We start from the raw sequence: 57,671 nt of genomic DNA, 5'->3' as shown, positions 1-57,671 counted from the left end.
CGAGCACCGGAAGGTATTCCTGACGATGACTACGCAGTACTGTGAGATGATCCGGATGAAAGCATTTCGCGCCGTTTGCGGAATAACGATCTGTGTTTCTGTGCTGTTGCCTTGCTCTGCGGAAGAGACGCAGCACAAACACAATCCGGCGGTCACCAGACTTTTGGGCAAATTCTGTCTTCAATGTCATGACCGCGCAACTGCTGATGGCGAGCGCGAGTTTGAATCGTTCTCACTACCGATCAAATCTGAACAGCAACTGATCACCGCCGATGGAATTATCGATCAGGTCACTCTGCGGAAGATGCCACCAGAAGACGCGGACCAGCCGACCGATGAAGAGCGTCTCATTTTAATCGGTGCTTTGCGAGATAGCATCCAGGAAGCTCGAAGCCAATTTGAGAGCACTGGGGGGCGCACCATCATGCGTCGACTTTCCAATCGCGAATATGAAAACACCCTGGCTACTCTGTTTGGCCGGCGTGTCGACACGCTGGGATTAACTGCGGACTTCCCGAAGGAAGTGACCAGTCAGCACATGGACAATATCGGTGAGTCGCTGGTGACTTCCGGGTTCCTGTTGGATCAGTATTTTCAGGCAGCCTCCCGACTGGTCGAGGCGCGTCTTGGCAAACCTGCGATGAAACCCAAATCGTGGCACTTCACTGATAATTTTAAGCAGTATGAAGAACTGTCGGGGCCTCATCGAAGTGTCTTCAAATATCGATATCTATGTCTCTACGAACAACCCAATACAGATACGCGTCAAGGTGGCTATGGACACATCGAAGATTTCCTGGCAGGTGTTCCGGTCTCAGGACTTTATGATATTAAAGTACATGCGCAAGCCATGCACCGTGATACTCACTACGATCCCAAAATATTCCGCATCGACTTTTCAGAACCATTTCAATTGGCCGTTGTTCCCGGTGATGTGACGAAAGGACATATTCATTATCCCCAGGCGATCGAACCGATCCTGGCAAGCAATGTTGTTCCGGATGATAAACCAGAGTGGTTGAACTTTCGCGTCTGGCTTGAAGTGGGACAGACACCTCGGTTCATTTTTCCAAACGGACCTTATGAGTCGCGGGCCTCGGTCATCTCACTCAACAAACGCTATAAAGATGAATTTAAAAATCCGACTGCAGGCGTCAGCCGTACTTCTCTCCTTCGCGAGGGGGCACTGCCACATATCAAGATCGGCGAAATTAAAATCCATGGTCCGATTACAGAACCTGTCGGCAGCAAAGAAGAAGTCGCGGTGTTCGGGAAAGATGGGTTTCAGGAAGATCATGCTCTGGAACAACTCTTTGTCTTTGCGAAAAAAGCCTATCGGCGTCCGTTGCATGAAACCGATCAACGGCGGATCAAAGCCCTTTACGAGCAGCGATTGTCCGAGCAGGCTACGCCACGGCAAGCGGCTCTCGATACATTGAAGATGATACTTTGCTCTCCCTCGTTTTTGTACCTCAGCGAGATCACTCCAGAGGATGAACGCGAGTTGCACCCGTATGATCTTGCCTCCCGCCTTTCCTATGCTCTATGGGCCGCACCGCCTGATAAAGAATTGTTTGCCGCGGCCGCTTCTGGTCGCTTGAAGGAAAAGGATGAATTAAATAAGCAGGTTCGACGCCTGCTTAAAGATCCACGTTCTAATGAATTCGTCAATGGCTTTCTTGACAGCTGGCTCAATCTTCGAACAATCGGTGATCTGCCTCCACCACGTAAAGCTGCGTGGGAATACTACGCTCAGAACTTGCCTGAATCGATGAAACAGGAGGCACGATTATTTTTCCGCTCCCTGCTTGACGAGAACGGATCTGTGGCGAAGTTTCTGGACGCTGACTACACTTTTATAGACAAGAAACTGGCTGATCTTTATCGGTTACCAGAGAAAGACACGCTACGATTGGATGATGGGTTTCAGCGGGTCAAGCTCACAAAGACCAAACAGCGAGGAGGTTTGTTAGGCATGGCTGGCGTGCTGACGGTCAGCGCTAATGGCGTTGATACTTCTCCGGTAACGCGTGGTGTCTGGGTTCTCGAAAATCTGCTGGGAACTCCACCACCGCCTCCGCCTGACGAAGTGCCTGCTATTGAGGCTGATGTCAGTGGAGCTAAGACAATTCGTGAGAGACTGGCAAAACACAGCACGGACCAAACGTGTTACGTCTGTCATCGAAACATCGATCCACACGGTCACGCACTTGAATCATTTGACCCCATCGGTCGATGGCGAGACAAGTACCCCAAACTTAAAGGAAAAGGAGTCGGTCCCAACATCGATCCGACAGGCAAACTTCCTTCTGGAGAATCATTCACTGATTTTGCCAGCTTTAAGCATGTGCTGCTTGAAAACCGACTTGATCAGTTCACCCTCTGTCTGATCGAAAAACTGCTCACCTACTCAACCGGACGACAGATGGAACGGTCCGACCAGTTCGAAATCGAAGACATACTCGAACGTGTGAAAGCCAAACAGTACGGACTGCAAACAATCGTGCTCGAAGTCATGACTTCCCAGATCTTACGATCGCGATGAAACTCAGAGCAAAGTTGCATCGGGTACTATTAGACTGTCGCCAGCCAAGACGCATAGCCAGTCGGACATTTGCGTGACGTGCAAATCACTCTTCCAACACTTCGCGTGGGACCAGATTCATGAAGCGATGAATGCGGAAAGAGGGGATTCTCTGACCGCTGATGAATCACAGGGTTTCCCGTTGGTACGTCGCTATAAAAATCGTTTATTCGACCATTTGCCATAAACGATTATCCGGTATTAATTCAATTCAGAAAAAGATGAATACCATAAAACTGATACCTGGAGATTGCGGTGTGGGTGACGATCTGGATCGCAGGTTCATGATCAGCGAGTAATTCTCTGATGACGCAACGATCGAACTGCCTCAGGGAATCAGGAGACCCGAAACACATCTTCCTGGATCCTGGTGATAAAAGTGTTTCTCTTGATCACGTCGGCCAGGCGCGTGGCTTTCAATTTCTTGATTTCATTCGTTGTGAAGCCGCTGACTTTCTGGTTCTCATACCAGAATCGATCCCCATTTCGAAGCCGCAGAAACTGCTCCTTGATGATTTCTGAAAACAATGGCCCCACAATGGAACCTTTTACAGGAGACTCACAAAGCCCGCCGATCCACAGATCGATGTCGTTGATATTAGTGCCATATGCCTGTTTGAGACGATTGAATCGACTTTCGTCTTTGACAATATTAGCCAGTTCTTTCATGTTTCGAATTTTCTTCAGCCCGTAGTCTACTCGGCACTGGTTATAAGTGGGCAACCCATGATCGCGTCCACGTTGAATATTGATTGCAGCCAGATCCATCAGCATGCCGGAGTGATCAGGATCATTCAGTACGCGGAACAGATTGGAACGGACATCTTCAATCGTCTGTGCGTTAATTTGTTCCATTCTGGTTTGGGCCAGACCTGCCAGAAAGCCATCTATTCCCCGCTTTACGATTTGTTCCGGTTTCCAGAAAACCTGGTCCAGGCGAATAGTCTGCTCATTTCCTCCGCACGGGCAGGCAATCAAGAGTTTCGAGTGCAGCATATCATGACCGAGCCGATAGGCGGCTGTCGAAAATTCATTTGCAATCGAAGCGTCAAGCGTATCGTCATAGCCCCGATATGCAGGAATCGCCTTTGGGCCAAGAACTGCGGGGAGAAACTCTTCAAATGTAATCACTTGTTCCAGCGCGGTGACATAGCGACGAGCACGCTGGTAAATCGCTTCGTCCCGGCCAAGAACCATGATTTCATGTGCAAGCTGAGCACTACGATCACGGGCGAGTTCATCACAAATCCGATTATGTTCACGGAGAAAAAGCGTATGTAGACAAGTTAAAATATTATGTTCATTCGCGCGAACATCGCCTGCCATGAAGAATTTATCAGGCGATTCCTTGATGCGCAGGGGACCCCTGGCGTTTACGATGTGCGGAGTATTAAACGGCAGTAGATCTCCGAATTTCCCTTTCGTCATTTTGAGCCGACCGGTCCCGTCGAGAGCACGCAGGGCGATCGCACGTTCCAGACTTGATCCAAAAACATTACTGGCATCAATATAAGCAGACAAAACATTGACCTGCTGACGTGGCATCCCTTTCACTCCGGTTCCCTCGGCGATACGAGAGCGACGAAAGGGAATCATTGAATTAGGTAGCACGGAATCATCGGCAGGGACTTTGATATTTGCTTCTTCCGGATCGTTATTCCTGCTGCCGGTTTCTGGCCTCTCAGACTCAAGTGACAGATCAATTTCGTGATCCAGAAATTGTCCCCAGGCCCACATAAAGCTTGATAAGACAGGATGCGGTTCCGGGAGAGGAAACTGTGGCGTACAAACCGCATTGCTGATTTTACGAGGATTAGGGGCGTCGCGTAGTTGTCCAATCCCATCTTTGTAATTCGGTTTCGTTCGATTGCGCCTCAACGGCTCACCGGACATGCCCCAGTTCGGGTTCGTCTCATTATTGTTCGATCCATCAAATGATCGGATCTCGATCATTCGGGGAGAGGCTTCTTTGTTAATACCGTAAATTATGTGTCTGGGTTCAATCGTAGCCATCAAAATTACTTTCTATTTAGTGATTATGAAATAGAAAATCATAGTTTGAAGAAAAAAATGTTAAGCGACAGCTTTCCCCTGTTTCACGTGTATCAAACCTGCGGGAATCCCTGAAGACTGGCAACATCGAATTTCGCTTGAGTAAAGCCATCCCCCCCTTAATGGTGCTGATGACTGCAGCTGTACTCAATTATGAAATCAGCTCCCTTATTCAACAGTTAGATTTTCTGGGTCTCGTAGCACACCACCAGCAGAATGCTGATGTGATAAAGCAGTCTCGTACTGCAGGACATGAAAGGCACAAACAGGATTTACCTAAACAGTTAATCTACCTGGGATAACGGCTTTATTTTGAGAAATAATTTAGTGACAGATTTGAAGATAGGCTTCTAAGAACAGAACCGTCATGCGGACCAATTACATGTCATAAAAAAAGGTCTGAAAGAAAAATAGATAATAATCGCTCTGAGTTGATCTGAAATCGATTTATTTTGCGGTATTCAATTGGTGGAAGTATCGTTCCCGAGTCGAGATTGGATTTTCAGAATTAAACCTGCTGTAACCAAGAATCAGAGGTAGTGCTCTCACAGTTAAATCTTCAGGGAAGTCCTTGTTATTCGAATCTAAACACCACATAATATTCCTGGAGTGGATAAGCGTACAACTATAAGGGCACTGGTTATGATAAGCACACCTGATCAAAGACGTGGATTTTCACTAATCGAACTGCTTGTAGCAATCTTTATAATCGCAATATTAATTGCCTTGCTAATTCCGGCGATTCAGCAGGCACGCGAGGCAGCCAGGCGTGCCCAATGCAAAAATAATCTCAGACAAGTTGGTCTGGCACTTCAGAACTATCATAGCGCCTTTCAGAATTTTCCACTGGGCGTCAGAAATCAGAATTTGGGATTCGGTTCCAGCTGGTGGGTTGGCTTGCTCCCTTATCTGGAATATGGAGCACTTTATAATCTGTACAACCATGATATCGCCAGCTGTGGATTCAACCCCCTGAATCCGGCTCTCACAGCGGATGTCAATATGACGGTCATGCTGTGCCCGTCCAGCCCACTGGATGAGAGGGTCAACGGTGTTCTATTGCCGAGTATCAATATGACGATGCCGCATTATGCCGGCATCTCTGGCGCGACAAATACCGGCACTGTTTCAGGGAGTAAGATTTCATTTTCAGACGATCTCTTTCCCGCTTCATCAAATTCCATGTGTTGCTTGCCTTACCTGGATGGCAGAGTTTCAGCCACAGGCGTGCTCGTTCCGAATCGAACTGTCGCGATTCGAGATATCACAGATGGTACATCTAATTCAATTGTGGTGGGGGAAATTTCCAGTACTGTTTTAAAATCTGGAGTGCATATCCGCGTGGATGCGGGTAATCCCAGTGGCTGGGCCGCTGGGACTGTGAATGTCGGGACGCCTCCGCTGTTGCTGGGGCCCGGTGGTTTCACGCCAGCCTTCCCTGTATTTAATCTGACAACAGTTCGCTACCCCATCGGCACGAAGGATGGGGGATTGCCAGGGATTCATACTGACGGGGGGCCTAACAACCCCTTGATTTCTGCTCACGGTGGAGGGACGCAATGTCTGCTCACTGACGGCTCAGTACGTTTTCTGAGCGAAAATATGAATCTGGAGACTTTAAAGCTTCTATGTACCCGTAACGACGGGAAAGTGCTCGGAGAATTTTAACCAGTTAAGGAGTGAATCAGAAATCAAAAACTGAAACCGGAATTGTCTTTGAAGAGTACTCATTTATCCGAACAAAGAATCCTGTGTTTCGCATGATTCAAAACGAAAAGGGCCAACTATGATGAACCGTTTTAAACTCACTATTTTTATGGGAACCTGTCTGTTGTTCTTTTGCCTGGCAGGTAATGCTAAGATGAGCATTGCCCAGGAGAAGAATAGTATTGCCCAGGAGAAGGAGAAGGAGCCAAAGCTGACCACCTGTGTCTGTAATCAGGTTCGCCTCGCGCCCATTGGTGGAGATCTCTGGATGTGGATGGCCTATAAGTATGAGTATGATTCAGACTGTAATACTGCTACTGCTGTCTCAGTAATTGAGTATGATGATTACAACGAAACTGAAACCTATCCACAAGAATTATGTGATGGATCAGGTGGTTGTGGCTCATGCGCGACAGCATTAGTACTAAATAAGAAAGTCCAGAAAAATAGCTCTACGGAACCCCCCATCGCTCACTATATGCATTCTTTGCCAGCTAGTCCGACAGCAAGGTTTGATCTTTATCCCCCTGAAACTAAGCTACATTACGATATTATAGAAACACGTATTTTGCAGTTTGGAAAACCTATGACGGGTGTAAAGTATGCAAAGGTATTTTTCGTATGTGCCTCGAAATTTGAAAATCCAACCGAACAATCTGATGCGTACTATTTCTGGTATGGATTTGAAGTGTATGAAAAATCGGACAAGATTCCAGTAATGCTTCCCTATTCTTATACCAAGAAAAGAGCTGACTATTACTTGGCTGATGGTACTGAAGGTAAATGCCGTGAATACGCTTTTATCAATTATGCTGGTTCCCAATTCCTGATCCGATTTAAAGATTAAGGCAAGCCTGAAGATAGAAATTCAGACTTCCAGAATCAGATAAAATCTAAATAGTGACTTGAGATAATATCTTATTATAAACAGCCCCCAAGGTATGGTTCCTGAGCGATCTTATTTCGGGGGTTGTTTTTTGGAAGGGATAGAGATAGCCAGACGGACAAGGCGAAAACCAATCTCAGAACTTCGACCATAGCGAACTGCTGCTTTAACTGAAAATGAAGCGGTTGGCTTCGCATTTAAGTTGCTGCCAACCTGGTGAGAAATATCTCCTCGGAAGACAGTAAGACCGATAAAATTGGAAGTACGAAATTCTGGATTCAACTCTAGTGCCACATCGGATGATTTAATCTGTTCCGGCGTCGCCCGTGAAGCGGTCCATTCAGCTCCCTTCTGAAGAAAATTCTGCAGGTCAGGATACGCGGGGCGAGATTGAACAATATGTTCGAACTCCTTGTCGGTCATCAATCGACCACCTGCTTCTTCAGCAAAATGAATGGCTAAATCCTGTCCCTTGGGGTAATAAGGCTGGTCCAGAGGTGATTGCCTGGCTGGCTTCGAAGAGGATGTATTCGGGCGAATTATTAAGTAGTCCCGATTTGTGAATTCTCTCGTTGAGACATACAGATCTGGAACGCCATTCTCGGTTCCTTTAATCAATACCATCTCATCCAGCACGGATTGTGTTGGAATAATAATTTCAGGCCAATCGATCGTATTAGGGTCTGACTTTTGCCAGAACCGGTTTTTGGTACTCCCGATGGGGGTTTCGGCCCCGCGGGGAGGGACCTTGCGAAACACGTGGTGAAACCGCGGCGTCCCTTCCAGGATCGCTACCACATAGTATTCTCCAGGAGCCAGACGCAGAGTATTCGGGGTGGTACCATCTGCTTCATACTTGATGCTTGTATCAGGTTCCCCGCTGATCGGATCGCGAGGGTAGACCAGGATACGTGCATCCGGAGGATCAGTTTGGACATTCACCTGCCATTTCCCGTCATCATGCATCACCATCATGGCAGTCATGCCACTCATGAGGAGCAGGCCGATCGTAGTACAGGCGGCGCTTAATAATCGATTCCGTTTAACCCAGCGCCATAATTTTTCCTGCGGTGAAAGTCGGCGTGCCGTGATCGGTTTGCCTTCAATGAATCGCTGCAGATCCGCTGCGAGTTCACCTGCTGTAGAGTAACGATCACTGACGACTTTACTCATTGCTTTCAGGCAAATGGTCTCCAGGTCCCGTGGGACGCTTGCATTCCATTTACGGGGGGGGACCGGTTCGGTATGCAGAATCTGGGATATCATCTCCTGGCTCGAGCTTCCCTTAAAGGGAACCCGATTTGCCAGGAATTCATATAGAATGACACCGAGTGCATAAATATCGCACCGACCATCGGCCGAGGATGCTTTGCCATCAGCCTGCTCCGGGCTCATATAAGAGAAGGTACCCATGATGGCACCAGGGACCGCGATGGTCGACTCCACATCGGTGCGTTTGGCGAGCCCAAAATCAGTGATTCGAATTTGCCCGTCATCAGCTACTAGCACATTATTCGGTTTTAGATCTCGATGAACCACTGCTTCCTGATGAGCCGCGTGTAGTGCTCTGGCAATATCACGACAGATGGTGGTTGCTTTGATAAAATCGACTTCATGGTGACGAGTCCAGTCGCGTAAGGTCGATCCCTGTATAAATTCAGTGACCAGGATGGGAGCCCCGTCGATCTCTTCAAAGTCATATATAGAAACGATTCCCGGATGAGAAAGTCGGGCCGCAGAGCGGGCTTCCCGGAAAAATCGGTTTCTTTCAACTTCTGAGAGTGAAAGGTTTCGCGGAATTTTGACAGCTACGATTCGCTGTAGCTCTTCATCCCAGGCCTTCCAGACCACGCCAAAGGCACCTCTGCCAACTATTTTCTCCAGACGATACCTGCCGATTCTGCGTATCTGCTGATGTGAGTCGGCCAACTGCGAGGAAAAATCCTGCAGGATCTCACTGTACTGGGGAAACCGAGACTGGTATTCATCCAGAGAGATCAGGTTACCGTTTAGACTTCGATAATGAATGTCTAACCTGATTAATTCGGCAAAGATGATCGACTGAGTTTTCCCGGCGGTTTCGTTGAGGTAGCTCTCAATCTCGGGGGGGCGGCCCTGTTTCCAGGATGACTCAAAACTGTCACAGATACGGTCTATAGTAATGGCGACTGCTATAAGATCATCATCTGATGGATCATATGGGAAATTATTCATGACTCCATACTTTTCTTATCAGTCGTACTTTTCGAGTAACTGTTGCAGGGGAAATATCCAATAATTCACAGATTTCTTCATGAGTGTAACCCTGTATCTTATAAACCGCAATTTTTTTCAAATTATCATCAGAAAGTTTTTTTAATGCACGCTGATATTCTTCCTCCATGATCACGAAGTATTCCGGAGAACGGTCTGTTGACACAAACGCTTGAAAATTTTCGATTGAATTCATCGAAACTGGCAACTTACCGTGTAGAGAGGTTCGTTTCTGGGCCGTTTCTCGACGGATATGAGTCACCGCCTTTCTGTGGGTCATGGCAATTAATAACCACCATAATTCGTCTCGATTCTGTACTGAGTCGAAACGCCCCTGTTGTGAAGCAGCCCATACACTTTCGAAAACAGAAAGCACGATATCTTCGGCATCTAGCGTGGAGGTCGGAAAAGTTTTGACACGTGTCTCCGCATAGCGAATCAATTTTTCATAGAACTCATCCCAGATTCTCTGGACAACATCTTTCTGATCTTTACCCAGGGTAGCCAGCCAGTTTGAAACCGGAGTCTCTTCGTTTTTATCCATGTTTGATTTCTGATTTGAAATTGGAATAGAAAAAATGGCCCCTTCAGTATTTGGCATACACAATTCCACCAGTATACCGTTTCGTTAGAGAGTAATCTGCCTTGTTCTATGAGAATTTAAGCCGATTATCCCCAAGTGTTTATCCTCTTCTTTACATGGAGTTTCTACCATCCAGGTTCCCGCGGCGGAGGTATGAGTGACTTTCTAAGGGGAAGAGAAGAAATTGTTGAATCATGAAATGATTCGCACTGAAGCAAGCTGCATCCCTGATGAACTCATTCTTATCAGCAGGAAATTTCAAATTAAATGATCTGCCGTAGAAATGTATTGCGGTTTAATACAAGAGAGATCATCTGCTTGCTGTTCGCCATGTGGGACTCTTCAAGCTCAGATGAATCACGCTACAGGATTAATATATAAATATCTGTTGGGCAGGCGAAAGCAGGAGTCGTTGCTCAATGGATTGCTGTACGTCAGAAGTGGTCAGCGAGATCAGATAAAATCGGAGATGAACGGAGTCAGTGATAATGGTCAGCGTACTGGGGCCGAGTCTGCTCAATTATCACATTCAAGGCAAGGAAGCCATTTCAGCGGTAATATGACTCGCTCACTTAACAAAGCCTGGTATGAATTATTTTCTGCAGTTGATTCGAAAAGAGAACCTGCTCAGGCTCTGACAGACGAGCAGGCTTCTCAACATATTCGACAAAAAAATCTGAATTCCCAGACGGCGTTTCAGAATCCTCCGGAACTCAGTCCCACGACAGATCGAATTCACTAACGAAGAGGTCACGGGAAACGGAACTCCTGGTTCAATATGGTGACCTTCCCCGCCTTACCCGGAACCAGAACTTGGTATATAAACCAGGATTCCGGACCAATTGAGGAGGAGGTAAACATGCCTACCAAGCGTCTTTCTTCCGCACAGATCATTTCAATATTCAGGAAAGCTGATGTCCATCTTGTCCAGGGGATGAGGTTTCCCCGATGTCTAAAAAGCTTGGAATCCACCACGAACGTACTACAAGTGGCGTCGACAATCTGGTGGTTTGCATATGGATCAGTTGAAATGCCTGAAAGAACTGGAGAAGGAAAATTCCCCGCTCGAAAAGCTGCTGGCAGAGTCGGTACTGGATAAAGCTCTTTTACGGGAGGCGGCCTCGGGAAAATACTGAGCCCGTCGAAACGGAGTAAGGCGGTGAATTTCGTAAGCGATTCCCTGGTACATGATCAGATTTCGGAAATTCGAGTCTGTCGTAGTTCTGAAAAACTGACAGACGTGAAGGAAAACAGAGTAGGGCTGGACGAAGCTAATAGCGTGTTGACTTGCGCCGCAATCTGTTCGGCTTCCTCGTCTGAGTCAGCGACTTGCAACCGGTTTGGTAGGTCTCCATCAAGGTAGTAAAGAACCCAGGCACCGTGATGAAGATAGTACGAAACGCGGCCAACGCGCTTTCACTGTGAGGACTTCTTGCGTCGTCTCATCAAAACCTCCTGTGCACAATGTGTGCACCAGGAGGTTTATTAAGTCGCGCAAAAAACAACGCCAAGTCATTGAAATCAACAACTTAGCGCGTTTGGTCAGTTTGATAAGCGGAGAGAGGGGGACTCTCCGCTTTGGTGGTTTCAAAGCTGATTTCAACGCGACAAAAATAAACCCAATGGTGCGTAACTCATTGAAAATAAAACAGTTGCTTACTTCGATGTTTTATCGGTTCTGCAACCACACACTTCATTCAGCTGTTTGGTGTTTGCACCAATTGTGCACCAGCGGTGCACCAACCGAATTTAAACATCCTGACCACCTTCAGGTAATGTATCTTGTACTGCATTAAAACAACTCTGACAAGTACTTATTTCAGATAAATGAAGTTGTTCCGTGCGTGCCTTAATCGCTTCCAGGAGGGGACTGATCTTGTTGTAATACTTCACTATCTCCTGCTCAGGATTCAGTCCAGTATAGTCATTCAAAATATCTTTCACAGTATGCTCCGTCAGGTACCGTAAATCTAAAAATGACACCCCTGCCTCTTTCATCTCCTGTGTAATCGAACCGCGGAGGTCATAAGGTCTACTTGACTCATCTTTTCCTATCACCTGACGCAGTTGTTTTCCAATATAGGCACTGGAGATACCGCCTAATTCTTTAAGAAGGTCGCGAAACGTCTGTTTTTGATCCTGTTCATTTTGAACTGTTCCCTTAGGAGCTTTCAACAATTTTTCCTGGAATCGTCGTTTCAACTCAGAGGCTGTATTAAACAAGTGCTTGTTTGAAAGTTTTCTTTTGCCATATTTCCGGTTCAGAAAAAATGGTCCTTCACTCCGCCCACATTGAGACATTCGTAATAGAGGCATGAGTTCTTTCGGTAAAGGAATCTCAACAGTGACTTTTCCTTTGTTAAAATCAGAACCACTAAATCGGCTGCCAAACCGAATCTGCTGTTTTTCGAAGTCCACATCGCTGATGATTAGACCAGAGACGTCTTCAAAACGGATCGGTAAAACTAAAAGTATGCATAGTGACATGAATTGCCAGTCATCCATAGCATTTAAAAGTTCAATCCTACGATTAAGGGGAATTTTACTCTTTCGAAGAGGGTCTTTTGGGGGCGTACTTCCGATAATGTCCGGGGAGATCGGATTGACAAATTCTGGTGGAAGATTGCGTACATCAGCTCTACATGCCCATTTGAGAGCCATTCTTAGTGTCTCCAGGCAATTTTGAATTTGCCGTAAGGACATCGGTTTTGTGGAAGCATTTGCACTACCATTTCTTGTTACCTGACGGTTTATCAGAAATTCGCGTAACTCAATAGCAAAATCCCTATCGAGAGATTGCGCTGTGGGCCACTTTTTACGGGATCGAATTAATTCTACAAAATCCAGTACGGGGGTAAGTCGATTCAGATAGGTGTTAGCAGTTGTTTTTCCACGGAGTTTCCGTTTTTCGGACAAAAATCGATTCATTAGCTCGCGTAGGATCAGATTGGGGATTTTTTTTGTTTTTAATATCTGCTTTCGCGCTTCACTAGGATGCACAAACGATCCTGATTCAAGCTTATGCAACAGTTGTATCAGCTTTGATTTGGCTTCCTGTGGATCTGCTCCGAGCGTTTCTCCAAATGCCCTTTTTTCATAGCGGCCGCGCGCTATTTTTTTGCCATTTCGTTCCCATATATGGACGTTGACTCCGACACCGGTTTCATGCGTGTGGCCTCCCATGAGTGCCGATCTGACCATTGATCGACCATTTGACTGAGACTTTTGAATGGTCGCTTCCTGGGTGTCAGGGGAATCTATTATCTGACTTTCGTCAGTTTCGTGCGTCTTGTCGCGATCGCTGTGTTTATCAGTATGCATCAAACTTACCAGATAATTAAAAAGGAATTATTTGATCTGGTAAAACTATCGCAAGCACATGGAATATAATCGAGGGAAACGTTTTGGAATTCGTTTCCCTCATTTTGATGTAAATAGGGTTCTGTGATTATGAATACTGATTAAACTATTAGATTCCGTTCTTTTTCCTTTATACTTTAGCAGTTTAGTCAAAGGAGATATTACGTGGCTCAAAAATCTGTTAACACAGTAGAAAATATTATAGCATGGGAAGAGTTAAAAAATCGCTATCCTAAACAGCTTTGCTTAGATGATGATACCGTTTACTCTTTACCAACTGGCCTTATCAAAGCTATCAAAAAACATCTTCCTGGTCTCTGGTCTAAAGAAGATCTCAAGTTTGAGTATGATTTGAATGAGATTGCTGGTATGGGGCTCTATTTAAAACAGCCTTTCCATTATCCCCTACTCCAAGAGTATTTTCCTCCATTGAGTGAGGCTGCAATTAAATTCCAAGAGGAACAGGAACGAGTCAATCAGAAAATACAAGAAGCAACTATTGAGGATATGAAAAGCTATGGCTGCTCTGATCTAATGATCGAAAGGTATTTCAAAGAACAGGAAAGGTATAAGCTACAAGCTCTGGAGCGGCAAAGAGGCTATGCAGGCTGGCTAGTAACGAGTCCAGAATTCCAGCTTCGAAAGTCGGAGTTTATTTGTGAGTGGCGGGATCAGATTGAATTGCGAGGCAACTTTCCAGATATTCCAACTATGGACATGATAAATGACTCGACTCCCGTCCCAACAAATCAAAGACCGTTTTATGCAGAATACACACGGTTTTATTACGATTGGAGCCTGGAGACATTAACTACCCCTTATCTACCATTGCCAATGCATTCAAATCCAGTTGGATATTCTCAGTATAGACAGGATGTTTTTGCTGGATCGGGAGTCACTCTTTTCGTTCCCTGGTATCTTCTCGCAGATCAAGATCTGAAGCTATATGATATTGCAAAACATCATCTGTTGTATGGTCATAAAAAACATCTTAACGGTTGGTTGGACAAAAACAGCAAGGAAAGAAAGAAATGGGGGTACGAAAGATTTGCGACAATGTTGAAGATGTTTACTTTCCTAGAATGTGGTTTGAAAGCCAGATACAAAGGACGCCTCAATCAGAAGGTAAAAAAAATTGACGAAGCGTTTACAGAATTTTTGGAAGGGAAAGCGCTCGATAGTACTGTGTTGGATCGAAAATTAGAAAGTACCAAAAAAATCAGACTAGAACTTAAACGCCGATTGAATCGCTGTACTAAGGCCGTCGATATCGATAGCCCACTTCCAGAAACGGAGTGATTGTTTTTGAGAATAACCAGCTGGTAAACCCGATGATAACGAGCATTCAGCCGGGGACTATTAGCTTTCATTTTCTCAACAATAGCTAACACTCCCTATCCTTAGTATTGAACTAAACCGCTTCGCGGTAGGCTTGGGACCGGCAGCCGTGATTGATCGCTCCGCTGAGGGCTCGTACCCCCGGACTGCAAAGTACAGGTAGGCACCCCGGTCCGTCTGTACGGCCTGTTCCGAATATTCCGATTTGCGCTTCCGCCTTTTGTGAGGCATAGTTTCAGTACCTTCCCGGTCTCTGAAATCTCTGTTTCACGAAAGGTCCAGTGATGACTCCACTCCGGCAGCGCATGATCGAGGATATGGAACTACGGAACCTGTCCCCGAAAACGATCATTCTTTATGTCGACAACGTGTCCCGTTTTGCCCGGCACTTCGGTAAAAGCCCGGAAGCCCTGGGACCGGAGGCCATCCGAACTTACCTGCTGTACCTGGTCCAGGACCGGCAAGTCGCCTGGGGAACCTACAAGCAGGTGCTGGCCTCGCTGCGGTTCCTGTATCGGAACACGCTCCATCGCGGAGAGATCGTGCACGACATTCGCTGCCCCCGGCCCGAGCGGCATTTACCGGAGGTGCTGAGTTTTGACGAGGTGCGCCGTTTCTTTCAGGCGGTGCACTCCTTCAAGCACCGCACCATCCTGATGACGGCCTATGCGTCAGGATTGCGGATTTCCGAGGCAGTGCGTTTACGGATCTGTGACATCGACAGCCAGCGGATGGTGATCCGCATCGTGCAGGGGAAGGGAAAAAAAGATCGTTATACGCTGCTCTCACCTCTGTTACTGCAAATGCTGCGGTACTACTGGTGGGCCGCCCGTCCGGTCGACTGGCTGTTTCTCGGTCCTTCACGGATCAAACCAATCACTGTGGGAACGGTACAACGGGTCTGCCGGGACGCACGCAGTGAAGCCGGCCTGGACAAAGCCGTCACGCCACACATACTCCGCCATAGTTTCGCCACGCATCTGCTGGAAGCCGGCACGGAACTGCGGGTCATCCAGGAACTTCTGGGCCATGCCAGCCTGCGGACCACCGCGATCTACACGCACGTTTCCACGCACCTGATCGGCCGCACCCGCAGTCCACTGGAACTGCTCCACGAGCAGGACCAGACAGACACGCTACAGGAGGACTCATGACGCGTCCCCGGTGGGAACTCGCTGACGTCGTGCGGCAGTACGGAATGGAGTATCTGAAGCGATACACCACGTCCGTCGCCCAGCGCCGCGTCATGCGGGCGCTGCAGAACTGCCGGACTGCGGTTCTGGGCGGGCATGTGGAAACGTGCCGCTCCTGCGACCATCGACAGATCAGTTACAATTCCTGCCGGAATCGCCACTGCCCCAAGTGCCAGGGTTCTGCCTGTGCACAGTGGATGCAGCGGAGGGCAACCGAACTACTGCCCGTGCCCTACTTCCACGTGGTGTTCACGCTGCCGAACCTGCTGGTGGACCTGACGCTTGCCAACCCGCGGCTGATGTACGGGATGCTGTTCCGCGCGGCCAGCCAGACGTTACTGGAAGTCGCCGCCGATCCCAGGCACCTGGGGGCGGAGATCGGGTTCCTGGCCGTGTTGCATACCTGGGGACAAACCCTGATGCCGCATCCCCATCTGCATTGCGTGGTCCCTTCCGGCGGACTGGCGCCCGACCGCACACGCTGGGTCGCGGGACGGGCCGATTTCTTCCTGCCCGTGCGCGTACTCAGTCGGCTGTTTCGCGGCAAGTTTCTGGATCTGCTCAAGCAGGCATTTGCTGCGGGGAAACTGGAATTCCCCGGGCGGCTGGCTTCCGCCGCCGATTCTGCGGACTTCAAGCGTCTTCTCAACCGGTCCGTGCAGACCGAATGGGTCGTGTATGCCCGGCCGCCGTTCGGCGGCCCCGAGTCGGTACTCAAATACCTGGCACGTTACACGCACCGCGTGGCGATCTCGAACAGCCGGCTGTTGAACGTCGCAGACGGCCAGGTCACGTTTCGCTATAAAGACTATGCCCAAGGCAGTCGGAAGCGGACCATGACGCTCGCCGCCACAGAGTTTCTCCGCCGGTTCCTGCAGCACGTGCTTCCGGACGGACTGATGCGGATTCGGCATTACGGTTTTCTGGCCAACCGCTTCCGGACAGAAAAGACCGCGCTGTGCCGCGAACTGCTGGAAGGAGCGGCGTCTCCGACCGAAAAACATTCCCTTGAAGATTCCCCGGTGGCGGGGGAGTTGCCTGCAATCTGTCCATCCTGTGGCCAGGCCGCGCTCCACAGGTCGCAGGAACTGCCCTCCCGCTGGGAGCGACTTCCTGCTCCCATTGCGGTACGTGCCTCGCTGCCGGCTTCCGAACTCTGGGAGGTCTGTGACACATCATGAACTCTCAGGAAGAGAATCTGTTCGTTGTTTCGATCTCTTTTCGCGGAGTGTTTCGGTCGAGGTCTGCGCCGGTAGCGGGCACCGCCTCCGGGAGTCCCCGCACAACCGTCCTCGCAACTACAACCTGTCCTGGCTACTTGTCACGAAACACGAGCGAACGAGTTCGTCGGGAAAAAACGTCCGCAATCACAGAAAAAACAGAACGCTGTTTTCACCCTGCGGTCATTCAATCCCCATAGTCGAAAACGCCCCTGCGGTTCAGTCCAATAGATCATATGCCGCGTGTTGAGTACCCCGAAAAACCGCTCCACCTGAATGCTAACACGCGGCATATAATCCTATTTATTATAACACGTTTTTGCCCAAAATTTAGGTAATTCTTTGTGCCAATATTGATTCACATACAGTTACAAGCGAAGCAGCAGCAAATACTACCGCAAATACAACCAGAAATTGCTTTACCACATTCATCACCATCAACAATGATTGCACCATCACCACATGGAATACAACAACTGGAATAGAGTGTGATACTCTTCTGGTCATTGATACCAGCGGCTGCCAAGAGTGAAAGCTCGACAGCATGCCAAGATCGCTTCAGCTCTTCACCAGTCTGAGTTACGAAGTTACCAGCTTCGCTCAAGTGCGAAGCGACATAAGTCAACACGCTGTCTTTCAAATCTACTGGTAGTGTCTGGTTCTGCGAACCTGCCTCAATACAAAGAGGATTAAATGACGTTCCTCGATCTTGTGTGAAATCTCGAATCGCATCCGTTAGGTAACCGTTAAAAGAATGGAGAGTCTGAATTGAAACTGTTCCCTGGCCCGCGTTTCAATCTACAACTGAAAATAGTATTGCAACTGGTTTATATCGTTATGTTTAGGTGAGGTAATTAGTAAAGAGCAATTCGAGTTTAGACCTACATACCATTATGTTTTGAAATTCCAGATTGAAAACTGGCATCGACTTACGATGCAACAGTCTAAACCATTACTACCCTTAGCTCTTATCCATTTTATGGAATCCATCGAAATACTCGTCTCGTTGACGTTTTTTGAAACTCTCTTGTGCCATTTCGTCTTAGCAAAGTGTACATTAAGGTAGATATATAAAATGAAGGTTTAAGCAGCTAGGAACAGCAGTAATGGATCTGGACCATTTGATCACATTTTTTTCAACCAACCCTTCTGCGAAGTTGCTACGCGCAACTCACGCCGCTTATGTCATTTATTTTCTGAATCAGCACTTTAAGGTGGAAAGTAATCTGGCAACTCCACATTCCATGCTTGTGCAAAGTTTGAAGAGTTATCTGGAACAGATTCACGAAACAGAACCCGAGCTCATGCGTGATCAGGCTGACGTCTATCTCGCTCAATGGTCTACCGGAGAGACGCGTTGGTTGAGACGCTATTTTGACTCACAACATGCGGAATCCGTATTTCAACTGACACCGCATTCTGAAGACGTCCTGAAGTTTCTTACCGATGTCATGGATCATTCACTGGGTTTTATTGGCACAGAATCCCGCCTGACCCGCATCATTGAAACTTTATCTGACATTGTGATTCGAGGTTCTGCTGACCGGGAACGGCGACTTGATCACTTGCGATCAGAACGAGATCGCATTGATGAAGAAATTCTGTCCATCGAGGCGGGCGATATCGTCTCAACTCATAGTTCGACCGCCATTCGCGAACGTTTTTCGGATGTGATCGCCGATTTGATTTCCTTGCAGGGCGATTTTCGAGCCGTCGAAGAATCTTTCAAATCCATCACTCGAAATGTTCAGAAACAGCAATCGGAGGCAGTTGACTCTCGTGGGCAGATATTAGGGTCTGCGCTGGCAGCCGAGGATCGACTTAAGGAAGAAGATCAGGGCGCCAGTTTCCAGGCATTTTTTAAAATGCTGCTATCACAGTCTCAGCAAGATGAACTAGAAAAGATCATCCGACAGTTAGACGAATTGGATGAGCTTGCCTCTCAAACTGAGGGAAAATCTCGTGTCAAAGGTATGATTGGCAACCTCTCAAAAGAAGCTTCGAGGGTTCAGCAAACGACGCGACGCCTGAATTCCACCCTCCGACGTCTGTTGGATTCACGCATCAGCACAACACGCCTGCGTCTGGCAACTGTTCTAAGGGAAATCCATGCGTCAGCAGTGCGTCAGTCGGAATCTCCCTCTGAATTATCCATGAATGTCTTTACGGAACTGGATCTGTATAACGGAATGGAGCGTCCTTTCTGGCAGACGCCAGTCGAGTTTGAGGCGATAGAAATCAAACAGGAAGAACCTGATGACGTTGAACGACTAAATGTTTTTCAAAGACTCGCCGAACTGCAGCGGCTTGACTGGGACGACATGCGAGCCAATATTAACAGTCAAATCGAGTTTAAAGATCGTGTACCACTGCCTGATTTACTGAATGCTTTTCCTCCTGAAAACGGCCCGCTTGAAATACTCGGATATATTCAACTTGCCTATGACGGCGGGCATGAGGTCCATGAAAACGACTTCGATCTGGTCAGAATCACATCAGAGTCTGGGACCCAGGACTATGAGATTCCGCAAGTTGTTTTTCTTTCTGAGATAGAGAAAATAGGGCGTCTCTCGGGGAGTGCCGTCGATGAATGAATTACCGGAATTCCGCGAACGGGGAATAGTAGCAGTGCAGCTACTGCAGGGCGTAATCTATGAGGAACAAGAGGAACACTGGTCGCTTTTATTGAGTCATGAATCAGACTTAACGGATTATTTCTGTGAGATCGGCTTGTCGTTAGTGATTGACCGAACAGAAGGTATCGCCTACCTCCGTCAGTTTAGTGACGATGAACGCACCGGAGGTTATGATCGACTACCGCGTTTATTCAGAAAAACGCCCCTGACATATAATATGACCTTGCTATGTGTTCTCTTACGTGAGGAATACCGGAAATTTGAAGAGGAAGATCTCGACAACGAACGCTGTGTTGTCGAGGTAGACTCTCTCTTCGAATTATGGAAACCCTGTTTTCCATCTGCATCGGATGAAGTCACATTACGCAAGCAGTTACTTGCCGCCATGAAACAACTTGCAAATATCAAATTTGTAGGCAGTATTAAGGATGAACCAGATTCATGGGAAGTCCGTAAGTTATTGAAAGCGCGGATTCCCATCGAAGAACTGGAACGTCTGCGGGATCAACTCACTGCGACCGAAAGCAAAGAGGACTAGACTTCTATGCAGCACTTATTCGACATGCGTCCTGATCGTCCTGGTTATCGGCTGCAAAAGTTGGAGGTCTTCAACTGGGGAACCTTTGACAGTTCAGATGGAAATGTATTCTGCTTTGAGCCACAGGGGCGGACTGCGCTGCTGGTCGGGCACAACGGATCGGGAAAATCAACACTCGTGGATGCCATCCTCACATTATTGGTGGATGGGAAAACCCGGAATTACAATGTGGCAGCCGGTGCCAGGAAAACGGAACGTACTGCCAAAAGCTATATCAAAGGGGCCTACGACCGTACGACTGATGATTTACAGGGAAATTTAACTCGTTATCTCCGGCCAAAGGGAAATATGCTGACGGCGATCTCAGCTGTCTTTAAGGACGAGCAACTGGATCGTTCCTTCACTTTAACTCAAATCCTGTATTTGAAATCAGACGGCTCTGATGACCGCGTATTTGCTTTCTCCACCGCGGTACATGAATTGAAGGCCGATCTACAAGGACTTCAGAAGTCGGACGAAGTTCGCGAACATCTTAAACAGTGTGGTTACCAGACAACGCGTTCTTATGGCGAATACCAACGATGGCTCATTAAGCAGACGGGGATGAGAAGCAAAGCTATCAACATGTTCAACCAGACAGTCGCAGTGAAAGATATTCAAAGTCTGAATACATTTATCAGATCCCACATGCTGGAAGCAGCCAACTGGCAGGACAAAATCCAGGGGCTCCTGAAGCATTTTGATGACTTGAGTAATGCACATCATGAACTGATTCGTGCGCAAAGAGCCCAGGAACTTCTGGTTCCGGTTGCATCTATTGGAAAAAAGTACCGTTTTAAAGCAGAGAAACTCGAGCAGCTTCAACTTCTGTATGCAGCCTCTCAATCCTGTTTTCCTGTATTAAAACTTCAAGTGATTGAACCGGAGTTGGAATTGCTTGAGAAAAAGGAAGTTACTCAGAAAACCATTCTAGAACGACTCACTCTGGAACTGGAGCAGACCAGAGAAACGGTGCGGAATTTAAAAAACGACATTGATCAGGCTGGAGGCGAACGGTTACGAAGAATTCCTGAACTGATCGATAATGAAAGGGTGTTTCTGAAGACGAAAACGCCTCATTTTCATCAGTATCACAATTCTCTCAAACAGTGTGGGGTGCTTGAAGAAGTCTGGGATCGAGAGCAGTTTCAACAGGCTGAAGTCAAATTGCGGGTGCTGCTGTCAACAAATCTTCCCAAGTTAGGTGCGCTGAAAGAACAACGCGAAACTGCCATTGGGGAAAAATCAGCCGTTGAAAAGCAGCTAAATGAAGAACGCGCCGAACTGGAGGCATTACAACAGCAGCGCAGTAATTTACCACCTCGGTTTACCACAATTCGCAGCCGGCTCTGTACAGATCTGAACTTGAACGAGAGTGAATTGCCTTATGCAGCCGAGTTAATCGCCGTCGATCCCGATCAGCGTTCTTGGACAGCAGCCATTGAAATGGTACTGCGCCCGTTTGCTCTCAGCTTGTTGGTACCAGAGCGTTATTACACTCGCGTGAGGGCTTACATTGAAAAGCAGAAACTGACTGACGCTAAAGGCGCAGGATTGCGTCTGGACTATCTCTGTGTCGGTAATGTGGCTGAAGGCAGTGGGGATCGAATTCCTGCCAGTTCGCTTTACCACAAATTACAATTAAAACCAAAACACCCTCTCACCCCCTGGGTGAAAGAAGAAGTTCAGCAGCGTTACAATTTTCAGTGCTGTGACAGCGTTGACGAATTTGATCAGGTTTCACGAAACGCTCTGACGGCCAACTGCCATGTGAAATTCAATCGGAAGCGACACCAGAAAGATGACCGAGACCGGACCACCGATCCCCGCTTTTTTGTATTGGGCTGGAATAACGCTGAAAAGAAAAAGTATGTCTTGCGGCACATTCAGGAACTGAATGCGGAATACGAAGCTTTACAGAATCAGATGAATTCGCTGGAAGATCAGCTTGAGGAGTTACAATCGATCAGCCAGGCTGCAGAGTTTGTATTGAAAATTACGGATTTCGACCAGATCGACATTGCACGTCACCAGACAGCGATTGACACTCTGAAAGCAGAAAAGAAGAAACTGGAAACATCAAACAATACAGTACAGGTTCTCAAGTATCAATTAGAGCAGGCGAAGGAACAGGAACATTCTCTCAGTGCAGAGCGGGATGAAAAATTAGGTCAGCATGCCAAGCTAGAGGATAGTATTACACGTGTTAGGACACTGCTGGAAAATACGAATGCTGACATCAAGAAACAGCATGAGAATGGAAATTACCAGCTACATGAGAAATATTTTCCGGAGATTGCTGACTCGCTCAAGGCGGATACCCTGGCAATCGACAATCTGGAAAGCCGTATGCTGGACTGGAAAGAGAAAACTCAGAAAACAATTGACAAGCTGAGAGAGCCCCTTGATCGAATCAAAGAAAAACTGATTGAGGTAATGTCGAAATACTTGCGAGAATTTAAGGAAGAGGCAGACGATCTCGATGCCAGGATTGAATCGTTAGAGAGTTTCCTGGGATTGCTGGAGCAGGTGCATGAGGAAGATTTACCTCGATACGAGAGGCAGTTTAAAGACAAGTTAAATGATCAGGTCAGCCAGGAAATTGCATTATTCAACACAGAACTGCGGACTGAGCAAAAGCAGATTGAAGAGAAAATCCATCAGCTGAACAGTGCACTGAAGAAAGTGAATTACTCTCCGGCAACATATATGCGATTAAAACCGTCGCACGTCAATGATCGCGAGATCGAGGATTTTAAGCGTTCATTGCGAGAATGCCTCGACGAATCACTGGAACAGACTCCCGAAGCTAATGAAGCCCGGTTTCTACGTATTCAATCCCTGGTTCAGCGACTGTCTGACAAAGAAATGTTGAGCTGGAGAAAAAAAGTAATCGATGTCCGAAACTGGTATAATTTTGTTGCAGAAGAAATTGTCATTGAAACAGGAGAAACCCGTAGCAGCTATGATGGCAGTTCTGGTCAGTCTGGTGGGGAAAAGGCCAAACTCGCCTTCACGATCCTGGTTGCCGCATTAGCCTACCAGCTTGATATAGATCCCGACGGAAATACTCCCGGTCGGTTTCAGTTCGTGGTTGTGGATGAAATGTTTTCCAAAGTTGATGATCAGAATGCAGAATATGCCCTTAAACTCTTCGACCAGTTCGGACTACAGCTTCTGATCGTAGCCCCGCTGGATGCCAAAGCCCGCGTGACCGAACCATTTGTGGATCGCTATTTATCTGTAGTCAAGGATGCGGTCACCAGCCGCTCAAAATTGCTCAGTATGACAGCACAAGAATATCAAAATGAGGTCCAAAAAGACTCCCCTAAGAGCCGTTCCCGAAATTCTCCGAGTCCAAAGTAGAAGAGGGAGGGAATTAATGCCATTAGTTTCGCCTGATCAGATTGCAGATAAAGTCATCAAGGCTTATCCTCGTTTTTTAAAGAGTTGGGTATGTGGGGAAACTGAAAACTTTTTCCCCTATCGGGTGAGAGTCCGACTTAAGCTGGACCCACAAAAAACTAAAGAGACGTTTGCTGCCCATGAGTTATTGCTCTCGCATTCAAAAAACCAGCGTGGTTGGGGTTATACCGTGCATCGAGAGAAGATACGGAAACGTGATCTCGGTACAAATCTAGTTCCCACTGCGATTACTGTCGATACGCTCGATGATTTTCTTCGTCTGGCAAAAAAACGAGCAGATTTTAACAATACGCAAACAGTTGCCGAAAAGGTGCGTCTCGCCTTTCCTCAGTTAGAGGACTGGCTTCTCTCTGAAGTGTCGAAATTGGCGAAGCTGGCAGACTCAGTTGACGGATTGATTCAAGTTTCTCAGTATCTCATCACACATCCCATGCCGGATTGTTATATTCGACAATTGCCGGTTCCCATAGACACCAAATTTGTGGAACGGCATGAATCAATTTTAAAGCAATGGCTGGATAAACTTCTACCAGCGTCCGCGATCAATGTGAATGAGACAAGATTGATACGTCGATTTGGCTTTCGAGATGGTCAGACACACCACTCCCTGCGGTTACTTGATGCCGGGTTATCTGAAGAATTGAATCTGCCATTTGATGAGTTCTCGCTACCGTTGCGCTATCTGGCGGCCTTGGATGCTAGAAACACCTGCGTATTTATCGTTGAAAATAACTTGAATCTGCTGACACTACCTTCGTTTCCACGTGGGTTGGCCATTCGAGGTGAAGGAAACGCGGTCACGCGACTGGAAGAGTTGAGTTGGCTGAATCAGAATCAGTTACTTTATTGGGGAGATATCGATGTGGAGGGCTTTCTAATTTTATCATGTTTACGAAATATCTTCCCGCATGTGCGAAGTATCATGATGGATCTGGAGACACTCCACAGGAATAAAGCCGCTGTTGTCAATGGAAACCCGACCAAGCCAGACTTACCCGTCAATTTGACCGAGCAGGAAGCGGAAGCATTTGAGTATTGCCTGAAAAATCAACGTCGGTTGGAACAGGAACGGATACTTCAAGATTTTGTTGAAGCAACAATTGGGACGATCGCGTCAGGAGCAACTGCCTGGTCTTAAATCCCATGATAATTTTTTGATTTATAAGGTAATTTCTAAGGCAATCATTGCATTCTTGTGAGATGCCAGAAATTGCCCAATCAACTTGAAGGGTAAATAGCTTCACATTTTTGAATCAATCGTCCAATTCCTATAGTAAAATCTGTTTATCACCTCTTTCAATTTTCAGCTATTTAGAATTACGCTATGAAGATTGACCAATGCTCACGAACAGAGAGAAACAACTACTCCAGGAATCATTAAGATCTATGACAGCCTCACATGCAGCTCTCGTTGCTCAGATGGAAGAAGATATTTCCATCTTGATAAGTAACTTGGAGTTTGATGGAGATGCCAAATCAGATTCAAGTACACAGCCCGTTGTAGATGAAGCGACGTTCTGTATTATTTGGAAGGATCATACTTGCTATCTTGGTAACACGTTACTTTTCTGGTTATTTCATCGCCTCGCTCAATCTTCTATTCAATACATCGCACACGTTGATTTGCTGGAAGATGTTTGGCATTGAGAGCGGCAATCTTCATCAATTCGTGGAGTTGCCAAAGGCAATGTCAGGTGCTGGGACTTTGGGAGTAACTAGACCGCATCCAATATTCCTCTGAAGTGGTTGCTTCAATGCTAGTTCTTGTTAAAAAGCACCTCCTAACTTTCCCCAGTTCTTTTCGAAGTAAGTTTCAATACCATTCCCCGGCCTATAGATAGGGTAGATTGCCTCAAACTCAACCCGAGCCGTATGATAAGAGTCATTGTTGATTACGCATAAGCATTTAGCGAGAAACAATAATGCAAGAGATGGTGCTCTGGACTGTCCCTGATTACAGTGAATAATAATTGTTCTCTGTTCAGTCCAATGCTTATTTGCAAATGTCATAAAGCTGCTAAACAAGTCAGGCTTAAACAGTGGCACAGGAGGGTCAATAATATTTAGGTATAAATCATATTCCCGTTCCAAAACCAAATAGTTCGGATGAGTATTTGGCAAACTTCCCTTATACCCGACTGCGAGTTGATGACATGGGGTCTTGCATGCATGTATCACTGCAAATTCAGCCGAGCCAGATTGGCATGATTCTTCATTTGTTACAAAAACACGTTCATGAACTTCTTGCATTTGATCTCCTTGCAGATTTAAACGACCATCTCTAACGGTCTATCATTTTGAATTTATCGATTGTGTATTACGAATTCTACAAGGTCATGCTATAAGTCAATCATCAATCGCGTTTAATCTTGGTGGATGATCACGCCAAACCTCTGGGGCACGATATGAGAATAAAGTTCTAGTGATATAATCTTGGGAGCTTTTGTAACCCGGATGATTGGCTTGTTTTCGACGAAACATGTCTTCAAATGAACTGCAGATACCAGACTGTTTTTCTTTGTACCACCCTCCCATATGACCAACTTCAGCAGAAGCTAATGATTCTCCAATAAAATCAAGAAGTGAGTATACTTCGGACTTATGGTGCTTAAGTCCGGCAGGAGAAAGATCGGCTAGAGAACGAAGCTCTTTAACAGCATGATTAAACGACTCGCGAGCTGTGGAATATTCGATATACTGACTGCTTAAAAAGTTGAATACTTCTGTAGTAATAGTGCAGCGAAATGGAGCAAGAAATTCAGATGGATTTCTTGGCGTTTGGGGAAGTCGATTCCCAAGATAATCCATGAGTGAGATTCTATGAATCTGAAACAGCTCAATGCTGCAGCAATCTGATAAATAATTGGAAATAGCTTTTCTGGTAAGAAACCCAATCCTATCGCCAATGTGTTTTTCGTCAGGCATTCTTAGTTTTTGCTTATGTAATGAAGCGACGATGCTAAATGCAACTCGACGCTCACTATCAATGTCCATAGTGGAATTTAACTGGGCAAGAACTTCCTCAGAATCTTTAATTATTTCACCGTTCCAATTGGTGTCATAAACTTGGCTTGCAAGACCAAGAGTAACTTTTACGGAACTATCCAGCTTCGACAAAAAACACCTCCAATCATATCAAGTAGTGCTTAGTGCTCTTGTGAAATACGCTTTACCATCAAAATAGTCAGATTCTGGACTATCTTTAATGGAGTGGTTCAGAAATTTCCTTTTGTCGTTATTCGACTTTCGTTGTTAACCTTGTAGGGGTGATATCAAAACTGTCCAAAGAATCTCTGCAGCACCTTGTTGCGTAAGTTGATCCTTACTTTGGTCACCAAATCCATGATTCGTGGACGCGGACAAGCCAAGCGACATGCCATCGTCGACGATAGTTAGCATATTATTGAAGGAGTTTCCTCGACTAGACTTGTCAGAACTGTAAACGATATTATTACCACCGAAGCTACCAGAAAGACTAATGGAACATTCGGATTTACTTCCGCCATCTTCGTAAATCGTTGCAGTAAATGTATTCCCATCAATACGTTTGAAATTTGTCTCAATTGAATCATTTCTCAACTCCAATTCACTGAGTGATTCTTCAAAAAAACGTGCAATATACAGGAATGTTTCCTCACGGAATTTGTCTTTGTCACGTTCCGAAAACTGCTTTTTTATCCTAAGGTTACTTGACCGTGGTTTTTCCGAGATGAGATGGGCAATTCCAGTTGGCATCTTTTGCATAGTACCGCTTTTTGTATTGGATTGAACTGCATGGCGAATGGCAGTTGTTACTTGCAAAAATGCATCGTGCACATTTGGAAATTTAGAAATCGGTCTACCGTCTTTAGGCGTTGCTAGCAACTTTCCGAACGGTGTCGAATGCCAATCGCAAGGATCGACGATCACGGGGATTACACGTGATAATCCTTGTTCATGCCTTTCCATCGCACGCGTCATTTCAACGTCATAGCAATAATTCGAGGCAAGAAAGTAAGGGCTGACTAAAAGGAGGATCATATCGGCTGACTCTAATTGTTCACTAATTTGTCCGTCGAATTCGTCACCCGCGACAATTCGACGATCATGCCAAGTTTCGATTACAGCTTGACGTTTTAGCATAACCAAGTGAGTCTCCAATTCATCTCGGATGACCTCGTCTCGATGCGAATAGGAAAAAAATAACTCAGTCATTTACAACATCCTGTGAAAGAGAGAGTCAAAAATGTGCGATTTGTCACACACAAGAGAGACAATAGGAACTATCTTAAAAATATCGTCGACAGTTTTGGTGACTCGGTGTATTGGATATGAAGCCAAAAGACCCAGATAATTAAGGTTAATTTTTGCGGCAGATCGGTCCTCAACCGGCCCGTCGAATAATTCGGATCGGTTCCACCCGTGAACTACTACACTTATCGCAGCAGATCGGATAGCCGGGAACATCCCTTTCGTCAGGGTCTTGTCGGTCAAGAACCTTGACCTCAAATCGGTAGCCGCACATTTGACATATAAATAATTTAATCAACACCTTTTCAACTCCTTTTAGTATGAAAGTTCTTAACGAAGACCACATTTCTACTTCGATGTGATTACTGGAAATACGTAGTTAGGAACTCGTCGTCAACAAGTGTCATTTGAAAATTCTTTTCAAATCACGCTCAAATTTTTCAAGTGACCGCTGAGCACTTGGACCACCGTTTCCTTCAAAAACAATTTCACATCCGCAAGTGCAACGTTTTGATCTTCCATTCTTCATTTGATCAAGACGTTGCTTTAGTACACGGCTGCAGTTTGGACATTTAATCTCGATTTCAAGTTTTTTCATATCTACTCCTTTTTGAATGCACTTCAATACTTGTGTTCTCACAACCAGATTATCGACCGAAGTCGATAACAACGTGCCAGTTGCCAAAATAAGGATACTTTTTTAAGATTTTTTAAAAATGGGGACCATCCTCGTGGTATAAGAAAAAAAGTACCTCCCTACTAGTAGTGCGAAATGGCGTTACAGGAATCTTGAAATTCGAGCGGATTTTTCTTGCTGTAACGCAAATTCGCTTATATAAGAAGAGGATTCATGGCTATCAAACGAGATGACTTCAATGGATAAAGCATCCCAACCAACTAATTTGAACGAAGATATCATCCTTCGGGCTTGGGATGATGATGAATCTGTTCTCGGCCAACTCGTTTTGGATGATGCAGGGACTTTGGAACGCGCTATCGCAAACGAATTTCGGCGTCTCTCAGCAGAAGAAGTGGCAGATGTAATTGCTGAAGCCATAAAGCGTTTTTGGGAATGGCGTCATAAATTCGATGGCCAGCGAAGTATTAGAGCGTGTTTGTATCGAATAGCGAACAACGTAGCATCCGAGCTAGTTTCAGGAAGACTTAAATGGCAGAAATCTCGTAACTTAGAATCTTCAGTTGATCAAGCTCAGTTTGAAGAGTATCAAGATAATTCCGACTCGCGCTTGGATGAAATTGAGATAAAGCATCCTCAAATTTGTGACGACCTTTATCAGGTAATTCAGCAGCTTTCTGAGATTCAGCAAGCGGTGATTTGGGCGTATGGGCTTGCAGGGGACTTTGAGCTGGATGCCTCGGATCTAGGGCGCGAGCTGGGAAAAAAGTATAAGAATGGCGTTCCCATTCCAGCAGGAACCATACGTCAGCACAAGAAGAGAGCCAAGGATACAATCACCAGCGAAATGAAAAAACGAGGCTACGACCTTGAAAGGTTAGGAGTCGGGAGATGACTATCGAAGACAAGGAGAAGATGTTTGACAAACTGGTCCGAAGATCCCTAGTTCCCAAGGGGTTTCGTCCCGAATCCGATGAAGGCATTGAAGAGATGCTTGATGCGTTGGGGAAGTGCGAATTGTCGGAATCGAAAAGTAATCAAATGCTCCGAAAAATTCGCGGACAGGAACCCATGATTTGGGATAGGGAAGAGGGTTCGACACCAGTGCAGCATGATGATTCAACCACAGATTTAAGGGAAATGGTGGAAATGTTTCGGAGTAAAGGAGACGACGTTCCACCAGAATTGCAGAAGAAGCTGCGTGAGTTAGAGCAACAAGCAGCAGAGGAAGCGGACGAAGATAATGGTGAGGGTGGTAACGATGGCTGATAGTGTGGATTGGAAACAGATCTACTCTGCACGTCAGCATGCCACTGAGGAAGGTGAACGGATTGCTCTCGCCTACGAATTTTACACCCCTCCCGTTGATCCACTTAGGATAATACATGCTGAACGTAGATTGATCCATGCCGTAGGAGACGACTTTGGGAACGCTTTCGATGGTCGGATTAAGTACATCGGGCCACGTTTCCTAATTTGCTATAACACCCGTTACAACGCATGGCCGCATATCGGATGCCATCATTCGAAGGTTCTATTCACAATATGCCATGAGTTGGGACACTACTTCATCGAGGAACATCGTAAAATTCTGGTTTCGACGTGCACAGCCCACGGATCCCAAACAGAATTCGTCTCGGACTTACTAATCGAGCAACAAGCAGATTGCTTTGCGAGCGGGCTGTTGATGCCGTCAAGACTCTTCCGGCCACATATTAACAGTACGAATTTTCCCACAATTGACAAAATTAAGCAAATTCGGCGAAGTTTTCAGGTCTCACTGATTGGGATGCTTGTTCGATGGACTCAGCTCTCAGATTTTCCCTGCGCCACCATCGCAATCAATGATGGCGTGATACAATTTGGATGGGCCAGCGAGGAATTTCGACGAATCGGGGCTTACAGGATTCGCCGAGGTGAAGAAGTTGAAGGGCGTGAGATGCAGAGATTTGCGAGACAAGACCCAACTTTTTCAAAATATCGTGAAGGGAGTGGTACTGGCGCCGTTATAAACTGGATCGACTATGATCAGAAACGCCTCGACACGATGGAGCATTACTTCGCGATTCCATACACTAAGACCATTTGGGTATTCCTGTTTGTAGACGAGAATGACTTTCCAGAATCGGATTTCTACTAGTTCGACTGCGTCGGTCATCCCCACCAACGTATCTAAAACGACATTGATCCAATTATCCTAAATTGATCAGCCGAAGCGCCGACAGCCCAAACCAAAGTCAATGGAGCAAACCTGATTCCAAGAAAACGTAGGACTTCTCCCGACGAATATGGAGTCGGTATTAAGGTTCGTTTTCGTTTACTGTATGGCAAACGACGACTTTCGCGAACAAAAATGAGCGGTTGGACTGGCATGGATCAACTTCAGATCAAATCGAAGTGACATGAAACGGTTTAATGGTCGTTTTACGACATTTCCGTGAAACAGCGATAGTTTCACGAGTTGATGATGAATTAGTCTGTCCGAAACGGTATAGAAAGCTTGATATTCTTGTCTTAGCAGGGGAGCCCTACTGACCGCTTAGTGCTTGCCCACGATTACCAACTCCACCAACGCCCTGGCTTATATCACGGACATTACTCAAACCACCGGAAAGTACCAATCCTGAAACAGCAACTTCAGCTTGGCGTAGGTCGACAAGTGATCTGATGAATTTAATATTCGTTTCGAAATATGTGCGGCGTGCGGTCAAAACTCGCAGGAAATCAAATTGCTGTTGACGATACCCCTGGCTCGTAAGATCAAGATTTTCCTTAGCCTTTGGAAGAATATCCTGCTGATATTGTTCCACTTGCTTCTTGGCCTTTTGGTAGTCGCGAAAAGCAGCAGCGAGACGGACTTGGAGTGAGAGCTGTAGTCGTTCTACATCACCTAATGAGCGATGATATTCAGCAGCAGCCATATCAATATTGCCTTGATTGCGATTAAAGATTGGTAGAGGAATACCAACCTGAACATTCGCAATGTCATCGCCGGTTTCGTTATCGCGTGCCACACCAATTTGGGCCATTAGATTCGGTATATTTTGTGATTCCTGGCGAAAGATTTGCTCACGAGCACGACTGACTTTTGCATAGGCAGCTTGCAACTCTGGACTGTTTGTTTGTAATTGCTGATACGATTCTTCCCAAGTTAAATCTGTAGATTTATTGTTTAGAACATCACTCAATGGAGCTTCCGTTAACTCTGGCCTCCCGACCAAGCTCGCTAGTTGTTTCCTGGCAGCTTCGTGATCATATTCTGCATTCTGACGAATGATGCGAATTTCGCCGAGTTGGACTTCTGCCTGCAAAATATCTGGTCTTGCTCCTTCCCCAGAATCAAACAATTTACTAGCTATTTCAACTCCTTCTTCAGCAATCTTTTCCAATTGAAAAGAAAGTTTGACGCGTTGCTCGGCTCCGAGGGATGCAAAGAATTGTGATTGAACGTCATTACGAACCCGGTATTTTTGAGTCTCCAGTTCCCACTGAAGTTGCTGGATATCATAGTCTGCAACAGCCTGGTTGAGACTCAGTTTGTTTCCCGTAACGATTGTCTGGGAGATGTATCCCCCCTGTTTTCCAGAAGTTCCATCAGCACCGATTTCCTGTCCCTGATAACCAATTGTGGGGTTCGGATAAAGCCCAACCTGTTTTTTGATGCCTTGAGCTTTGTTGATGACAGCCAGTGCTTGTTGCAGGGTAGGATTGTTTGCCATCGCCAACTGCAATAATTCTTCGACCGTCAATGCGACTTCCGTAGTTTGTAGATCGGCATTTTTATCTGTTGCAAGTTGGTCGCCACCCACACCAGGCGCTGGTGGAATCGCATTGAAATCTGGATTGAACGTTGTTTGTATCAGTGTATCCAGATTAGCATTACTGTCAGATTTGTTAGATACCTCGGAAGTCTGAATAAATTCTGTATCATCTGATGAATCAAGGTAGCCCACTGTCTTTGCAGATATATCTTCGGCATCACTTGGGGGGACCAAGGGCGCAATATCTGTGGAACTTTGACGTTTGTTGTGTGCTTTGTATTCTTCCATCTCCAAGGTTTGTACCCCTGTAGATGGAACTGCGTACCGAGGCTTTTCATTGTGGGCACACGATACTAATAATATGCATGGCAGAGCAAAAAAAAATCTGAAAAATATCTGAATCCGTTCCATAACCGACTCCATAAATCTTGTAAGAAATCAACCAACTGGTTGAAAGATAAATTGTGCAAACGAAATAATTAATTGCACAGGAGTCTATACAAGATATTTTGCCAGTGTATCGACGATGGAAAAGGATTTAGTGAAAGTTGTGCGAGACTGCTGACTTTTGCAAGGTTGTAGGCCATACGCCACGGCGTCTCGGTTGACTGGCAAGGAGATATTTACCAAACGGAGTTCGATGTCAGTTGTATCTACTCGTGCCACATTTGCTGTGCCCGTGCAAAATGGGCATGGTGGGTGCGGGGTTTTCTTTGAAGGTGCTGGCGATTTATAAGCCTGATATTGATCTGAGCGATCATGGACACTTTGGTTGCGAACTGAGAACGTGGAATCGTCGCAGCAGGTACAAGTGGTATCTTTACTATTTACGATTTTGGCACAAATATTGGTAAGCGCACGGCATGGCATCACAGCTTGTATAAGAATTACTGTGGAAAAGCTGATGCAAATCAACTTACGTTGCCACGAAGCCATGAACAATCCTTCCTTGTGCAATTCGACAAACCACGTCCTTCTACCTTTATCGGTTTTTCGAATTGTGCAAGATAAACAAAGACTCCAGATTCACGGGATAAAGCTTTTTATAGATGCTTGCTACGCCGTAAACCCTGCATAATCGGGAATGTCAGCGCCACGACTATCGAAATGAACGGCAACTTCGAGTGGGTGTACGCGCTTGGTATCCGCTTAGAACTAACCCCTTGTTAATGCAAGAGTTTATGAGAATGGGACTTTCTGAAGAACTCCTCATCTATCTCCGCCGCAGGCCGATTCGAGAGGAGTTAACGAATCTGACTACCCGCTCCAAACGAGTTTTTGGAAAAGAATTGCTGGAGAAAATGGGAAAAAGCAGACGATCATCATTAAGGATGCAACTTTTGGGTCTTAGGATTGCTTGGTTCTACGATGACCTTGACTCGGATTCCTTACCCAAATACAATATATTTGTCAGAAATAATTAGGGATTCCTCACCAAATCTAAAAAGGCAGATCTATTTCGTAATGTTCCATTTAGCCATTATCACGCTCATCACATTCCGTGTGATACTTTGCCCACTTTTTTGTGTGGGCGAAAGTGCGATTGGTAGTGGACTTCAGGATGAGGCTGTTAGCTGTGCTTGCGCCAAATCTAACTCTGGACCATGCCACAGCAATGAGCGTCAAGCACCTGTGCCATTCGGCTGCCCTTGCGACTCGAAGTTTCCGTGCGATTCCGGTTGCGTTTGCAAAGCCGCACCCGAATTGAATGGTCGGACAGCGACCACGGACTTTGAGCTTTCACTCGACTTTGCTCCAGTTTGCATGCAAATCGTGAGTTTTTCAGAAGTTCGCGCGATTCGCCACGAGGTACATTTGCCTCGCCTTGATAACGGGCGTTCTATTCGCCTCGTTTTCGCCTCTTTGTTGCTCTAGGCCACTGCTGCCTCCGTTCGCTAGCAAAAGTAACTCCGTTTCAGTCCGTAATTGGATTGTTTGTTGAGTTAATGATTATGGCTGGCGTGCATTCCCTTGGTTAACGCTTGGATTGTGATTGCCTCCATCCTTGCTTGTCCACGTTTAGTCAGTAGGAGTCCTACGATGAGTCACTCATTTATTGATGCGCCTGTGCAAAAACCACCCAATAATCCCCCCCCCCCCCAGTCATGTGTTAACGGACGTGCGGTTGAGCCAGCCGAAAACGCGAAACGTGTCGGTCCGTTCTGGCGTCTTCTGTCTGTCATATTGGGTGGGATCGGACCGTTATTTGTGCTGTCTACATTCACAGTCGTGTTTTACTTTGGTCACCACTACGATTGGAAAATGCCAAAATTCGCTGAGTTAACCGGATCAGCAAAAAAGTCAGTTGCGGACTGGTGTGAAGAACACAGCGTACCAGAATCAAAATGTGTCGAATGCGATCCGACACTAATGCCAAGGGGAGCGGACTACGGATGGTGCCCCGAACATGGCGTTCACAATTGCCCGTTACATCACCCTGATGTTGCAGAACTGAAGGAAACGCCCGTTGTCCTTGCTGCTGATCTCAAGCGTGCAGCCCATGCACTTGCACTTCGTGATCGCAAGGAAAATAACAGCGAGTGCAGGGTCTATAAAACGCGAATTCAGTTTGCCTCGGTAGAATCAGTTCGCCAGGCAGGGGTCGATGTTGAACTCGTCGAACGTCAACCTATTATCGAGTCAGTGTCCGGCAGCGGTGAGATTCTTTATGACCCGACGCGATTAGCAGGACTGGCCTCACGCGTATCAGGAACGATCTGGCTCGTGCACAAAAATATTGGTGATCGGGTTCAAAAAGGAGAGTTGCTTGCGATAGTCGATGCTACTCAGGTAGGTGAAGTCAAAATACGACTACTCAAGGCACTCGCCGAAGAGCAACTACAGCAAGAGAACGTTTCGAGGTTGAGAAAAGCTCGCAATATAGTACCAGGAAAATTAGTGCTGACTGCAGAAGCCGCCTACAAAAAGGCGCGAGCAGAGGTTGTTAGCGCGGAACAGATGCTCAGAAATCTCGGCTTACCGGCGGATGTCAAAATATTGCGAGGTTTATCGGAACACGAGGCGATGAATCGTCTACGATTCTTAGGAATACCTGACTCATTCCAATCCAAGTTGAGTGCAGAAATTAGGACAGCAAACCTGCTTCCCATTTACTCGTCGATCAACGGTGTGGTTGTTGATCGTACCGTGACACCCGGCGAGGTCGTTGACCCATCACGTATTTTGTTCCGCGTGGCGGACATGAGTCAGATGTGGCTGACGCTGAATATTCCCTTAGAGCACATGGAACAACTTGCAATTGGCCAGACCGTCCGCTTCCGTGCCGACGGGAGCCGCCACGAGGTCGAAAGCAAACTCGATTGGATCAGCACCTCGACCGACCAACAAACCAGAATGGTCCAAGTTCGGGCCGTGCTGCCGAACCCGAAGGGACGGCTTCGTAATGAGACATTTGGTACTGGCGAAGTGATTCTGCGACAAGAACCAGACGCGATTGTCGTTCCAACCGGGACATCCCACTGGGAAGGCTGTTGCCAAGTCGTGTTTGTCCGTGACAAACATTACTTCGACAGCCCTGACAGTCCCAAAGTGTTCCACGTTCGCTCAGTTCGTTTAGGAGCATCAAATAATAATTACACGGAGGTGATTTCTGGAGTTCTGCCGGGAGAAGTTATCGCTACTGCTGGTAGCGACGTGCTACGAGCTCAATTACTGAAGAACAACCTAGGCGAAGGCTGCGCCTGCGTAGCGGAATAGGGAGAATAAGGATGCTTAATTGGCTCATTGATTTTTCACTACGACATCGTGCGTTTGTGATTTTGGTAACGGTGGTGTTTGCCGCTGCAGGCATATTTTCGTTACAACAACTTGATGTTGATGCGTTTCCAGATACTACACCTGTTCAGATTCAGATCAATACCATCGCTCCGGCGCTTGCATCGGAAGAAGTCGAACGGCAAATCACGTTTCCTGTCGAGCAAGCCATTAGTGGTTTACCCGGACTGGAAGAACTCCGTTCGATTTCCAAGTTCGGTCTCTCACAGGTGGTTGTCATCTTTGAGGATGGCGTGGACATCTACTTTGCGCGGCAATTGGTTAACGAACGGCTTAGCAGGGTTGAGCTTCCAGAAGGGATTCAGCGTCCCCAAATGGGACCAGTCTCGACAGGTTTAGGGGAAGTCTTTCATTATGTACTGACATATGACGGTGTTGATTTTTCAAAGGTTTCCCAACAAGAACGTATCAATCGTCTGACCGAGTTGCGGACACTACATGATTGGGTAGTGAAACCTCAGCTGCGATCCGTTCGGGGTGTCGCCGAAGTCAATAGTTGGGGTGGTTACGAAAAGCAGTACCAAGTCCGACTCGATCCTAACCTATTGATCAAACATAATTTGACATTCGAGCAAGTTGCCGAAGCCATTCAAGCGAACAATGAGAACGTCGGTGGAGGGACCATCACCGATGGTAGTGAGATGTTACTCGTTCACGGTGTTGGGCGTACTGTGAACCTCAAGGAAATCGAAAACGTTGTCATTACGGCGCGTGATGGTGTACCCATCCGTGTACGCGATGTCGCCCATGTGCAAATCGGGCATGAGATTCGACGTGGTGCAGTAACAGCCAATGGTCGTGGCGAAGCAGTACTTGGCTTGGGCTTCATGCTAATGGGAGAGAATAGTCACGAAGTGACATGGGCGTTAAAAGACAAGTTGGAACAGATCAGGGAAACGCTACCAGCCGGGGTGGCGATAAATACGGTCTATGATCGCACCGAGTTAGTCGACCACGTCATTCACACCGTACAGAAAAATCTTTTCGAGGGTGGCCTGCTGGTCATCGCAGTGTTGTTCATTTTCCTGGGAAATCTTAGAGCTGGATTGATAGTAGCTCTGGCAATTCCGCTGTCGATGCTATTCGCCTTTTCAGGGATGCTACGGTTTGGCATCGCGGCTAGCTTACTGAGTCTGGGAGCAATCGACTTTGGACTCGTGGTCGATAGTTCGGTCGTAATGATCGAGAACTGTGTGCGGCATCTTGCTTATAATCGTGACGGACGCAGCCGTTTGGAAATCATTCGCGATGCAGCAATCGAGGTTCGCAAGCCGACAATGTTCGGCGAACTGATCATCATGATTGTTTACCTACCTATTCTAACTCTGGAAGGGGTAGAGGGTAAGTTGTTTCGGCCCATGGCACTGACTGTGATCATGGCTCTTGCTGGTTCGATGGTTATGTCACTCACATTGATGCCGGTTGTGGCAAGTTTGATGTTGCCAAGGAAAATCGAAGAGAAAGAGCCGTTGTTGATTCGTTTTCTCAAACGACTCTACGCACCAGTCTTGAGGTTTACGATGCACAACAAGATCGTTGTCATCGGATCGGCTTTATGCCTGCTCGTCACGGTCTTTGGATTGATTGCTCCTAATCTGGGAACAGAGTTTGTGCCTCGGCTGTCCGAAGGTGCCGTCGTCATCAACGTAGTACGACTTGCGGGAACCAATCTCGAAGAGTCGATGCGATACAACACGCAGATGGAAAAAATACTTAAGGAAAAATTCCCTGATGAAATTGCGCAAGTCTGGAGCCGCATTGGTACAGCGGAAGTTGCAACCGATCCGATGGGAACTGAGTTAACCGACCTCTTCATAACACTGCGACCACGTGAGCAGTGGTCGCGTGCAGAGACACAGGAAGAACTAACCATTCTGATTCAGGAAGAACTGCGTGATCTCCCCGGCCCCCGGCTCGCCATGACACAGCCAATCGAAATGCGGATGAATGAGATGATTTCGGGTGTCCGTTCAGATGTTGCAGCCATCCTTTATGGGGACGATTTGGACTTGATGGTCAAGAAGGCGGCAGAGGTAGAACGCGCCCTTAAAGCCATCGATGGTGCAGCCGATGTGAAGGTCGAGCAGGTTTCGGGACAGCCGGTGCTTCAGATTCATGTCAAGCAGAACGAAATCGCTCGATATGGTATTTCCGCTCGAACAGTCATGAACCTAGTCCGGTCACTTGGTAGCAATCACGTTGGTGAGGTGTATGAAGGGCAATTACGTTTTCCGTTGATTATTCGATTGCCTGAAGCAGCACGAGCCGATCCCGAAGCGATCAGTGAAATTCTCGTTGCTACACCTTCAGGAGAGCGAATTCCGCTGTCGCGATTGGCAACAATTAAGACTGTGGAAGGTCCCAATACGATTAAGCGTGAATGGTATCAACGTCGAATTACTATTGAAGCGAACGTCCGCGGTCGTGATTTGGGTAGCTTTGTCGCAGAGGCACAGCGTGTGGTCGCTGAAAAAATTCAACTGCCCGCGGGTCGCTATCGAATTGAGTGGGGCGGACAATTTGAGAATCTGCAACGCGCCCAGATGCGGCTTTTGATTGTCGTTCCGATCGCATTACTGATGATATTCGCATTGCTCTACATGACCTATCGTAACATTATTGATTCACTGCGTGTCTTTACTGGTGTTCCATTTGCCTGGATCGGTGGTGTTATTGCCCTTTGGATTCGCGATATGCCGTTTTCCATTTCGGCTGCTGTTGGATTTATCGCGCTTTCAGGTGTGGCCGTGCTTGATGACATGCTGCTAGTGTCCACAATCCGTCAGCTACGACGGCGAGGACGTTCGCTGGATGATGCTGTCGAAGAAGCCGCGATGACAAGGCTGCGACCTATCCTGATGACGACGCTTGTTGCGAGTCTCGGATTTGTACCGATGGCATTCAGCACCGGTATGGGAGCAGAAGTGCAACGTCCGCTGGCAACCGTGGTAATCGGTGGCGTTTGTAGCGCCATGGTTATGAGCTTACTAGTACTACGAGTGCTCTACGTCGTGTTCAACCTTCCGACGGAGAGTTTTGATGATGGAGAAGACGATGATGGTCATTGTCTTGAACCAGACAAACCGACCGAACCAGAAGCTGGGTGTGTGCCCGATTCGATGTCGGTCTTACCATGATTCGGCGATGCCGAAAGGAGAATTTGATGCAGGGTAATTATTGCTTAAGCGGCCTGTTATTTGGGCTATTGGTAATGAGTGTTTTTGGATTTATTGGTTGTAGTGATAGTGCGCCATCGCAGGATAGTAAAGCCAGTTCACCGGCATCGGCCAAGGTCGATCACAGCCACGGTGGCTGGTGGTGCGTGGAGCATGGCGTCCCCGAAGGAGAGTGCGCGTTATGCGATTCGTCGCTGGTCGCAAAATTCAAGGAAGCCGGGGACTGGTGCAAAGAGCACAAGCGTCCCGAGTCCCAGTGCTTCATTTGCAGTCCAGCACGGTTCGACAAGTTCGCTGCCCGCTATGAGGCCAAGACAGGAAACAAACCGCCGCAACCGGAAGTTGAAGAGTGAGATGCAGGCAAATCTTAGACTAACTCGGTTTGGAGCCGGGCACTGCGACGTGCCGTCTACGTCTTTACGACACTCGCGGTGATCTGGCTCGTACAGCCAGACTGCATTTGCGGCTGTTCGTTTTTGAAATCCTGTAGGCAAGATGAAAATCGCCGGACACCGCAATCAAATAGACTGGTTGAAACCACGCATTCAGAGAGTAAGAGGTGATATAAGCATTCGTAACCAGAAGAATATGCATGTCCCGTAGTCGGAGTTGCTAGCCCGTGCTCTCTTTGAGATCACTTGCTAGCCAGCCATGTTTTACTCAACCGAATATTGTTCTAACCTCGTAATCCAAGGAGACAATCATGTAATCACACAAATCTACTTCGAAATCTACTACTCTTCCCTTTCGTTTCATTGGAAATTTGGAAAAAGGAATTTCATCATGTACCGTGTATATCTCTGTGTAGCACTTACGTTTGCTTTCTCTGCATGTTTGATTAGTCAAAGCCGGGCAGCGACCCAAACAATGAAGACCACCATCACCTTGGAGGTGCTCAGTTGCGAAGGCTGCGCCAGAAACGTGGCTGCCAAGCTGTTGGAAATTCGTGGAGTTGCTAACGTCAAAACTGATCTGAAGACCAAGTCCGCCACTGTCATACCCAAGGCGGAAGCATTACTTTCACCGCGACAATTGTGGGAAGCGGTCGAAAAAGCGGGTAAAAAGCCAATTAAACTTAAAGGTCCCAGCGGTACATTCACATCAAAACCTAAGCAGTGAATGAATAAATTGTTGTAACTGAGTGACCGCTGTAGCCAGAAAACACTGGCACCAGCGGCTTTTACAAATACGTTTCGTAACCTTTTGTAGGTAATTAAATAAAGAATTTAAGCCAAGTAGATGAAAGAATATCGTTTCCGAGTTGCTAATTTAGATTGTGAACATGACGCTGCAAGGTTGCGGCGGTCTTTGGAATCTGAATTTGATATTAAAGTCCTGCAAATCCTGGCATCCTCGGGTAGCGTTCTTATTTCAGCCGACGAACAGAAATACTCACAGGATGAAGTCAAGGCGAAGCTTGACGACATTGGTTTCCCTCTGCAGAAGCAAGACGAGCAGCTTGGTCCACCTCCTGTTTGGAAAAATGCGAAAGTGGTTGTGGCGGTTGTCGCGGGTGTCCTGTTGTTGTGCGGGTGGCTACTCAGCTATCTGTCAACCGATTGGTTACCGCTAATTCTGTATTCGTCAGCCATTCTAATCGGCGGCTACCATTTCGGTCGCGAAGCAATCGAGTATCTACTCTTTGAGTGGCGCGTCGGCATAGAATTACTCATGACAAGTGCGGCTGTCTCAGCTTTTGCTCTTGGCCAACCGGCGGAAGCGGCGATGTTGGTCTTTTTGTATTCCATCAGTGAGGCGCTCGAAGGTTACGCCGAGGCAAAGACTCGCTCCGCCGTTCGCGCATTGATGGATTTGACACCCAAAACCGCCTTTCTTCTGGAAAGCGGAAATGAGCGTGAGGTGCCGGTTGAGGAATTGCAATCTGGAGATATGTTTCTCGTCCACCCTGGCCAATCCATCCCGACCGATGGCGAAATCCTCTCTGGTGCTTCCAGTCTCAACGAAGCCCCAGTCACTGGAGAGAGCGTTCCGGTCGAAAAAAAAGTGGGAGATGATGTCTACGCCGGAAGCATCAATGGAGAGGGCTCACTTGAAATCATAGCAACGAAGGCATTCGCTGAAAATACGATCTCGCGAATCATTGAAATGGTGGAGGAAGCACAGGAACGCAAAGGTGAAAGCCAACGTTTCATTGAACGTTTCGGTAATTGGTACAGTCCAGCAGTATTGTTGATCGGATTCGTAATCGCGCTCTTGCCGCCTTTACTCTACGGTACTTCGTGGTCACACTGGGCGATTCGTGCCACGATATTCATCGTTGCTGCGGCACCGTGTGCCTTGGTCATCTCGATTCCGGTCACACTCGTTGCAGCGCTCGGAACGGCTGCTCGACATGGCGTGTTGATTAAGGGTGGGGTGTATATCGAGCGACTGGCCGCAATTCGCGTAGTTGCCTTAGACAAAACTGGCACAATCACTCTCGGTAAGCCAACAGTCACTGATTGTGTGGTGTCTGATCAGGTTGGCACACCACCTCGCGCGAAAGTCTTGGCAGTGACCGCTGGTATCGAAAGGCTAAGTCAACATCCGCTGGCAAAGGCGATCGTCGGATTTGTTCGGAATGAAGACATTCAGCCACTTTCCGCTGAGGACTTTCGCTCGCTGACTGGGGCGGGAGCGTCTGCGTCCGTTGACGGAACACTCATTTACGTCGGAAAGCCACAACTATTTGAAGACGATCTGGCCATCGATCTGTCCTCACTTATGGATGTTATCACCCGACTACAAGACGAAGGGAAAACGGTTGCTGTCGTCGGCAATGATCAACAGGCTTGGGCAGCCATCGCGATGAAAGACACCGTTCGCGAGAACACTGCTCAGGCAATTGAGGAGCTCCACGATATGGGTATTTCTAAAGTGGTGATGTTGACAGGTGATAACGAGCGCACGGCGAGACAAGTTTCCCAAGAGGCTGGAGTTGATTGCTTCTATGCAAGTCTGAAACCGGATGGCAAAGTCACCAAACTTTATGAACTGTTATCAGAATATCAACACGTGGCCATGGTTGGTGATGGTGTGAACGATGCCCCGGCACTGGCGGAAGCTAGTGTTGGAATTGCGATGGGAGCAGCTGGAACGGATGTCGCGCTGGAAACAGCCGACATTGCACTGATGGCAGACGATTTGGAGAAGCTCGCCTATGCATTGAGGCTAGCGAAGCGCAATCAATCAATTGTTCGTCAAAATTTGATTCTTTCTACTATTGTCATTCTTGTTCTGGTCATCGGCGCGGTGTCGGGTTCGTTTACGCTTCCCGTCGCTGTCTTGGGGCATGAGGTTAGCGAATTCATCGTGGTTGCCAACGGTCTAAGAATGCTGCGTTTTCAAGGAACGTCGGAATGAGACACGTTTACCTTTTCTCTCTCCTTGCAGTTGCTCTTATTCAAAGCAGTTGTAGCACTAAACAAAGCGATCCTTCCCCCGAGAAGTCTGTTTTGATTCGCGGAGTCGATCCTGTGTTACTAACCGATGAGAACTTTGAGCGAGAAGTTCTGATGAGCAACCAGCCGGTTCTGGTTGATATGTGGGCCGAGTGGTGTCAGCCTTGCATCCGGATGAAACCGACAATCCGAAAACTAGCTGATGAGCTGTCTGGACAAGTCAAAGTTGGAGAACTAAATGTCGACAAAAATCCGTTCATCACTGAAAAGTACGCCGTTGATCGCTATCCGATGCTGTTGATATTTGTCGAAGGCGTCGAAGTCAAACGTCTGGTTGGAGAACAATCGAGGAAAGCATTGGCCGAAGCTATACGGGCTGTAAGGAGAGGGCGATGCAATACGAACTATGAAAATTAGTCAATGGCACAGAAATACCGCCACAAAATTTTCAATAACACTTTGGCGCTAATGAAAGACTTTTTTGATTCATTTCTAAACGTTTCCAGAAGTACTAATCGGACTTATTTAAGACCCATCTTTTGTTGATGAAAGCAGTCTGTATGCGTGAGACGGCGGCAGTAAAGGTTTTCTATAATTCATGCTGGTTCTCGCGCCATCAAGAATCTCGAAAACATTGAATACATAGAGTTTCTTTTTGTTGAATAGAACGAGCCTTTGAGGTTTCTTTGTCCGAGGGGTATCGTTCCTGACAATCATAACGCTGCACGTCACCAGTTCGATCTCGTGTCCTCTTCAAGACTTCCTGATCGTTTCAAACTTGCTGTTGAGGCATTGTGTTTTAAATTGAGATAGTTTTATATTGTCAAATATCCAATCCTCATTTGATTTCGTTTCATTAACCCACTTTAATTCACAAACAACACGTAACGAACCTTGGACACTCTCATAAGTTAAAAATGCCCAAGGTGTTATTGTGACGTACAGAGCAGGTTTTTATGCTAATTTTAGCAATCGTTCTTCCTGTTCGGAGCGAATCATTCCTTGAGATAAAGTCAGGGTTCTTTTCGCGCATTCGGCTGCTGATAAATCATGCGTCACCATCACAATCGTACGACCTTCCTCATTGAACTGCGTCAGAAATGACATGACTTGATCTTTAGTTTCAGGATCAAGGTTGCCGGTTGGCTCATCTGCAAGGATGATTCCCGGATCATTTGCGAGCATGCGTGCTAGGGCAACGCGTTGTTGCTGACCCACACTCAATTCCGCGGGTTTATGATGCATCCGGTCTTTCAACCCAACCTTGTCGAGCAACTCTTCTGCCTTTTGTTGCTGATGCTCATGATGCTTCTTTGCCAGCAACATAGGAACTTGCACATTTTCCTTTGCTGTCAGGTAGGGAATTAAATTGAATGTTTGAAACACAAACCCAATTTTATTTTGTCGTAACTCGGCCCGCGCATTGATCGGTAAATCGTAAACGGATTCTCCATCAAGTAAGATGCGCCCCTCTGAAGGAGCCGACATGGCACCTAAGATAGAAAGCAGTGTGGTTTTTCCACTGCCGCTTGGACCAATAATCGCGACAAAATCTCCCTTCGGAATTTCCAAATTCGTGGCATCCAAGGCCACCACTTCGTCCTGTTTATTTCGATACACTTTTCGAACAGATTCAAATTGTAACATGGAATTATACCTCCTTGAAGCAGAGACAGGGGTCGAGATTCGCCGCTTGACGGGCGGGGAAATAACTGGCAACGAGTGTGACCAAAACAGCCGTTCCTGATGCCAGCAAGGCTAAGCTGGGAATGGGCAGAACCGAAACGTCTGCAAAGTAAGGTCCGAGGAACACAGCGAGCACACTTCCCACAATGTATCCTGAAATTCCGCCTGCCAAACCAAGCAGAACCGCTTTCGCCAAAAAGAGCTGTGTTACAAATCGGGGAGTTGCGCCCAATGCCATCAGAGTGCCAATTTCTCGACGTCGTTCGATGACGTTGGCAAAACTTGCGCTGGCCATACTCGCACCACCAATGGCAACCAGAATCGCCAGGAACAGATACGATAGGTTTGTCATCATCCGGTTAATCGAAATCTGTGTCTCGACCACGTTTGCGATGGTAACGATCTTCGTATCTGGCAAAATGGTTTGCATATCAGCAACCAGACCATTGGCTACATCTTCGCAACAGCCTACTACTTCAATGATATTGACAACTTCTCCAGATTTTGTGAGCCGTTGCACTGTATGCAGGTGTGCAAAGATGCGCCCATCATCGACTGTTCCAGTCGCAGGCAGTGTTGTCAAAACAGAAAATTGTTCCCCCAGAAGTTCTAGCGAATCACCGGGGGCCAAACTATTCGCGGCCGCATAGTCTGCTCCAAGGATTACTTCGTTTTCATTCAATTCCTGGAGTGCACGTCGTTCCGCCAATGCTTCTGGAGCGTCCGCTTTTGTATCGGCAACATTGATTTTTGCTTTGCAACCGGCATGTTTCTTGAAAAGCATGCCACCCTGCCATGAAGTCATTTTCTGAATTTCCGCCTGGGGGAGAATTCCCGTCAGTATGACATTCCGGCCATCAATAATTGTCGGAACGCACAGCTTTGGAGAAATCGCTTCGACACCTGTCAAACCGGAGAGTGCTAACTCAGCCACATGCTCTTCTGGAATGGTTTCCGAATGCATGTCTGCTGCATAGTAATCTTGCAACGTGACTCCCTTGGGCAGAATGAGCACGTTGGCGCCGAGCTTATCGAGCTTTCCGGCGACTTCTTTTTCTGAGAAAATTGTTACGTTGCGAATGGCCACCAAAGCGGTCACACTCAAAACGATTGCCAACAGGCTGGCAATCATAGCGGTCGGACGTTCCCGCAGTTCCTTCCATATTATCGTTCTCATAGTCATGAGACAATCCTTTGTATCAGGTGTGATTTGTTATTTACGGTGTTCTATTCTTTGCAGTGTTTACATCCATCAACGCCACAACTTTTTCCCGCCTTCTTTAATTCAGCGATCAATTGTTGCTGAGTCACGTTCCCGTTGAACCTACCTACCATCACTCCAGGAGGCGCCATAAACACAACTGTGGTGTTATTATCCTGTTGTGGAACTCCTAACTCTTTCAAAAACGAAGCTTCTCTCGACTCTAGTGAAGAGACTGAGACCACTTCGACGACATCACGATAACAGGGGATCGATTTGAAATTCTTCACACCCTTCGGCGTTTCGGATTTCACGGCAGGATTCACGCACAATAGAACCATTTTTCGACTCTGTAATGTCAGCATGCAACGTGACTTTGCTGGTGAGACGAACGACTGATCGATATAGTCGGCGTTAATATTTTTCACAAAAGATCCAGTGATCGCCCCGTTTGGAGCAATCGCGAGCGTCAAAGGCATTGGTGCCCGCGAAACGCCATATTCTTTGACAAGGTTTTGCTCTTCAGGATCGTTGGTGTTGACTGCGACGAAAGTGGTCTTATTTTTTTTGTCCGACAAATTTTGCTGAAGAGTGTTCCACATCGCCTTGGTGGCATCATCCTGGTTTTTCCAGAACATGATAAACGTATATTTATTCTGCTTCGACGCAGCGGCTCGGGAAGTTTCCACCTTGCTGAGCGTGGCAACCCTGGTGATTTCCTGGGCTTTGCTGACTGTGACAAAGGAAGTGGCAATGGCACACGCAATTAAAAGTGGAAATCCATTTCGCTTGAACGAAACGCTTTCAGAAAGTTTTGACATGAGATCGTACTCCTTGTTCTGTATTACTAAATTGTATTTTTTTCAATGTGCTATTTTGGGAGCGCAACACAAAATGTGCCTCTGCACAATAATGACGTTAGAATCAGACTATTCCCCCCCATACTTCGTACGTTCGAAGTACGAATCTGTGACACAGGCTCTTTGTCGCAATCCTTATACCAATGTATGAACTCTGTGGCGAAAAGAAGTGTCTCTACACAATGAGGTAAGGTCCGAGGCAAGCGTGCCCGAGGAAGAAGATCTATATGCGCAACGGTGCTGTGATAAACACACTGGAAGAAGAAACGTTGCTCTTTTTAGCAACCGTATTTTGCACAGATTGACAATAGACATCTAGTGTCGCGCTCAAAGGTGTTGTGATTCCACGCAAGTGAATTGATGAGGCCGTTTGAGCATAAACCACATCTGTCACATGACATACACAAGGACAATCATGTTGAGGATCGTGCTGTTGTGACTGATGTTGTTCCTGAGTGTGACAAAAATGGGTGCAACAGGCGGGAGTCGAAAGACTTTTCTCAGACTCGCTATTTTCACACTGCCCCACAGCGGCGATTCCTTGTCCCCAACAGACGGGGCATGGTTGCAATAACAAGGCAATTAAAAACAGGCGAATCAGTTTCATCCGAATCTCAAACTCAAATTATTTTAGAACAACTTGCGGTTTGTCCTGGTTAGTTTCCGTTGAATATTCACCAGAAAGTGTGATCAATGTGACCACGTAAATTCAAAAACGAATCAAAATGGTCTTCCTTTATATCGTCATGTCGACTTCAACGGCTTTACAGCAACTCGGTATTTGAGGTGATCATTTTTTGTGAATCACTTCGTCTGTCTGCGTGCTGGTCTCGTCCAACATTACAGGTTTTACCTCGCACAACCACTATTTCGACGCCCACATTTCCCATGCTCCCCAAACTGCAGGGATATGGGGAACTAGCAAGAATTAGGACTATCATTTCCAGTATTCCTTTAGATGACTTAGGTACGTCAAAACTTTTCTGAGTCGGATACCACCAAGGCGTTGGTGGAGTCGGTAATTGTGGACAAGCACTGAGCGGTCAGTAGTGGCTGCCCCTGCGAGGGCAAGAATATCAAACTTCCTACGCAGTTTCCTACTGATTAACGCATCATCAAACGGGACAACGAGCTCCGTTGGTTAGACATTAAAATCGCATTTTTTGGATGCCCTGGCTAGATGACAGTACCAGATTACGCTAGAAATCGTTGCCATTGCCCTAATCTTGTTCACACTTTTGCAAATTATCTTGATTAAACCGTGATTGCTGAGAACGGAGTCACTTCAGCAAGTCTGAATTCGCAAAAAGGCATGAGTTTTCAGGGCGCGTGCGACGTCCGTCTAACTCTTCATTTTCGCGGATAGCTAGAAATTCAGTATCTCATCCCTTTAATCTACACGTACAGATTATGATCTTACTGCAAGCGAAATCAAAATACTTTAATTCATCAGTAGCGATGAAAACCGGACTCAATTAGAACGTTGAAGTTCCCCAGAAATAGTGAATCGTTAAATCAAAGTAAGCCTGACAATTAATTAATGGGCTCAAATCGTAAGAATATAGCATTTTCAATACTTACCCCGCCGACCAACAATGCTCTAAGTAAACGATGTATAAGGACTTGCTGCCCCACTTCTCAATAAAGGTTAAGAGCCGGTTCTCTTCAGAGAACGCGAATTAAACCTTAATGAGAAAATCCCCACTTCACCCAAATCGTTAAAGTCAAAAACCAAGGTTTCTCGAAATAGTTATCCTGTGCAATGTAACATTGCTTAACTGCCTCAGGGTTGTCGGACCGACGCTAGTTTTAGACAGGCAGTGGGTATGCTGCGTGATCCTGATAGAGAGGAGAGGGTCAACATCCGCTGTCATGTCGGTCTTCCCTGAATAATTTTAACCGTTTTCACTAGTTCATATATAGTCAATTGATAATAGACAGAAACCCTGATAGATTTAGACAGAATCAAATTCTGTCTATCAATAGTTATGCCCAAAAGCTCTAGCATCCATGCATAAGTTCTATTCGACCAAATACATCTTCGGATTCGGATCCGCCATCATTGTTGTTGGTGCTGATGAGCAACAGGACCCCCATCGATACCGCGCTGAAGCATTCGTCGGATTTCCAAAAACTGTTCACCCTCCGCGAGTCGCTTTTGACCGTATCACGTACAAGACTCCAGATGAACAAATTGATCCGCTGGAGGATCTGACCACTGATGTCATGGGTATGTTCGATGAGGGCCTTTACTTGGCCGAAAAGCTGGTTGGGCATTTTCAAGAATGCGCATGCCGCAAATCGCGTGACAGCTCATGGCTCGACGAAATACTATTCAACGAACTGGACGAACGCGACATTCGGAAAGCATGGGTACATGGCTACTACCACGAGACCTTCAAAACAATTGCCAAGCAATGCCAGACTGAATCGCTGAAGTCAGCATTCGCAGAACTCAAGAAGTACCCACTCTTTATCCGTGGTGGGGCATAACAAACAGTTGGACACGGAGCCGCGACCGTGCAGGTTCTGAATTCAATGTCTTTCGCCCCAGCGCCGGTTCCCGCGAACGTTATGCTCGTCCGGTCGCCAATACCGACTGTAATTGGCGTCAACTCCAACACGCAGAAGTTAGTCAAACTTCTGTGGTGAAGTAGAGTCTCCAACTCGCGTCGGTGTTAAAGATCGAAGTAAAATAAGTTTGCGAATCGTCGTCTTCGAAACCCTGACTTGAGTTCTCGGACGAGCCAAATATCGACCCATTTCGCGAAATGGCATTGATCGAATAGTACTTGAGGTTAGTGCATCGGCCGCGAGCGTTTCGTTCGATATCGAACGCTACTCAGATCGAAACAAAGAAAACTAACCTCATCAGCAAGCTTAGCATCACTTCGGGACTTACACTCGCCATTACGATGATGGTGTGGTGGTCCGTTGCAGCCCACGCAGATGACAAAAAACATGATGCTCATCATGGGCATCATGCGGTCCATATGAACCACATCAAGACCCAAGCAGAGGCGGAAGCTCTGAAGCCGGGAGACTCGATTGCCATGGCGTGTAGCATGTGCAAGCATGTGATGGTCCAGCATGTGACTAAGGACAAATCGCATGTCAAAATGCTGTCTATTGGCCAAAAGCACAAATGTGCCGCTTGTGGCGGTAGTGTCACTGTTGTTGGTACCGGCAAAGGAAAAGGAAAGAACGAAGAAGTGAACCATGTTTGCTCGAAGTGCGGTGATGACGCGATGTTTGTCTGTGCTACCAAGCCTGGCAGCGGTTCTAAACACCATCACTAACTAGGCAAAAAGTAACTTGAAATAGTTAAGACTTAATCTGACCGTGAGGGTCAGGACTGCACCAAGCTGTCACCGTAGGGCAGAATTTCAACCTGCCCTACGGTTGTATAGGGCCCTGTGGGGAGTCAAATTCGCTATGTGCCGATTCGTCCTTTACATCGAGGCCGAGATCACTCTGAATGTCTTAACAACGCGCCCATCTAACCGAGCATCGTCGATAATCATTGCCTCTGAGCCACTCAACGACGAGCCAGAATGGGAACCCGTTCCGCACAACCATCTGTTACCGATACTTCCCAACCGTTCAATGCAGCTGCGAGGCATCGGGTAATCGCTCATGGATATAAAATCTGTCACCATTATCGCCTTGGGAATCATTCTCTTCGGTCTTGTTTCGACGCGATTGCGGCAGAGTGTCGTCACAGCACCTATGGTCTTCGTCTTATTCGGTCTGTTGATTGGAGATGCGGGCTTTCGCCTACTCGAATTCCAATTGGCAAACAATGTAATATATTTACTTGCTGAACTGACTTTGGTCATCGTGCTGTTCACAGACGCATCGCGGATCGACCTGAAATTGCTGTACAGGGAACATAATCTGCCGGTCCGGTTACTGACGATTGGACTGCCGCTTAGCATTGCTTTCGGTACCCTTATCGCTTGGTTGTTATTCCAAGAACTGGGTTTTTGGCAGGCCGCTGTATTGGCGACGATTGTGGCGCCAACTGATGCCGCTTTGGCCCATGTTGTGGTTACGAATAAATTAGTACCGATTCGAATTCGCCAAAGCATCAGCGTCGAAAGTGGTTTGAATGATGGGCTATGTCTACCGCTGTTTCTGATCTTTCTGTGCGGCGCACGTGTGGCTGAGCATCCAGAGTCTACCGCGTATTGGGTTCGCTTTACCGCGATGCAAGTCGGCCTTGGTCCACTGGTCGGCATCGGAGTTGGCTACGTCGGGGGTAAACTGATTGAGCATGCGTCACGGCGCGAGTGGATCAGTCATTCGTTTCTCGAACTCACGACACTCGCCCTGGCACTGCTCTCTTTTGGTGCAGCCGAGTTAGTCGGCGGCAATGGTTTCATTGCCGCCTTCTGTGCAGGACTGACCATCGGAAACGTCTCGCGAGTAATCTGCGGCGCTGTCCGCGAATTCGCAGAGGCCGAAGGGCAGTTACTAACGTTGCTGGTATTTCTAGTTTTTGGTGCCGTCCTGTTGCCACAGGCCTTTGCCAACATCACATTTCTTGGAGGTTTCTACAGTATTATGGGGTTAACTGTGCTAAGGATGCTGCCTGTGGCAGTTAGCCTTGTGGGAACACGGCTGCGACTGGAAACACGTTTGTTTGTCGGCTGGTTCGGACCACGCGGAGTTGCATCAATTGTATTTGCTTTGGTGCTGATGGAAGAAATTGCCGTCCCTGCTCGGCAGGAGATCTTCGCAGTAGCTATGGCGACGGTGGCTTTAAGTGTATTCAGTCACGGATTAACTGCCTATCCGGCAGCGAAATGGTATGCCCGCCGCACAGCGGCTACGCAGCAAATGGGTGCAGCCGCTGAGCACGAATCAATCAACGAAATGCCGTTTCACCGGTGCTGAGGTAATTTCCACGGACGCGAACTCATGGCGTGATGACGAGGTTCCGGAACTGGAGAACGTTTTTGCGTTTTTCATATATACGATGCGCCGTGCATCAATTGGGACAGGATAGTGGTTCCAATATTGCTGGCCGTGGAGGGCTTGTGCTGCCAAGGCCGTTAAAGAAGAAAAAATCTACTACATTATGAAGAATGCCGTAGTAAGCAGCATCTAAGGAACCATAGAAGACTGGTGCTCTCTATACCGAGTCACCATTCAGCCTTGTACAGGCTACAGCAGTCATAATTTCAAGAGGTAGTAACGATGGCCAAACAGGTAATTAACGGAATTTTTGAGGACGCAATTAGTCGACTTGATCGGGCAGCTGAATTCACAAAAATTGATAAAGAGGCAATCGAGCAACTGCGGCACCCCAAGGCTGTGCTGCAGGTCTCAATACCGGTTCGCATGGATGATGGCTCGCTACGGATTTTTCAAGGATATCGTGTCCGACACGACGACACACGTGGACCGACAAAAGGCGGCATTCGCTTTCACCCGGGCGTGACTCTGGATGAAGTAAAGGCGCTGGCCTTCTGGATGACCTGCAAGTCTGCCGTGGTGGGCATCCCATTTGGAGGCGGAAAGGGTGGCGTGATTGTTGACCCAAAACAACTTTCACGGATGGAACTGGAACGGCTGAGCCGCGGATTTATCGGACAAGTCGCAGACTTCGTTGGGCCAGAAACTGACATTCCGGCCCCGGACGTGTATACAAACGCCATGATTATGGGTTGGATGATGGATGAATATTCAAAGATTCATCGCCAACGTATACCGGCTGTGATCACCGGCAAACCAATTCCTTTGGGCGGTAGCCTAGGGCGTGACGACGCGACGGGCCGTGGAGCATACTATTGTATTAAGGAATTGGAGAAGCTGAAGGATTGGCAGCCAACCGACATCCGTGTTGCCGTTCAGGGATTCGGAAATGCGGGACAACACGTCTCACGACTGCTACATGCTGACGGCTACCGTATCGTCGCCATCAGCGATTCGCGAGGTGGTATCTATCGAGCCGAAGGACTTGATATTCCAAGGGCCATCAAGTTGAAACAAGAAGGCCAGATGGTTGGTAGCGTCTATAGTGAACGATCGGTATGCGATTGTCCCGTTTGTGGGGATGTCGAGTCCGAGTGTAAATGTACCACAAATGATCCAGCCACGGGCGAGTCAATCAGCAATGCCGATCTGCTGGAATTGGGCGTGGATATTCTGATTCCCGCCGCGCTGGAGAATCAAATAACCGCTGACAACGCCAGCCGAATCAAGGCGCCAATGATTGTCGAGGTCGCCAATGGCCCCACAACAAACGCTGCTGACGAGATTTTGGTCAAACGAAACACGTTCGTGGTTCCAGATATTCTTGCTAATGCAGGTGGCGTTACAGTAAGTTACTTTGAGTGGGTTCAGAACCGTGCGGGATATTATTGGACGCAAGATGAAGTACAAGATCGCTTGCAGCGCATTATCGCTCGGGAGTTCAACGCGATATACGAACTGATGACAAATCATGCAATCAATATGCGAACAGCAGCCTATGCCCAAGGATTGAACCGAATCAGCGAAGCGATTGAGTCACAAGGCACCAGCCAATATTTCTCGAACGGCATCGTCTCAGATTAAAGATGAGAACGAGACCAGAGTAAGTTAATCGACCCTATGACAGCTGATGTGAGAGTGACTGGAGAGAGCATGATCAAAGACTTAATTCTGAACTTTAAGGTAATCCCTTGGACCGGTGTGCCGTTCCTTGCTGTGCTCGGACTTGCGTTCATGGTCACGTCGCTCACCTACGGGCAGGTGTCTCCCGAAGAGCACAAAAAACATCATCCGGGACAGGCCGGAACAGGTAAAGCAGGACCGGCGGGCAAAGGTCCTGGTATGGGTGGAGGAATGATGGGGGGCGGCAAGGGTGGTGGAATGATGGGAGGTGGTAAGGGTAGCGGCATGGGTGGGATGATGGAAAAAATGGGCGCCCCCAAGCCCAAAGAACTGTACCCCAAGTTGATGGATTTGCCCGACCTGCCCATGGAAGAGCGGGCTGTGATCGTACAAGAAGCCCACCAGCGGATGATGGAAGGCACGAAACTGCTAGCCGCTGGGCTTGACGAACTGGCCAACACTACACCGACCGACGATTTCGGTGTGATGCAAGTGGCCACGGCCAAGATGCGCGAGGGATTGACACAGTTCGAAAGTGGTTTGGCTGCTCACCGTGCAATCGCCGAGGGCAAAGCGCCCCGCAACGTCGCTTTACAATGGTTTAAGCGCGAGATGAACCTGCTGCCACCTGCAGGTGCGGAACCGACGGAGGGGCGGGTCTGGGGCATGACGCCCTTTCATACAGGGGTGATGGTTTTATTGAGTGTCTTCGCTGCCGCCATGATTGCCATGTACTTCTTTAAGATGCGTCGTGCCTCGGCGCTGCTTGAAAAACTGACCACAGCCGAGTCGGCTAACGAAGGTGCCAGTACGACGAGGGTTTCTCCCTCGACCAGTCCGCCATCAGATTCACTGACTGAATCTGAGCATCCTGCAACCTCGAAGGATTCCAATAAGTCGGCAACCGTTGCCGATTGTTGCAATGATTCGGAAGAGACTTGCCCCAGCGACGAGGAATTCACTGATCGGCCAGATATCTCAGCAGGTCTCCTGCCGATTCGTAAGAAGAAGCTATGCCGGTTGCGGGTGGCCCGCATCAACCAGGAAACACCCGACGTAAAAATTTTTCGGTTGGTCGCCTGCCATGGGGGCGGCATCCCTTTTAATTATTTGCCGGGCCAGTTTCTCACGCTCACGTTGCCGGTCGGCGAAAAACCGATCAGGCGAAGTTACTCGATCTCCTCGTCTCCAACCCAGGGTTACTACTGCGAGATCACGGTCAAGCGGGAAGAGCATGGCGCGGGCTCACGATATCTTCACGACGAATTAAAAGTTGGCGACACGATTGAGGTGCAGGCCCCCAGTGGTAAGTTCTTCTTCACCGGCAAAGAGACAGACAGCATTGTGTTGATAGCCGGTGGTGTGGGGATCACGCCGATGATGAGCGTCACCCGCGCACTGACGGACATGGTCTGGGGTGGTGACATCTACTTCATCGTGGCCTGCCATGACCCTGAGCATCTCATCTTCGAGTCCGAACTAAATCGGCTTCAGGAGCAACACGAGAATTTGCATGTTTTCGTTGCTATGAGTCGCATCGAAGAAGACATAGATGGCTATCGGAAGGGTAGGCTATCGCGGGACTTACTAGCCGAGTGGGTGCCAGAAATTGCGTCCAGACGGATTCACATCTGTGGTCCGGCTGCGATGATGGATGCAGTCAAGAAAATGCTGGTGGAACTCAAAGTGCCTGCGGAGAGCATTCACACCGAGAATTTCGGAGGCGAACAGAAGCCACAAGTGCGGGCCAAAGAACGAGCGAAGACGGCTGAGACGGACATCGCTGAGACAGGCGGAACGGTGACCTTCAGCAAATCAGGTAAGTCAACACAATTTCACGCGGACGAGACCGTTTTGGAGGCATCCGAGCGCGTAGATGTTGACATCGAATACTCGTGTCGGGTTGGCTCGTGTGGGGTGTGCGTAGTCAAACTCCTATCAGGAAGAGTTTCAATGGAAGTCGAGGATGGCTTGGAACCGGAAGACAAAGAGGCCGGAATGATTCTTGCCTGTCAAGCAAAATCAACCGGCAATGTAAGTGTAGAAGTGTAAGAAGATGAAAGAGCGTGAAAAAATCGTAGTGACTGGTTTGGTGGTGTTGATGCTCATCACCTGGCTAGGATTCCCGTTTCACGAGTCGCCGCGATTCGCTGGCAGTTTATGGGGCGGGGTATTTGGTGTGACCGGTGCGCTACTGATGCTCGTGCCACTCGCTTATATGATCATCAAACGAGTCAAACGGCTCAAGAAAGCTGTGACAAAGTACGTCTCCATGCGGACGCTACTGGCATGGCACATTTATGCGGGAGTCACTGGACCGATCCTGGTAGTGATTCATAGCGGCCACAAGTACGAAAGCCCACTTGGTGTCGCTCTGACGGCGATGATGTTGTTGGTCGTATTCAGCGGCTTTATGGGACGATACCTGATGAAACAGATCTCAACGGAAATCCGCGAGAAGAATGCCCAGCTTGGTGAATTGGAAAAGATTTATGATCACACTAAGAAAGAGCTGGCGGATCGTCCCCAGGAAACCCTCACGATCCGTGCCTTCGCTGGCTTCTTTTCCAGACTGGCTGCGGGATTCTTCCTTCCAGAGAAATCCTTGCTGCAAACAAATGATACCACTGCTTCGTCACCCCGCGAAATAGTCCGCTTGGCCGAAGCCATTGCCGATGTCGAATACGCCATTGCAACCCATGAGGAATTTAAAATGTGGTTTGGGAAGTGGCTCAAGTTTCACATCGTAATTTCGTTCATTTTGTACGGACTGTTGGCTCTGCATGTGTACTTCGCGATCTATTTTGGTCTGAGGTGGTTTATATAGTCATAACCTTTAACTGACATGTTCCCAGGAGAGAAACTATGAACACGACGCTTCTACTTAATCAATTTGTGACCGGCTTCTTTATTGCGACGATTCTGACCGCGGGGCCGGCTGGTTCATCCGGCAACGAACCAACACCTGCAACCGCGGAGTCCATCGTCAAACTTTTGCAGAAACGTCAGTTCGTACTTTCGCAACTTGTAAAAGTACAAACAGAAACTGATCGCAACGGAAAAACTGGTCTGGAGTCTGTTGTACAGGCGCGTCAGCAACTTCTGCTGGTGGAACTCGAACTCGCCACTAGTCATGAAGAGCGGATCAAGCTGCTGGAAAGATCTATGAAGTTGGCGCGTGAGTTGGAGAAGATTGCCGAGGCGAAACATAAATCCGGGAATGGTTCCGTGGCAGCTATTCTGAGCAGTCAGTCAGATCGCCTGAAAGTGGAAATCAGGCTCGTACGTGAGCGACAGAAGAAAATGCAGGGCTGAAAAAACATATGAAAGGCAAATGGATATACATTGTTGCAAGCATTTTGTTCGTCGTCCTATGGATCATGACGTCGAGCGAATTTGCGCTGAAGCAACCCTCCACCTGGCAACGCTTGGCCGAACCCGGCCAATTGTCGGCCGCTCATGCGCATCTGGAAAACAATTGCGCCGCATGCCACACATCGTTCACCGGCATCGAGACGTCGAAATGCATCGTCTGCCATGCCAACAACGAGTCTCTTTTGCAACGGCAACCGACGTCGTTCCATGCCAGTATCAGTAGCTGCAAAGAGTGCCACTTGGAGCATCAAGGTCGAGGAAAACGCGCGACAAGTATGGATCACGTGATGCTGGCCAAGATAGGTTTGCGTCAATTGAAAGATGATGATATCAACAGCGAATTGATGACTTGGTCGAAGTTATGGGTGCCATCGCACGCCAATATTACGCCTGACGAAGTGGTCCTCAACTGTGCCACCTGCCACTCAAACGATGACCAGCATTTCCAACTCTTTGGCCAAGACTGTGCTCAATGCCACGCTACGGACAAGTGGACGATTGCCGAATTCCGACACCCATCCCCCAATTCAATGGACTGCGCGCAATGCCACCAAGCACCGCCCAGTCACTACATGATGCACTTCAAGATGATTTCAGCCCGCGTCGCCAGCCGGCCACACGCTCGTGTTGATCAATGCTTTCAGTGCCACCAGACAACATCTTGGAACGACATTCTTGGGTCCGGCTGGTATAAGCACCATTAGTATCTCTTTAGCAACGTAAAGATTTATCGGCAAGGAAGACAAAATCAAATGAATCACACATTCGACCGAGATCCATCAACCGAGATGGCTACCGAGGTGACCGTTCGAAGAGAAGCAGCGCTATCACATAATGAGCAACCTGACAACCGAGGAAGACTAACGGAACGGCGTCATGATCGGCTGAAGTGGATCGTGCCGGTTCATACACTGAGCGGTGTTATCCTGGGAATTTTGATTTTGCATCCCGTGACAATGGTCATCTATTGTTACGAATTTCATCCCGAACTTACGCAATCCGGCGTTCTTCACTTGGTTGTATCGCGGATGGGGAGTGCTTTCATGCCTCAAATGTGGCTGATGACCGGAGCGTTTGCACTGATCGGAGGATTGTTTGGAATGGGGTCGGGGCTCTATGCGCGTGCCATCA

42 protein-coding genes and 1 pseudogene (2 of these 43 running past the window's edge) are annotated in these 57,671 nt (G+C 47.5%); 31 read left to right on the top strand and 12 right to left on the bottom strand.

Annotated elements, in window-relative coordinates:
• Together ACN0YH_RS08365 and ACN0YH_RS08360 are read left to right on the top strand one after the other, a co-directional pair.
• Positions 1–23: the end of a DUF1552 domain-containing protein gene (locus tag ACN0YH_RS08365; RefSeq protein ID WP_417379113.1), read on the top strand. 1,261 nt of this gene lie to the left of the window's left edge; the window shows 23 of its 1,284 coding nt (coding positions 1,262–1,284); its start codon lies beyond the left edge, outside the window; the stop codon is at positions 21–23.
• 2 nt (positions 24–25) lie between these two features.
• Positions 26–2,545, top strand: a complete 2,520-nt coding sequence (locus ACN0YH_RS08360) for a DUF1592 domain-containing protein (RefSeq protein WP_417379112.1) — start codon at positions 26–28, stop codon at positions 2,543–2,545.
• A 375-nt stretch (positions 2,546–2,920) separates the two neighbouring features.
• Here the strand turns inward: ACN0YH_RS08360 and ACN0YH_RS08355 are convergent, their stop codons facing one another.
• Positions 2,921–4,537, bottom strand: coding sequence for a peroxidase family protein (locus ACN0YH_RS08355; protein ID WP_417379111.1), 1,617 nt, complete (start codon positions 4,535–4,537; stop codon positions 2,921–2,923).
• A 741-nt stretch (positions 4,538–5,278) separates the two neighbouring features.
• On the opposite strand from ACN0YH_RS08355, the gene ACN0YH_RS08350 reads away from it, so the two are divergent.
• The gene (locus ACN0YH_RS08350) at positions 5,279–6,304 is read left to right on the top strand and encodes a DUF1559 domain-containing protein (RefSeq protein WP_417379110.1); all 1,026 of its coding nucleotides are present in this window, start codon (positions 5,279–5,281) and stop codon (positions 6,302–6,304) included.
• Between the two features lie 118 nt (positions 6,305–6,422).
• Positions 6,423–7,190 (top strand): hypothetical protein, encoded by a 768-nt coding sequence (locus ACN0YH_RS08345; protein WP_417379109.1) that lies wholly within the window; start codon positions 6,423–6,425, stop codon positions 7,188–7,190.
• A 111-nt stretch (positions 7,191–7,301) separates the two neighbouring features.
• Here ACN0YH_RS08345 and ACN0YH_RS08340 read toward each other — a convergent pair whose 3' ends face one another.
• Both ACN0YH_RS08340 and ACN0YH_RS08335 read right to left on the bottom strand, forming a co-directional pair.
• Positions 7,302–9,443, bottom strand: a complete 2,142-nt coding sequence (locus ACN0YH_RS08340) for a serine/threonine protein kinase (protein ID WP_417379108.1) — start codon at positions 9,441–9,443, stop codon at positions 7,302–7,304.
• Positions 9,436–10,083, bottom strand: coding sequence for an ECF-type sigma factor (locus ACN0YH_RS08335; protein WP_417379107.1), 648 nt, complete (start codon positions 10,081–10,083; stop codon positions 9,436–9,438). The genes ACN0YH_RS08340 and ACN0YH_RS08335 overlap by 8 nt, the downstream gene beginning before the upstream one ends.
• A 965-nt stretch (positions 10,084–11,048) precedes the next feature.
• Here ACN0YH_RS08335 and ACN0YH_RS08330 point away from each other — a divergent pair.
• Positions 11,049–11,201: pseudogene (locus ACN0YH_RS08330) on the top strand (IS3 family transposase); the annotation flags it as partial.
• Positions 11,202–11,814: 613 nt separating this feature from the next.
• Here the strand turns inward: ACN0YH_RS08330 and ACN0YH_RS08325 are convergent.
• Positions 11,815–13,386 carry a hypothetical protein gene (locus ACN0YH_RS08325; protein ID WP_417379106.1) on the bottom strand — a complete coding sequence of 524 codons (1,572 nt, stop codon included), beginning with the start codon at positions 13,384–13,386 and terminating at the stop codon, positions 11,815–11,817.
• 204 nt (positions 13,387–13,590) lie between these two features.
• On the opposite strand from ACN0YH_RS08325, the gene ACN0YH_RS08320 reads away from it, so the two are divergent.
• From ACN0YH_RS08320 to ACN0YH_RS08285, 8 genes are all read left to right on the top strand, one after another.
• Positions 13,591–14,724 (top strand): hypothetical protein, encoded by a 1,134-nt coding sequence (locus ACN0YH_RS08320; RefSeq protein WP_417379105.1) that lies wholly within the window; start codon positions 13,591–13,593, stop codon positions 14,722–14,724.
• A 323-nt stretch (positions 14,725–15,047) separates the two neighbouring features.
• Positions 15,048–15,917, top strand: coding sequence for a tyrosine-type recombinase/integrase (locus tag ACN0YH_RS08315; RefSeq protein WP_145223942.1), 870 nt, complete (start codon positions 15,048–15,050; stop codon positions 15,915–15,917).
• A complete protein-coding gene (locus tag ACN0YH_RS08310) occupies positions 15,914–17,137 on the top strand; it encodes an IS91 family transposase (RefSeq protein WP_145223941.1) in 1,224 nt (407 codons plus the stop codon). Before ACN0YH_RS08315 ends, ACN0YH_RS08310 begins: the two co-directional genes overlap by 4 nt.
• A gap of 1,145 nt (positions 17,138–18,282) precedes the next feature.
• The gene (locus ACN0YH_RS08305) at positions 18,283–19,770 is read left to right on the top strand and encodes a DUF3375 family protein (RefSeq protein WP_417379104.1); all 1,488 of its coding nucleotides are present in this window, start codon (positions 18,283–18,285) and stop codon (positions 19,768–19,770) included.
• Positions 19,763–20,350, top strand: coding sequence for a DUF4194 domain-containing protein (locus ACN0YH_RS08300; RefSeq protein WP_417379103.1), 588 nt, complete (start codon positions 19,763–19,765; stop codon positions 20,348–20,350). Before ACN0YH_RS08305 ends, ACN0YH_RS08300 begins: the two co-directional genes overlap by 8 nt.
• A 6-nt stretch (positions 20,351–20,356) precedes the next feature.
• A complete protein-coding gene (locus ACN0YH_RS08295; RefSeq protein WP_417379102.1) occupies positions 20,357–23,755 on the top strand; it encodes an ATP-binding protein in 3,399 nt (1,132 codons plus the stop codon).
• Between the two features lie 16 nt (positions 23,756–23,771).
• The gene (locus ACN0YH_RS08290; protein WP_417379101.1) at positions 23,772–24,953 is read left to right on the top strand and encodes a Wadjet anti-phage system protein JetD domain-containing protein; all 1,182 of its coding nucleotides are present in this window, start codon (positions 23,772–23,774) and stop codon (positions 24,951–24,953) included.
• A 248-nt stretch (positions 24,954–25,201) separates the two neighbouring features.
• The gene (locus ACN0YH_RS08285; protein ID WP_417379100.1) at positions 25,202–25,462 is read left to right on the top strand and encodes a hypothetical protein; all 261 of its coding nucleotides are present in this window, start codon (positions 25,202–25,204) and stop codon (positions 25,460–25,462) included.
• Between the two features lie 120 nt (positions 25,463–25,582).
• Here ACN0YH_RS08285 and ACN0YH_RS08280 read toward each other — a convergent pair whose 3' ends face one another.
• The 4 genes from ACN0YH_RS08280 to ACN0YH_RS08265 all read right to left on the bottom strand — a co-directional run bounded on the left by ACN0YH_RS08280 (position 25,583) and on the right by ACN0YH_RS08265 (position 28,643).
• Positions 25,583–26,065, bottom strand: a complete 483-nt coding sequence (locus ACN0YH_RS08280; RefSeq protein WP_417379099.1) for a hypothetical protein — start codon at positions 26,063–26,065, stop codon at positions 25,583–25,585.
• A 96-nt stretch (positions 26,066–26,161) separates the two neighbouring features.
• On the bottom strand, positions 26,162–26,932 hold the full coding sequence (locus tag ACN0YH_RS08275) for a hypothetical protein (protein WP_417379098.1): 771 nt from the start codon (positions 26,930–26,932) through the stop codon (positions 26,162–26,164).
• A gap of 135 nt (positions 26,933–27,067) precedes the next feature.
• Positions 27,068–28,009 (bottom strand): toll/interleukin-1 receptor domain-containing protein, encoded by a 942-nt coding sequence (locus tag ACN0YH_RS08270; RefSeq protein ID WP_417379097.1) that lies wholly within the window; start codon positions 28,007–28,009, stop codon positions 27,068–27,070.
• Between the two features lie 439 nt (positions 28,010–28,448).
• A complete protein-coding gene (locus ACN0YH_RS08265) occupies positions 28,449–28,643 on the bottom strand; it encodes a hypothetical protein (protein WP_417379096.1) in 195 nt (64 codons plus the stop codon).
• A 277-nt stretch (positions 28,644–28,920) separates the two neighbouring features.
• Between ACN0YH_RS08265 and ACN0YH_RS08260 the strand changes: the two genes are divergently transcribed.
• From ACN0YH_RS08260 to ACN0YH_RS08250, 3 genes are read left to right on the top strand one after another with little or no spacing between them, the layout of a single operon-like run.
• Positions 28,921–29,577 carry an RNA polymerase sigma factor gene (locus ACN0YH_RS08260; RefSeq protein ID WP_417379095.1) on the top strand — a complete coding sequence of 219 codons (657 nt, stop codon included), beginning with the start codon at positions 28,921–28,923 and terminating at the stop codon, positions 29,575–29,577.
• Positions 29,574–29,951, top strand: a complete 378-nt coding sequence (locus ACN0YH_RS08255; protein ID WP_417379094.1) for a hypothetical protein — start codon at positions 29,574–29,576, stop codon at positions 29,949–29,951. The genes ACN0YH_RS08260 and ACN0YH_RS08255 overlap by 4 nt, the downstream gene beginning before the upstream one ends.
• Positions 29,944–30,822 carry an ImmA/IrrE family metallo-endopeptidase gene (locus ACN0YH_RS08250; protein WP_417379093.1) on the top strand — a complete coding sequence of 293 codons (879 nt, stop codon included), beginning with the start codon at positions 29,944–29,946 and terminating at the stop codon, positions 30,820–30,822. Before ACN0YH_RS08255 ends, ACN0YH_RS08250 begins: the two co-directional genes overlap by 8 nt.
• A gap of 388 nt (positions 30,823–31,210) precedes the next feature.
• Here ACN0YH_RS08250 and ACN0YH_RS08245 read toward each other — a convergent pair whose 3' ends face one another.
• The gene (locus ACN0YH_RS08245; RefSeq protein WP_417379355.1) at positions 31,211–32,731 is read right to left on the bottom strand and encodes a TolC family protein; all 1,521 of its coding nucleotides are present in this window, start codon (positions 32,729–32,731) and stop codon (positions 31,211–31,213) included.
• A gap of 1,752 nt (positions 32,732–34,483) precedes the next feature.
• Between ACN0YH_RS08245 and ACN0YH_RS08240 the strand changes: the two genes are divergently transcribed.
• The 6 genes from ACN0YH_RS08240 (at position 34,484) to ACN0YH_RS08215 (ending at position 43,232) form a co-directional block, all read left to right on the top strand.
• Entirely contained in the window at positions 34,484–36,160 is a 1,677-nt protein-coding gene (locus tag ACN0YH_RS08240; RefSeq protein WP_417379092.1) for an efflux RND transporter periplasmic adaptor subunit, read from the top strand.
• An 11-nt stretch (positions 36,161–36,171) separates the two neighbouring features.
• Complete coding sequence (locus ACN0YH_RS08235; RefSeq protein ID WP_417379091.1) at positions 36,172–39,375, top strand: efflux RND transporter permease subunit; 3,204 nt, start codon at positions 36,172–36,174, stop codon at positions 39,373–39,375.
• Between the two features lie 74 nt (positions 39,376–39,449).
• Positions 39,450–39,767 carry an RND transporter gene (locus tag ACN0YH_RS08230; protein WP_417379090.1) on the top strand — a complete coding sequence of 106 codons (318 nt, stop codon included), beginning with the start codon at positions 39,450–39,452 and terminating at the stop codon, positions 39,765–39,767.
• Positions 39,768–40,197: 430 nt separating this feature from the next.
• The gene (locus ACN0YH_RS08225; protein ID WP_417379089.1) at positions 40,198–40,533 is read left to right on the top strand and encodes a heavy-metal-associated domain-containing protein; all 336 of its coding nucleotides are present in this window, start codon (positions 40,198–40,200) and stop codon (positions 40,531–40,533) included.
• A 120-nt stretch (positions 40,534–40,653) separates the two neighbouring features.
• A complete protein-coding gene (locus ACN0YH_RS08220; RefSeq protein WP_417379088.1) occupies positions 40,654–42,777 on the top strand; it encodes a heavy metal translocating P-type ATPase in 2,124 nt (707 codons plus the stop codon).
• The gene (locus ACN0YH_RS08215) at positions 42,774–43,232 is read left to right on the top strand and encodes a thioredoxin domain-containing protein (protein ID WP_417379087.1); all 459 of its coding nucleotides are present in this window, start codon (positions 42,774–42,776) and stop codon (positions 43,230–43,232) included. The genes ACN0YH_RS08220 and ACN0YH_RS08215 overlap by 4 nt, the downstream gene beginning before the upstream one ends.
• 537 nt (positions 43,233–43,769) lie before the next feature.
• Here ACN0YH_RS08215 and ACN0YH_RS08210 read toward each other — a convergent pair.
• Genes ACN0YH_RS08210 through ACN0YH_RS08200 form a run of 3 tightly spaced genes read right to left on the bottom strand, consistent with a single transcriptional unit; the run spans position 43,770 to position 46,523 of the window.
• Entirely contained in the window at positions 43,770–44,462 is a 693-nt protein-coding gene (locus tag ACN0YH_RS08210; RefSeq protein ID WP_417379086.1) for an ABC transporter ATP-binding protein, read from the bottom strand.
• A gap of 4 nt (positions 44,463–44,466) precedes the next feature.
• Positions 44,467–45,678, bottom strand: a complete 1,212-nt coding sequence (locus ACN0YH_RS08205; protein ID WP_417379085.1) for an ABC transporter permease — start codon at positions 45,676–45,678, stop codon at positions 44,467–44,469.
• Positions 45,679–45,728: 50 nt separating this feature from the next.
• Complete coding sequence (locus tag ACN0YH_RS08200) at positions 45,729–46,523, bottom strand: hypothetical protein (RefSeq protein ID WP_417379084.1); 795 nt, start codon at positions 46,521–46,523, stop codon at positions 45,729–45,731.
• A 2,049-nt stretch (positions 46,524–48,572) separates the two neighbouring features.
• On the opposite strand from ACN0YH_RS08200, the gene ACN0YH_RS08195 reads away from it, so the two are divergent.
• From ACN0YH_RS08195 to ACN0YH_RS08155, 9 genes are all read left to right on the top strand, one after another.
• The gene (locus ACN0YH_RS08195; RefSeq protein WP_339735538.1) at positions 48,573–49,055 is read left to right on the top strand and encodes a hypothetical protein; all 483 of its coding nucleotides are present in this window, start codon (positions 48,573–48,575) and stop codon (positions 49,053–49,055) included.
• A 560-nt stretch (positions 49,056–49,615) separates the two neighbouring features.
• On the top strand, positions 49,616–49,861 hold the full coding sequence (locus ACN0YH_RS08190; RefSeq protein ID WP_417379083.1) for a hypothetical protein: 246 nt from the start codon (positions 49,616–49,618) through the stop codon (positions 49,859–49,861).
• Positions 49,862–50,198: 337 nt separating this feature from the next.
• Complete coding sequence (locus tag ACN0YH_RS08185; protein ID WP_417379082.1) at positions 50,199–51,461, top strand: cation:proton antiporter; 1,263 nt, start codon at positions 50,199–50,201, stop codon at positions 51,459–51,461.
• Positions 51,462–51,764: 303 nt separating this feature from the next.
• Positions 51,765–53,126 carry a Glu/Leu/Phe/Val family dehydrogenase gene (locus ACN0YH_RS08180; RefSeq protein ID WP_417379081.1) on the top strand — a complete coding sequence of 454 codons (1,362 nt, stop codon included), beginning with the start codon at positions 51,765–51,767 and terminating at the stop codon, positions 53,124–53,126.
• Between the two features lie 69 nt (positions 53,127–53,195).
• Positions 53,196–55,217 (top strand): 2Fe-2S iron-sulfur cluster-binding protein, encoded by a 2,022-nt coding sequence (locus ACN0YH_RS08175; RefSeq protein ID WP_417379080.1) that lies wholly within the window; start codon positions 53,196–53,198, stop codon positions 55,215–55,217.
• A gap of 4 nt (positions 55,218–55,221) precedes the next feature.
• Positions 55,222–55,992, top strand: a complete 771-nt coding sequence (locus ACN0YH_RS08170) for a hypothetical protein (RefSeq protein WP_417379079.1) — start codon at positions 55,222–55,224, stop codon at positions 55,990–55,992.
• A 38-nt stretch (positions 55,993–56,030) separates the two neighbouring features.
• The gene (locus ACN0YH_RS08165; RefSeq protein WP_417379078.1) at positions 56,031–56,480 is read left to right on the top strand and encodes a TolC family protein; all 450 of its coding nucleotides are present in this window, start codon (positions 56,031–56,033) and stop codon (positions 56,478–56,480) included.
• An 8-nt stretch (positions 56,481–56,488) separates the two neighbouring features.
• Complete coding sequence (locus ACN0YH_RS08160) at positions 56,489–57,244, top strand: hypothetical protein (protein WP_417379077.1); 756 nt, start codon at positions 56,489–56,491, stop codon at positions 57,242–57,244.
• 48 nt (positions 57,245–57,292) lie between these two features.
• On the top strand, positions 57,293–57,671 hold the 5' portion of the coding sequence (locus ACN0YH_RS08155; protein WP_417379076.1) for a helix-turn-helix domain-containing protein. 389 nt of this gene lie beyond the right edge of the window; 379 of the gene's 768 nt are visible here — the first part of the coding sequence; it begins with the start codon at positions 57,293–57,295; its stop codon lies off the right edge, out of view.

It is taken from the genome of Gimesia sp., from assembly GCF_048262075.1.
Taxonomy (GTDB): Bacteria; Planctomycetota; Planctomycetia; order Planctomycetales; family Planctomycetaceae; genus Gimesia.
This window is presented reverse-complemented; position numbering and strand designations above follow the sequence as displayed.

Excerpts from the sequence above, each read along its gene's own strand:
- ACN0YH_RS08360 (WP_417379112.1), top strand. The coding sequence starts at position 26 with ATGACTACGCAGTACTGTGAGATGATCCGGATGAAAGCATTTCGCGCC.
- ACN0YH_RS08355 (WP_417379111.1), bottom strand. The coding sequence starts at position 4,537 with ATGATCGAGATCCGATCATTTGATGGATCGAACAATAATGAGACGAAC.
- ACN0YH_RS08350 (WP_417379110.1), top strand. The coding sequence starts at position 5,279 with ATGATAAGCACACCTGATCAAAGACGTGGATTTTCACTAATCGAACTG.
- ACN0YH_RS08345 (WP_417379109.1), top strand. The coding sequence starts at position 6,423 with ATGATGAACCGTTTTAAACTCACTATTTTTATGGGAACCTGTCTGTTG.
- ACN0YH_RS08340 (WP_417379108.1), bottom strand. The coding sequence starts at position 9,443 with ATGAATAATTTCCCATATGATCCATCAGATGATGATCTTATAGCAGTC.
- ACN0YH_RS08335 (WP_417379107.1), bottom strand. The coding sequence starts at position 10,083 with ATGCCAAATACTGAAGGGGCCATTTTTTCTATTCCAATTTCAAATCAG.
- ACN0YH_RS08325 (WP_417379106.1), bottom strand. The coding sequence starts at position 13,386 with ATGCATACTGATAAACACAGCGATCGCGACAAGACGCACGAAACTGAC.
- ACN0YH_RS08315 (WP_145223942.1), top strand. The coding sequence starts at position 15,048 with ATGACTCCACTCCGGCAGCGCATGATCGAGGATATGGAACTACGGAAC.
- ACN0YH_RS08310 (WP_145223941.1), top strand. The coding sequence starts at position 15,914 with ATGACGCGTCCCCGGTGGGAACTCGCTGACGTCGTGCGGCAGTACGGA.
- ACN0YH_RS08305 (WP_417379104.1), top strand. The coding sequence starts at position 18,283 with ATGGATCTGGACCATTTGATCACATTTTTTTCAACCAACCCTTCTGCG.
- ACN0YH_RS08300 (WP_417379103.1), top strand. The coding sequence starts at position 19,763 with ATGAATGAATTACCGGAATTCCGCGAACGGGGAATAGTAGCAGTGCAG.
- ACN0YH_RS08295 (WP_417379102.1), top strand. The coding sequence starts at position 20,357 with ATGCAGCACTTATTCGACATGCGTCCTGATCGTCCTGGTTATCGGCTG.
- ACN0YH_RS08290 (WP_417379101.1), top strand. The coding sequence starts at position 23,772 with ATGCCATTAGTTTCGCCTGATCAGATTGCAGATAAAGTCATCAAGGCT.
- ACN0YH_RS08285 (WP_417379100.1), top strand. The coding sequence starts at position 25,202 with ATGACAGCCTCACATGCAGCTCTCGTTGCTCAGATGGAAGAAGATATT.
- ACN0YH_RS08280 (WP_417379099.1), bottom strand. The coding sequence starts at position 26,065 with ATGCAAGAAGTTCATGAACGTGTTTTTGTAACAAATGAAGAATCATGC.
- ACN0YH_RS08270 (WP_417379097.1), bottom strand. The coding sequence starts at position 28,009 with ATGACTGAGTTATTTTTTTCCTATTCGCATCGAGACGAGGTCATCCGA.
- ACN0YH_RS08265 (WP_417379096.1), bottom strand. The coding sequence starts at position 28,643 with ATGAAAAAACTTGAAATCGAGATTAAATGTCCAAACTGCAGCCGTGTA.
- ACN0YH_RS08260 (WP_417379095.1), top strand. The coding sequence starts at position 28,921 with ATGGATAAAGCATCCCAACCAACTAATTTGAACGAAGATATCATCCTT.
- ACN0YH_RS08255 (WP_417379094.1), top strand. The coding sequence starts at position 29,574 with ATGACTATCGAAGACAAGGAGAAGATGTTTGACAAACTGGTCCGAAGA.
- ACN0YH_RS08250 (WP_417379093.1), top strand. The coding sequence starts at position 29,944 with ATGGCTGATAGTGTGGATTGGAAACAGATCTACTCTGCACGTCAGCAT.
- ACN0YH_RS08245 (WP_417379355.1), bottom strand. The coding sequence starts at position 32,731 with ATGGAAGAATACAAAGCACACAACAAACGTCAAAGTTCCACAGATATT.
- ACN0YH_RS08240 (WP_417379092.1), top strand. The coding sequence starts at position 34,484 with ATGAGTCACTCATTTATTGATGCGCCTGTGCAAAAACCACCCAATAAT.
- ACN0YH_RS08235 (WP_417379091.1), top strand. The coding sequence starts at position 36,172 with ATGCTTAATTGGCTCATTGATTTTTCACTACGACATCGTGCGTTTGTG.
- ACN0YH_RS08230 (WP_417379090.1), top strand. The coding sequence starts at position 39,450 with ATGAGTGTTTTTGGATTTATTGGTTGTAGTGATAGTGCGCCATCGCAG.
- ACN0YH_RS08225 (WP_417379089.1), top strand. The coding sequence starts at position 40,198 with ATGTACCGTGTATATCTCTGTGTAGCACTTACGTTTGCTTTCTCTGCA.
- ACN0YH_RS08220 (WP_417379088.1), top strand. The coding sequence starts at position 40,654 with ATGAAAGAATATCGTTTCCGAGTTGCTAATTTAGATTGTGAACATGAC.
- ACN0YH_RS08215 (WP_417379087.1), top strand. The coding sequence starts at position 42,774 with ATGAGACACGTTTACCTTTTCTCTCTCCTTGCAGTTGCTCTTATTCAA.
- ACN0YH_RS08210 (WP_417379086.1), bottom strand. The coding sequence starts at position 44,462 with ATGTTACAATTTGAATCTGTTCGAAAAGTGTATCGAAATAAACAGGAC.
- ACN0YH_RS08205 (WP_417379085.1), bottom strand. The coding sequence starts at position 45,678 with ATGAGAACGATAATATGGAAGGAACTGCGGGAACGTCCGACCGCTATG.
- ACN0YH_RS08200 (WP_417379084.1), bottom strand. The coding sequence starts at position 46,523 with ATGTCAAAACTTTCTGAAAGCGTTTCGTTCAAGCGAAATGGATTTCCA.
- ACN0YH_RS08195 (WP_339735538.1), top strand. The coding sequence starts at position 48,573 with ATGCATAAGTTCTATTCGACCAAATACATCTTCGGATTCGGATCCGCC.
- ACN0YH_RS08190 (WP_417379083.1), top strand. The coding sequence starts at position 49,616 with ATGGCGTGTAGCATGTGCAAGCATGTGATGGTCCAGCATGTGACTAAG.
- ACN0YH_RS08185 (WP_417379082.1), top strand. The coding sequence starts at position 50,199 with ATGGATATAAAATCTGTCACCATTATCGCCTTGGGAATCATTCTCTTC.
- ACN0YH_RS08180 (WP_417379081.1), top strand. The coding sequence starts at position 51,765 with ATGGCCAAACAGGTAATTAACGGAATTTTTGAGGACGCAATTAGTCGA.
- ACN0YH_RS08175 (WP_417379080.1), top strand. The coding sequence starts at position 53,196 with ATGATCAAAGACTTAATTCTGAACTTTAAGGTAATCCCTTGGACCGGT.
- ACN0YH_RS08170 (WP_417379079.1), top strand. The coding sequence starts at position 55,222 with ATGAAAGAGCGTGAAAAAATCGTAGTGACTGGTTTGGTGGTGTTGATG.
- ACN0YH_RS08165 (WP_417379078.1), top strand. The coding sequence starts at position 56,031 with ATGAACACGACGCTTCTACTTAATCAATTTGTGACCGGCTTCTTTATT.
- ACN0YH_RS08160 (WP_417379077.1), top strand. The coding sequence starts at position 56,489 with ATGAAAGGCAAATGGATATACATTGTTGCAAGCATTTTGTTCGTCGTC.